We start from the raw sequence: 56,513 nt of genomic DNA on the forward strand, positions 1-56,513 counted from the left end.
GACAGCGTTCCGGTCGCCGAACGCGAGCGATTCACGGCCGAAATTCGTAAGTTGAATCCGCGAGCGCCGATGGTGGAAACCTCGCACTCGCGGATAGACCCCGCTCTGTTGTTCGATACCGGCGAGGTGACCCCTCCGGCTCCGGGCGATCAACTGAGCCTCGACGAACTCCTGCGCGACGGGCACGACGACGATCACGAGGACGGCTCGTGTCACCACGATCACCTGCACCACCGCTACGAATCGGTTGATTTCGCATCGGAGACGCCTCTCGATGCCAGGGCCTTGACGCACTTTCTCGAGAATCAGCCGTCGGGTGTTTACCGCATCAAGGGCTTCGTGAACTTCGAGATTCCGGGCTACACAGGAAAATTCGAGATCCAATCGGTGGGTGATCATGTCCGGATCACGCCGCTGCGATGGAAGTCGGGCGAACCTCGAACCACGCAACTGGTCGTGATCGGCACCGGGATGGATTCGGGGGCGGTCGGCAGCGCGCTCCGCGCCTGCATGCGCGAAGAAACGGTCGAACCGCACCCCGACGCCATGCTGGGATTGCACCGCTATACCGTCGGGGCGTGAGTGAATCAGCTGTATCCGTGTACGAAGCGATTCGGCGACGCCGAGACGTTCGCGCCGAGTTCTCGGGAGAGATCGTCCCCGACGAAACTCTGATGCGCATTCTCGACGCCGCCCATCGCGCGCCGAGCGTGGGAAACACGCAACCGTGGGATTTTGTCGTCGTTCGTAATCCGGAGACGCTCGACACCTTCGCGGCACACGTCGCCGATGCCCGGGTGAAATTCGCGCAGTCTTTGCCCGAGGATCGCCGCTCGACGTTCGACCCCATCAAGATCGAGGGAATCGCCGAGAGCGGTACCGGCATCGTCGTCACTTACGACCCGTCGCGCGGTGGTCCGAACATCCTCGGCCGTCATACCGTCGACGACACCGGACTGTTCTCGGCGGTACTGGCAATTCAGAATTTGTGGCTCGCCGCGGTAGCCGAGGAGATCGGCATCGGCTGGGTTTCGTTCTACGACGAGAAGTACCTCACCGAACTCATGGGCATTCCGTCACCCGTTCGCCCCATTGCGTGGCTGTGCGTCGGGAAGGTGACCGAGTTTCAACAGGTTCCGGATCTCGAACGCTTCGGATGGCGACAGCGCCGGCCATTGGCCGACGCTGTCCACTACGAAACCTATTGAGTTGTACCGGGGGCCTAGCGTGCGGGACGGCCACCGGTGGAGCCTGCGGTGCGAGCGCCGCCGCCGGTGCGGGGACGGCGAGCGCCACCACCGGCATGTTCCTGACGGGCAGCTCCGCCGGTGCGAGCACCGCGTGACTGACCGCCCTGTCCGGAGCGAGCCTGACCCGAACGTGCTGCGCCGCCGCGTCCACCCTGGCCGGCGGGACGCTGTCCGCGTCCGCCGTTGGGCTGGGCAGGAGCCTTCGGAGCCGGCGTGACGTGCGGTGCGATGTCGCCGACCAACTTGACGACGTGCTCGGAGTTGGCAGTCGAACGGACCGGGGTCACCTTGATGGCTGCCTTGCGCATGAGGATCGCAAGATCCTTACGCTGCTCGGGCAGAACCACGGTGACCACGTCGCCGGCGCTGCCTGCGCGAGCGGTGCGACCACTGCGGTGCAGGTAAGCCTTGTGCTCGGCTGGCGGATCGACGTGGACGACCAACTCGACGTCGTCGACGTGGACGCCACGCGCTGCGACGTCGGTGGCGACGAGGACGCGCGCTTCACCGGCGGAGAATGCCGCCAGGTTACGGTCGCGAGCAGCCTGCGAGAGGTTGCCGTGAAGGTCAACGGACGGGATGCCCGACTCGGTGAGCTGGCGAGCCAACTTGCGAGCCTGGTGCTTGGTGCGCATGAACAGGATGCGACGACCGGTACCGGAAGCGAGCTTCTCGACCAGAGCCTTCTTGGCTTCGACGCCGTCGACGTCGAACACGTGGTGCGTCATTGCGGCGACGGGGGAGTTGGCCTCGTCGACCGAATGCATGACCTCGTTCTTGAGGAAACGCTTGACGAGCTTGTCGACGCCGTTGTCCAGCGTTGCCGAGAACAGTAGACGCTGCCCGTCCTGCGGGGTGGACGAGAGGATGCGGGTGACGACGGGCAGGAAGCCGAGGTCGGCCATGTGGTCGGCCTCGTCGAGCACGGTGATCTCGACGGCGTCGAGACTGACGAACTTCTGCTTCATGAGGTCTTCGAGGCGACCGGGGCAGGCGACGACGATGTCGACTCCGGCCTTGAGAGCCTGAACCTGGCGGTGCTGCGAGACACCGCCGAAGATCGTGGTCACGCGCAAGTCGTATGCGGCGGCCAACGGTTCGAGGGTTGCGGTGATCTGGGTGGCGAGCTCACGCGTGGGTGCGAGCACCAGGCCGAGCGGTCGACCCGGACGACGCTTTCCTCCGGACAGTTCGCCGGCGAGGCGGGAGACCATGGGGATGGAGAACGCGAGGGTCTTGCCGCTTCCGGTCTTTCCGCGGCCCAGTACGTCGCGCCCCGAGAGAGTGTCGGGGAGGGTGTCGATCTGGATCGGGAACGGAGAAGTGATTCCGCCGTCTTCGAGAGCTTTCACCAGCGGTGCGCGCACACCGAGGGCTGCGAAGGTGGTAGCGGGCGTAGAGATGTCAGACAAGTGTGTTCAGAGCCTTTCGGGCACGTGTTCGTGCCCGGATGCCGACACGGGAATTAACCGGTCGAACAATCAAGCACAGTGGTGGCGGCGCTGCCGGTCGGCAGGCTTCTTCGCCGTAAGAAGAGCGGGTGCATTGAGCACTCAGCAAGAAAATTTGCGTTCTACGACGCTGGATGCCCGATTTCAGGCACCTAGTGATCGCAACTCTACCTTCCCGGAGCGTTCGACCTACAACCCGACCCATTCGGAGACGCCGTTCGCGAAGTGTTGCCGCTTCCAGATCGGTACCTCGTGCTTGATGCGCTCCACCAGTTCGGCGCACGCGGCAAACGCCTCCGCTCGATGCGGCGCGGCGACGGCGGCGACCAGTGCGAGGTCGCCGATCTCGAGGTGACCGACGCGATGGATCGCGGCAACCGGCAGGCCGGTCGAGGCCGCAACCTCTTGGCAGCACGTCTGGAGGAAGCGTTCGGCATCCGGATGCGCTTGGTACTCCAACGCCGAAACCGCTTGACCTCCATCGTGATTGCGCACCGTTCCCGTGAACACCACAACAGCGCCGTTCTTCGGACCGGCCACGGCGGCGTCGACGGTGTCTGCGTGAATCGGTTGCTCGGAGATCCGAGCCAATAGCTCACTCATCGTGCGCTCCTCCGCCTGCGACCTGCGCGAGCAGGTGATCGATGATGGGTCCGAGGACGGCGAGACCGTCCTTCACTCCACCGGGAGAACCCGGAAGATTGACGATGACCGTCGTACCTGTGAGACCTGCCACACCACGGCTCAGCGACGCGTGCGGTGTCTTCTCGAGGCCCTTGGTCCGGATCGCTTCTGCGACGCCGGGCAACTCACGGGTCAAGACTGCCCGGGTAGCTTCCGGGGTGGCATCCGTGGGGGAAGCCCCCGTGCCGCCGGTACTGATGACGAGTGACGGGAAGCCCTCCTTGGCGTCAGTGATGCCCGCCGCGATGTCTGCGTCGGCGTACACAAGCGGTCCACGTACCTCGAAGTCCCGTTCACGTAGCCAGGTCGCGATCGTGGGTCCGGTGGTGTCGGGTCTGGTGCCGTTCGCACCGCCGGTGGAAGCCACGAGGACGGTCGCGGACCGTGCCGAGGTGAAGGTGTGCGCCGGAGCTGTCTGTGCGTTCTGAGTGTCGCGGGTCCAATGTCCGCGCTTACCACCGTCTTTGGTGAGCAGACGAACACCGTTCATGGTAGCTCCGGGGTCCACCGCTTTGACCATGTCGTGCAAGGTCAGGCCGGCTACCGCGACGGCGGTGAGTGCTTCCATCTCGACGCCGGTCTGTCCGCGAGTCTTCGCCGTCGCCTCGACGGTGATCGATGTTTCGGTGAACCCGAATTCCACCTTGACCGACGAGAGCGCGAGTTGATGACACAGCGGGATCAGTTCGGAGGTCTTCTTCGCACCGGCGATTCCGGCGATGCGCGCGGTGGTGAGGACATCAGCCTTGGGCATGCCGTCGGCGCGGACGAGGCGAACTACCTCGGCGGTCGTGACGAGTTCGCCGGCGGCGACGGCGATACGCGTCGTCTCGGCCTTGGCGCTGACGTCGACCATGCGCGCTCGGCCCTCGCTGTCGACGTGTGTCAATTCGTTCATCAGTGTCCTTTGAATCAGATCGAGTGAATCAGATCGAGGAAGTCGAGAGCGGGACGACGTCGACGAGATCGCCCGCGCCGAGCTCGGTCACGGCGGCGGGGATGTCGATCAGGACGTCGGCCCACGCCATGGCTGCAACAAGGTGCGATCCGGGTCCGGCAACGAGTTCGATTCCGTCCGCAGTTCTGCGTGCCCGCAGGAACTGCCGCTTGCCGTCCACCGAACGCAGCGGTGCAGTCAACGGGAGTCGCTCGCGCGGGATCTCGGGCAGGCCCGCGGCCCGGCGCAGTTCGCCCCGTGCGAAGACCTCGAAGGAGACCATCGTGCTCACCGGGTTGCCCGGGAAGCTCAGTACCGGCACTTCGTTCACCACTGCAGTGCCTTGCGGACCGCCCGGCTGCATTGCGACGTGGCCGAAGTGTGCTCCCAGAGGCGTGAGAGTTTCCTTCACCACCTCGAAGTCGCCCATGGACACTCCGCCGGAGGTGAACACCAGATCAGCGACCGAGGTTGCGTACGAGAGCAATTCGCGGAACTCGGCGGGGTCGTCGCTGCTTCGGGCGACGGATACGACATCGGCGCCGTTGGCTTCGGCCAATGTTGCCAAAGCTGGACCGTTGGAATCGTAGATCTCACCGGGTTCGAGAGTTGTTCCGGCACTTTTCAGTTCGGCGCCCGTCGTAATTATCGCGACCCGTGGCTTCGTGTAGGTGTCGAGCGAAGCCAGGCCCACAGCACTCAGCGCGGCGATATGGCGAGGTTCCAAGTGCGTTCCGGCCGTGACCAGTAGCATTCCGGCGGTGATGTCGCTGCCACGTTCGCGTACGAATTCGCCTACCGACCTGCCCCGTTCGATCGTGACGACGTGCTCGGTGACACCCGTTGTGTCCTCGACCGGAACAACGGCGTCGGCACCCTCGGGGAGCGGAGCACCGGTCATGATGCGAAATGCCGATCCTGGAAGGTGTTTCGGTGGTTTTCCGCTTCCAGCGGCGATCACGCCTCGAACCGTCAGTGTGGTCGGAACCGAGGCCACAGAAGCAGCATCGACGGCATACCCGTCCATCTGCGAGTTGCGGAAGAGTGGCAGGTCTACCGGCGATGCGATATCCGAGCAAGTTATGCGCCCCAACGCTTCTGCCGTCGGAACTGCCGTCGGAGAGAGGGTGTGCAGGCCGGTGAGCAATCCGGAGATGTGCGACGCGTGTTCCTCGACCGAACGCGCGCTCATGACAGTAACCTCGACAACCTCGACATGTTTTGATCCTAGGCGGTGTGGTCCGTCCGACACACGGAGTACGGCTTTCGGTCATACTGGAGCAATACGGAAGTTGGTGAAGTGATGACAGTGGTCTCGATGGGAATTCCCACCGTGCGGTTCGACGCTGCCTCCCTCGCCGGTCGTCCCGAGACGGATCTCCTGGTCGACAGGTTCGGGCGTGTTGCCAGAGATCTGCGAGTCTCGATCACCGAGAAGTGTTCACTTCGTTGCACGTATTGCATGCCGGAGGAAGGCTTGCCGGCCATCGCTGCGGAAGATCTTCTGAGTGCCGACGAGATCATTCGAGTAGTCGGAATCGGCGTCGAACGAGTCGGTATTCGCGAGGTGAGATTCACCGGCGGCGAACCGCTGATGCGTAGTGACCTCGAAAAGATCATCGGGGGGTGCGCCGCGCGCGTGCCAGGAATTCCACTTTCCATGACTACCAACGCCGTTGGGCTCGAACATCGTGCGGCGAAGTTGGCTGCAGCTGGTTTGACTCGCATCAATGTTTCCCTGGATTCGGTTGATCGCGCCCATTTCGCTGAATTGACGCGTCGAGACAGGTTGCCGTCCGTTCTCGCGGGAATTCGAGCGGCAGCTGCGGCCGGGCTCGCGCCACTGAAGATCAATGCGGTGCTGATGCGTGAAACGCTCCACGGCGCGGCGGATCTTTTGCAGTGGTGCCTCGAAGCCGGCGTCGAATTGCGCTTTATCGAGCAAATGCCTCTGGACGCAGACCATGCATGGGCACGCGAGAACATGGTGACCGCGGCTGAATTGTTGTCCGTTTTGGGAAGCCGTTTCGAATTGGAAGCAATCGGCCGTGAAGATCCGTCGGCTCCTGCCGAAGAATGGCGTGTCGACGGGACCACGATGACGGTAGGGATCATCGCTTCCGTGACCCGCTCGTTCTGCAGTGAATGCGATCGGACGCGAATGACCGCAGAGGGAACAATTCGGTCATGTCTGTTCAGTGACCGTGAAGTTGATCTGCGTGCCGCGCTCAGGGCCGGAGCAAGTGACGACGAACTAGCGGATTTGTGGCGCGGTGCGATGTGGAACAAGTGGGCTGGGCACGGCATCGACGCCGCGGACTTCGTTCCGCCGGAAAGAAGTATGGGAGCGATTGGTGGCTGATCCGCATTCGATCTCGGTTCGTTACTTTGCTGCTGCAGCGGATGTATCCGGTTGCCGTAGCGAGGTAGTCGCCATTTCGCCCGACAACACACTTGCCGAGTTGGTGGCGGTCTTGGTCGGACGATACGGACCGGAGATGGAGCGAGTGCTGTCGGTCTCGGCTTTCCTCGTCGGTGACGAGTTGACCCGCGACGTCTCTCGAGCCTCCGGTAGCGCTGTCGATATTCTTCCGCCTTTCGCTGGAGGCTAGTCCGAGAATTGCCGGCGTAGCTATTTGTGGGCTGCCGACGTATTGTCCTTTTTCGGTTTGCCGGTCCAAATATTCATATCTTGATCACTCCAGCTCAAGTGGCATCTATCTCCGTTTTCTCCATTGTTGGTCAATTGTCCAGCATTGGTCGTTTTGTTTAGTTTCTCCTACTTTTGGGGGAGCGAATGCACTTCGAATTGCCAAGGTGAATTGTCATCTGTTTGGATGACAAAAGAAATACCTTCGCTGTTGGTAATTGTCGACATGTGTTAATTTTGGCGCAATTCCACTCGGGATATGTGAAAGGTATTTCAATGTCGATTAATTCCACGCGCCGTGTCGGAGTCGTCGTAGCGCTCCTCGGGGCAGCTGCACTCACCGCTCCGGCAATTGCTACTGCGCTTCCGTCCACCGGTTCTCTCGGCTCTTCTGCGCCGGAAGCCTCGTGCTCGACCCTGTCCACCGAAGCGACGCCGAACGGGTGGGGCATCCCGTTCACCGACGAGAAGGATCAGACCGCGTCGTACTCGGCCGACAACGTTCTCGACAAGGACGGCTCACTGAAGCTGGCCGTCGACGGTACCGGCGATCGTTCGGTTTCCTACCATTCGGCCGGCGGTATCAAGTTGTCCGACGCAGTCGACAAGGCGATCGGCTTTGCCGAGCGCGCCGCCACGCCGACTGCGGCGTTCCAGCTCCGCCTCACCGGAACGACCGGCGGAAAGTTCGAGAACGGATTCACCACCCTGGTGTGGGTCCCGGGACCCGACGCCACGCCGACGGCTGACGGCGGCGTTCACGCGGATCTCCAGAAGGGCGTGTGGTGGAGCACTCAGAACATCGACGGCGCCAAGGACCGCGTGTCAGTGCCTTTGGCTGACATCGTCGCCGCGAACCCGAACGCGGTAGTCGACCACTACGGCGTCAGCGTGGGCACCGGTTCCGCCGCCACGTCGACGCTGGTCGATGCAGTGCAGTTCAACGGATGCACCACCAACTTCGCGAAGAAGGATCCGGCTTCGGGAACGGGTTCGCTGGGCGACGTCTTCGGCAGCCTGTTCGGTAGCTAGTCGCTGGTAAGAGCTCTGGTAGGAGTTACTTCCACCAGTCATCGAGGGGTGTGACCGGCACCGTGCGCTTGTGACGAGTGTTGGTGAACATCTTCTCGAGCTTCTCGGCTACCTCGGAGGAAACGTCCTTTCCTTCGAGGTAGTCGTCTATCTGTGAGTACGTGACGCCGAGGGCAACTTCGTCGGGTAGCGCGGGTCGGTCGTCCTCGAGGTCGGCGGTCGGCACCTTGCGCCACGTGCTCTCGGGTGCGCCCAATTCCTGCAGCAATGCAGCGCCCTGGCGTTTGCTCAAGCCGGTGAGCGGCGTGATGTCGACACCGCCGTCACCGAATTTCGTGAAGAAGCCGGTAATCGCTTCTGCGGCGTGGTCGGTACCGATCACGAGGTAGCCGAGCTGACCGGCAATCGCATACTGGATGACCATTCGTTCGCGCGCCTTGATGTTGCCGCGGACGAAGTCGCGTAGTTCGCCGTTCCCCAACGCCTCGGAGGCCTCACGGGCCGTCGCGTCGGCGCCAGGCTTGACGTTGACCGTGAGAGAGCGGTCCGGCTTGATGAAGCCGAGCGCGATCTGAGCGTCGGATTCGTCAGCCTGAGCGCCATAGGGGAGTCGAACGGCGACGAACTCGGCCTCGTGGCCTTCTTCACGAAGTTCCGTGACCGCGCGTTGGGCGAGGGCTCCGGCGAGCGTGCTGTCCTGACCGCCGCTGATTCCCAGAACGAACCCTTTGGCGGGGGTCGAGCGCACGTAGTCCTTCAGGAACTGGACTCGCGCGCGAACCTCCGCTGCGGCGTCGATTGTCGGCTTTGTGCCGAGTTCTTCGATGATGCTTTCACGCAGTGTGGCCATGAATGGACTCTAGCGATGTGAGCAGGCGCGTGCAGTGCCACCGTATCCGGGGCGGTACGGTCGCGCACATGAGTGCGAACAACGTTCTGGTGGTCAGTGCGACGAAGTCGGAAGCGGCATACGTGCCGCAAGGATACGAACTGCTGATCACGGGGATTGGAAAGGTCAGTGCTGCAACAGCAGTCGCCTCTGCTCTCGCGCGGTACGAGCGGGATGATCTGCCGCTGGTCGTCAACATCGGGACAGCCGGTGCGCTGCACGCGCACCACGGCGGCCTCTATGTTCCCGGCGTCGTCATCAATCACGACATCAGCAGCACCGCGATCCGAGCGCTGGGGCACGACGTCGCGGACCGTTTGGTGCTCGCCGGCGGTGACGACTCGGTGTTGGCGACCGGCGACGCATTCATCGCCGACGCTGCAACCCGGGACGCCCTTGCGCAGCGAGCCGATCTGGTCGACATGGAGGGGTTTGCCATCGCATTCGCCGCGCAGGCTGCGGGTGCTACCTGCCGACTCGTCAAACACGTCAGCGATCACGCGGACGACTCGGCCTTGGACTGGCCCGCGATGATCGATGCCAGCGCCCGCGAGTTGGGGCGCTGGCTGCTCGACAACGTCTGATCGAGCCTGCAGCGTCTGGTCAAGCCTGCGCAGTCAGTATCAATCCGGTGTCGTCGGGCTTGCGCAGGGTCAGCGTGTCGGCGTCGACGGTGTAGCTCACTTCGCCGTCGAGCACCGCCAGGATCTGGCGCTCGATGTCCATGTTCTCCTCGGGGCAAGCCATACGCGTGGTTGCCATCGGCGTGAACGTGACTGTGGTGTCGGACGTCTGGGCGCTTCCGGTCATGCGATTGCATCCGGTGCTCCCGCTGACCGAACCGTCTGCGGCAATCGTCAGTTCGGGAGCTGACGTCTCCAGAGCCAGGCTCGTACTGATCGCATCGGGACTGATGAGGGACGTGACAGTCCACGTCGTGCCCTGCAGCGGTCGATCCGGCGTGACGATTTTCTTGTCCTGCAGGGTGACTGTGGCGTCCTTCGATGTCAGGACGAGGGTGTCGCCGTCGAGGCTCCACGCCGGCGCAGCGGTCAGCAATGTTGTTGTCCAGGAGTCGGACTCGACGATGCCGGGAGGGCAGCCCATCATGGTCGACGCCATGGTGCCGGTGGTCAGCGTGCCGTCGTTGAACTCGACCGAACCGTTTGCCGTGTTGCATCCGGCGCTCGCGGACACTCGACCGGCCTGGCTGAAGTCGAGAGTCAGCGGGCCGCCGCCGGGAATTTGTGTTCCATCCACGGAGGTCGAGATGAACACACGACCGGAGGGATCCGTCTTGTCTTCGGGGGAGTCGGACGAAGCGGAGCAACCACTTACCGCGGCGATGGTCAGGAGGCCGATGACGGCTGCAGCGATGCGCATGGGCTCACATTAAGTGGTGGGACGGATCTGGGGAGTCAACATCGAGTAACGCGCCGGGCAAGGTCTTCCCAGCCGGCCGCCAGGCGCTCGGTGGTCATCCCGAGATCGCGCACCTGATGAAGGACGAGCGACGCTTCGAGCGGTGCCAACAGTGCTGAAGCGAGCAGATCGAGGTCGCCCTCGACGCCGGCTCCTCGAAGAAGCCCGATGACGTGAGCGATGCCGAGAGCCCGGGCCGGACCGCCGAAGCGGTATTCAGGAGCGTTTTCCGCCGCTCGGAGGACTTCGCCCTGTACTTCCACCATGGCAATCCGGGCTCGTCCGAACGCGATGAGGCGCTCGATCGGCGGCGCGCCCGGACCCAACGGTGGGGGGCCGAACATGAATGCCTGCTGCAGTTCTCGCTCGGTGTGATCGAGCAGTGCCTGCATCAGTCCCGATCGATTGCCGAAGCGCCGAAAAACTGTGCCCTTGCCCACACCGGCCCGGCACGCGACAGCATCCATCGTCACCGCGTCGACACCTCGCTCGGCAACGAGGAGGGCTGCGGCGTCGAGCAGAAGTACGCGGTTACGTGCTGCGTCACCGCGCTCGACCGGCGCGGCGCCGATCTGGGGGAGGGGGATTGCGCTCACGGAATCAGGTTACAGGGCCGGGGAATGTAAGTGGACCGCGGTCCGTTTAGTTGATATAACTTTCAACCGGAGCCACCAACCGCACCACTCTCGAAGGAAACTCGCTATGTCACAGACCAATGTTCTCGTTCTCGTCGGCAGCCTGCGCGCCGGATCCGTCAACCGCCAGCTTGCCGAGACGGCTGTGTCCGCCGCACCCGAGGGTGCCACGCTGACGGTCTTCGAAGGCCTCGCCGACGTCCCCTTCTACAACGAAGACATCGACGTCGAGGGTGCTTCCATCCCCGCTGTCGACGCACTGCGCGCCGCTGCGAGCGACGCTGACGCGTTCCTGCTCGTCACCCCCGAATACAACGGCACCATTCCCGCAGTTCTGAAGAACGCCATCGACTGGATCTCGCGTCCGTACGGTGTCGGTGCAGTCAAGGACAAGGCTGTCGCAGTCATCAGCGCTTCGCCCAGCGGCAACGGCGCCAAGTGGGCACACGAAGACACCACCAAGGCAGTCCGTATCGCCGGCGGCAAGGTCGTCGAGGACACTGCACTGAGCATCGGTGGGACCGGCGCACTGTTCGGTGAGCTGCACCCGCGTGAGAACGCAGAGGTGCTCGCTCAGGTCTCCAAGGTCGTCTCCGACCTCGTCGACGCCGGCAAGCAGCTCGTCAACGCGTAATTCGTTTCACGAATGAGGGCCATGCCGGAAGGTGTGGTCCTCACTCGTATGCGCGCTAGAGCCCTTCGCGTTCCATCGCGTCGTCGACCGCGTCGCGAACCGACTCGAAATCCTTGCCGGCCATCATCGCTTCGCCCATCGCAGCATCGATACGGTCGGCGACGGCGGCGTACCGACGCTCCCAGTTCTCCTTGTCCTCCCGCCAGTAACCCATCACGTGCATGCGGTTTGCCGGGATTTCCCATGTTCGACGCAGGTGGGTGCGGATGCGTCTGGCGGCCGCGGCCTCGACTGCACACCAGATGTAGCCCTCGCCGGGAGGCAGGGCAGCGCCGGCCAATTCGGCGAGCAGCGAGTCCGATTCCTCGATCCATCGGTAGTGAGCGTCGGCGCGCGTCGTGAACGTCTGCTGTTCACTCGGCGCGGGTACCTGCGCGATGACGTGGATCGGTAGACCGTCGGGTGCTTCTTCGAGAATTCGCCCGATCGCGGGCAGAGCGGCGTGATCGGCGACCATCAGCAGCCAGTCGCAACCTGCCGGCGGCGTGAACCACCCGCTCGCCGTCGAGAGGTGAACGGTCTCGCCCGGTTGCGCAGTTGCGGCCCAGAGTGCCGCGCCGCCGTGGCCGTGGAGAACGAAGTCGATCTCCAGTTCGTTCTTCGACGGCTGCCAGCGCCGGACCGTGTAACTACGGGCGTGAGGGGGATCGAGGGGGAATCTGACGAGCACCCGTTCGTCGGGGCTCCCGCTCGTCTCGAAGTCGCTCAGGCCCTCCCCACCGAAGGTGATTCTGCGCATCAACGGTGTCACCTGCTGTGTTCTCGTCACGGTTGCCTGGTGGCGTGGAGCCTCGTCCTTCGGGGGTGTTTCCACGACGCTCATGGTAGGTCCGTGGCGCGACTCCGAGAGGCTGACGAGCACAAAAAGAAACTGTGACGCGCGACACGCCGACGCGCCGGGAAATGAAGGCGCTGAACTGGGGCGACCTGGGAATTCCAACGATGTGACTCACAACATCTCGCGTTATGTGTTTCTGTCGGCCACTAGGTGTAGTGTCTTGAGCACTGAGAGACCACAACGCGGAACGCCTCGAGCGAGACTCCGGCAATCGGTCGTATCGGTGCTGAACATCACTACATCGGCCTTTGTTGGCTAAGCGAAAGAGGGACTCTCATGAGCATCACCGTCTACACCAAGCCCGCTTGCGTTCAGTGCAATGCCACCTACCGCGCCCTGGACAAGGCCGGTCTCGAATACAACGTCATCGACATCACCGAGGATGCCGAAGCCCGCGACTACGTCATGGCTCTCGGGTACCTCCAGGCACCCATCGTGGTTGCCGGTGAAGATCACTGGTCGGGCTTCCGTCCCGATCGCATCAAGACCCTGACCGTCGCTGCTTGAAGCGCCGCAGTGTCGGCGGTGGACACCTCCGCCGACACATCTGAGTAGTTCCGGGCACCGTACAAGAAAATGGTGACAACCGATGACTTCGCTGGTCTATTTTTCCAGCGTGTCGGAGAACACCCACCGATTCGTTCAACGTCTCGGCCTGCCTGCGACACGTATACCTATCCATGACCGTGACGGCTCATTTCGTGTAGACGAGCCCTATGTGCTGATTCTGCCCACCTATGGTGGCGGGGTCACCGTGACAGGGCGCGACACCAGTTATGTACCGAAGCCGGTCATTCGTTTTTTGAACAATCCACACAACAGGTCGTTGATCAGAGCAGTGATCGCGGCGGGAAACACCAATTTCGGTGAGTCCTTTTGCTATGCAGGAAACATCATTTCCCAGAAATGCCACGTTCCTTTTCTGTACCGGTTCGAACTCATGGGCACTGCCGAGGACGTCGACCGGGTACGAGAAGGCTTGGGGGAGTTCTGGAATCATCTCGAAACAGAGAAGGAGCACGGGCAGTGGCGCCAACCATCACTGACACGATCGCGGCAGGAAGCGTAGAGCGTGATGCGCGCGGCGGCGATTCCACCAACGGTCTCGACTACCACGCACTCAATGCCATGCTCAACCTGTACGGCGCCAACGGTGAGATCCAGTTCGAGATGGATGTCGCTGCAGCCCGTCAGTACTTCTTGCAGCACGTCAACCAGAACACCGTGTTCTTCCACAATCTGGACGAGAAGCTGGACTACCTCGTCGAGGAAAACTATTACGAGCCCGAGGTTCTCGATCAGTACTCACGTACTTTCGTGAAGTTCCTGATCGATCACGCGTACGCCAAGAAATTCCGCTTCCCGACGTTCCTGGGTGCATTCAAGTACTACACCTCGTACACGCTCAAGACCTTCGACGGTAAGCGCTACCTCGAGCGTTTCGAAGATCGTGTCTGCATGGTTGCGCTCACCCTGGCCGCAGGCAACGAAGACCTGGCCGTCGAACTCGTCGACGAGATCATCGCCGGACGCTTCCAGCCCGCCACCCCGACGTTCCTGAACTCGGGCAAGAAGCAGCGCGGTGAGCCCGTGTCCTGCTTCCTGCTTCGTATCGAAGACAACATGGAGTCCATCGGTCGCTCCATCAACTCGGCACTGCAGCTGTCCAAGCGCGGTGGCGGAGTTGCCTTGCTGCTCACCAACGTTCGTGAGCACGGCGCCCCGATCAAGAAGATCGAGAACCAGAGTTCGGGTGTCATCCCGATCATGAAGCTTCTCGAGGACTCGTTCTCCTACGCCAACCAGTTGGGTGCGCGTCAGGGCGCCGGTGCTGTGTACCTGCATGCGCACCACCCCGACATCTACCGGTTCCTCGACACCAAGCGTGAGAACGCCGACGAGAAGATCCGTATCAAGACGCTCTCACTCGGCGTCGTGATCCCGGACATCACGTTCGAACTGGCGAAGAAGAACGAGGACATGTACTTGTTCTCGCCGTACGACGTCGAGCGCATCTACGGAGTTCCGTTCTCCGACATCAACGTCTCCGAGAAGTACTACGAGATGGTCGACGACAAGCGAATTCGCAAGTCCAAGATCAAAGCTCGCGAGTTCTTCCAGACCGTCGCCGAATTGCAGTTCGAATCGGGCTACCCCTACATCATGTTCGAGGACACGGTGAACCGGGCAAACCCGATCGAAGGCAAGATCACGCACTCGAACCTGTGCTCGGAGATCCTGCAGGTTTCGACGCCTTCACTGTTCAACGACGACCTGTCCTACTCGAAGGTCGGCAAGGACATCTCCTGCAACCTGGGTTCGCTGAACATCGCGAAGACCATGGACTCGCCCGACTTCGCCAAGACCATCGAAGTGTCGATCCGCGGATTGACGGCAGTGTCCGACCAGACGCACATCTACTCGGTGCCGTCGATCGAGCAGGGCAACAACGACTCTCACGCCATCGGCCTCGGTCAGATGAACCTGCACGGATACCTCGCTCGTGAGCGGATCTTCTACGGCAGCGAAGAAGGCATCGACTTCACGAACATCTACTTCTACACCGTGCTCTTCCACGCACTGCGTGCGTCGAACAAGATCGCCATCGAGCGCGGCTCGTACTTCAAGGGTTTCCCGGAGTCGAAGTACGCCTCGGGTGAATTCTTCGACAAGTACACCGACCAGGCCTGGGAGCCGGCAACCGACAAGGTTCGCGGACTCTTCGCCGATGCGAAGCTGCACATCCCCACCCAGGACGACTGGCGTGAGCTGAAGGCTTCGGTTCAGAAGCACGGTATCTACAACCAGAACCTTCAGGCCGTCCCGCCGACCGGCTCGATCTCGTATATCAACTACTCCACCAGCTCCATCCACCCGGTGGCGTCGAAGATCGAGATCCGCAAGGAAGGCAAGATCGGCCGCGTCTACTACCCGGCGCCCTACCTGACCAACGACAACCTGGAGTACTACCAGGATGCCTACGAAATCGGGTACGAGAAGATCGTCGACACCTATGCTGCCGCAACGCAACACGTCGACCAGGGCCTGTCGCTGACGCTGTTCTTCAAGGACACCGCCACCACTCGCGACATCAACAAGGCGCAGATCTACGCGTGGCGTAAGGGCATCAAGACGCTGTACTACATCCGTCTGCGTCAGATGGCACTCGAAGGCACCGAGGTCGAGGGCTGCGTTTCCTGCATGCTGTAAAGGGCTCCGCCCCCGTGCGCCTTTTCGGTAGTGGTTACTACCGAAAAGGCGCACAGGGGTATCAGGCCGGCGGGCGGCCGGGACCGTGCATCTTGCCGGCGTTCTTCGGCATTCGACCGTGCTCGGTGAGTGCGCGCCGAAGGAGAAACTCGATCTGGGCGTTGGTACTTCGGAGATCGTCGGCGGCCCAGCGGGCGAGGGCGTCGTGTACCGCTGGGTCCAACCGAAGAAGGACCTTCTTACGCTCGGATCGCGGAGCTGGATCCGTGGCCATGTGGCCTTTCCTTTACTGGTAGAGCGAACCGGTGTTGAGCACCGGTTGTGCGTCGCGGTCGCCGCACAGCACGACCAGAAGGTTACTGATCATCGTCGCCTTCCGTTCCTCGTCGAGTTCGACGACGTGCTTTTCCTCGAGCTGCTTGAGTGCCATGTCGACCATGGACACCGCACCTTCGACGATTTGCTTGCGGGCGGCGATCACTGCACCCGCTTGCTGGCGCCGAAGCATCGCGCTGGCGATTTCGGGTGCATACGAGAGCCGGTTGATGCGTGTCTCGATAACTTCGACACCCGCAGCACGTACGCGGGCGTGAACCTCCTCCGACAAGGTGGTGGTGATGATATAGGCGTTCTCGCGCAACGAGACTCGGCCTTCGGCGTCGTACGGGTAGCTACCGGCGATATGGCGGACGGCCGCCTCGGTCTGTACGGAGACGAACTCCTCGTAATCGTCCACCTGGAACGAGGCGAGCGCTGTGTCGGCCACCTGCCAGACGACCACCGCCGAGATCTCGATGGGATTGCCGTCGGCGTCGTTCACTTTCGCCTGACCGGTCTCATGGTTTCGGATGCGCGTCGAGATCGATCGACGGACCGTCAGCGGGTTTGTCCATCGCAGTCCCGGCGTGCGCAAGGTGCCGCTGTACGAGCTTCCGAGAAGTTGCAGAACTCGGGCTTGATTAGGTTGCACCAAGGTCAGGCCCATCAGGAGGGGGAGTGACGCGATGAACAGCACCACTCCGACCGGAATCAGGGCGAAGAGTCCCAGAACTCCGCCAACGACGGACAGCGCGATTCCGGCCAGGAAGAGAAGGACGCCGCCGAGGAGCATCCAGCTGCCGGACAGGTCCCAGCCTGGGCGTTCGGCGATCGTTGTGGTGGCGACACCGGTCGGTTTCTCGGCCACGGTGGGTGTGCTGGTCATGCGAGACTCGCTTTCCATCGGTAAGTGATATTTAATTGATATCACATTTTTTGTACTCGTGGAGGGGCGCGTGCGACACATGTTGTTGTGTTGGCATCGCGAACCCGACACAACGGGTAGTGTTCAGGCAAGCCAACATTCGGCAGTATCTCTCTCGCTAGGTAGGAATTATGGTCAAGCTGGTCAGTCGCGTTTCCGCCATCAACTGGAATCGCGTCCAGGACGAGAAGGACGCCGAGGTATGGGATCGCCTCGTCAGCAACTTCTGGCTGCCCGAAAAGGTGCCGGTCTCCAACGACATCCCGTCCTGGGGAACGCTGACCGCGCAGGAGCAGCAGCTCACCATGCGCGTCTTCACGGGCCTGACGCTGCTCGACACCATCCAGGGAACGGTCGGCGCCGTCAGCCTCATCCCGGACGCGATCACTCCCCACGAAGAAGCGGTGTACACCAACATCGCCTTCATGGAATCGGTGCACGCGAAGAGTTACAGCTCGATCTTCTCGACGCTGTGCTCCACCCCCGACATCGACGACGCGTTCCGCTGGTCGGAGGAGAACCCCAACCTGCAGCGCAAGGCGCAGATCGTTCTCGACTACTACAACGGCGAGTCGCCGCTCAAGCGCAAGGTCGCATCGACGCTCCTCGAGAGCTTCCTCTTCTACTCCGGCTTCTACCTGCCGATGTACTGGTCCTCGCGAGCCAAGCTCACCAACACCGCAGACCTCATCCGCCTCATCATCCGCGACGAGGCCGTGCACGGGTACTACATCGGCTACAAGTACCAGAAGGGCCTCGAACAGCTCACCGAGGCCGAGCGTGAAGAGCTCAAGAACTACACGTTCGAGTTGCTCTTCGAGCTCTACGAGAACGAGGTCGACTACACCCAGGACCTCTACGACGGCGTCGGTCTGACCGAGGATGTCAAGAAGTTCCTGCGCTACAACGCCAACAAGGCGCTCAACAATCTCGGCTACGAAGGCCTCTTCCCGAAGGACGAGACGGACGTCAATCCGGCTATCCTGTCGGCACTTTCACCGAATGCGGACGAGAATCACGACTTCTTCTCCGGCTCGGGTAGCTCCTACGTCATCGGCAAAGCCGTCAACACCGAAGACGACGACTGGGATTTCTAGAGCGACCCGCTCGGGATTTCCAGAGCGACCTACACACCGAAGCCCGACTCCTGCACACGCGGGAATCGGGCTTCGGCCGTGTATTGGGAGCGGACTAGCGCTGAAACCACGCTTCCGGCTTGTCCAGCAACGCTTTTGCGAGGCGCAGACGCGAGGTTTCCGTCATGTCCGAAGGCAGTGCGCTCGGCGCGAACCACGCGACCTCGAGGTTTTCGTCGTCCGCCACGTGTGCATCTCCGCCGGTCCACCTGGCCAGGAAACACACGTCGAGGTACTGAGTCACGTCGCCGTTGGGGTACGTAATGGGCTCTGTGACATCGACACTCGTGATCCGAACCAATTCGGCGTCGACGCCGGTTTCTTCCTTCGCCTCGCGCACCGCCGCCGCCGACGGTTCCTCCCCAGGCTCGAGAACGCCGGACACGACGGCCCACTGACCGTTGTCGGCGCGGCGGGTGAGCAGGACCCGACCGTCGTCGTCGCGGATCACGACGCTCACTCCGGACAGCCAGAGCGGCGCATGACCGACCTTCTCGCGCAAAGCGACAATGAATTCCGGGATCGGCATGATCAGAACCCGACCGTCACAGTTGTGGCGAGCCGCCTCGAATGTGGGAGTTGTGGTTCGTTCCGGTCAGCTCGCATATCCGTTCAAGGTTCCCTTCAAGTCCGCCAATACGGCACGGGCAGCAGTCATCCCGTTTCCGTTCCAGATGTCGTCTTCCGCTACGAACACACGTCGGTCTGTGGCAGCGGCGAGGTCCTGCCACTGGTCGCTCTTCATGATCTCGGTGCCGTAGGTACGGCCGTTCGGCCCGTCGAAGAGGACGTAGATCAAGTCCCCTTCGGCGGCGCTGAGATCGTCGGCCGGAATCGGTGCCGTGGTCGCATCGGTCAATCGCTGCGCCGGTGGGCGCCGGACGCCGACGTCGCTGAGGATCTGTCCGGCGAAGGATGCAGGGCCCTCGATCTGCAGGTCCTTCGAACCGAACCGAACCACTGATGCCTGCGTCTGCGATGCATTCAATGCGTCGCCGAGCTGCACGACGTCCTGCTGGTAGCGGTCGAGCTCCGTCGCAGCCGCGGACGAACGGCCCAGTGCCTGGCCGGCGAGGGCGAACTGCGCTTTCCAGTACACGGGATCCGAGCCCGCGAACACGGTGGGGGCGATGGCGTTGAGTTGCCCGTACAAGCCGTCGGACGCCGGACTGGACCCGAGGATCAAGTCCGGCGCGGCGGCCTTCACGGCGTTGACGTCAGGTGCGCTCACGGGGCCGACACTCGGAATCTCCGAGATGCCGAAACCCAGGTACGACGGTTGAGGTGAGTCGACACCGGTCGCGGCGCCCACTACCCGCTCCCACAGGCCGAGGGCGCACACGGCGTCCATCGAGACGCTGTCGAGGACCACGATCCGTTGGGGATCGGAAGGAACCTCGGTTTCACCCGCAGTGTGTACGACTCGACGCTTCACCCCGGGGCCCGCTCCCGGGTCGGCTTGCGTCGGCGTCGGGCACGCGGTGGCGGTGTCGCGTTCGATGCCCATCACGCCGGCACCGGCGATCGACGTAGTGGTCCGGACGATGGTGCTCGCGGGATCGTCCGACGAGTCGGACGAGCAACCACCGAGGACGAGCATCGTGGCGGCGATCCCCAGGATCGAGACACGACGAACGGACGTGCGGGCGGTCGTGCGTGAGAGAACAGACGTGCGTGAGAGAACAGACAAGTCGACGGCTTCCTGTGTGAGCGGGCGCCGTTCAGGTTAGCTGTTCGACTCAGCTGTTCTGCTTGTCCACCTCGAACGTGTCCGAGAGGTCGTCGAGGATCATGTGCGCGCCCTGGATGCTGACCGGCGACATCCACCGTGAATCGTCCACGTCCACCTTGCGCCCCCTAAGGGTCTGCCACAGCGGGCTCTCGAGGAATGGCTTCGCAGCTTCGGCGCTCTTGCCCTCGGCGTCCTGCCAGGTGCTGATGAAGATGACGTCCGCGTCGGCTTCGTTGATCAGCTCGGGGCTGATCTTCATCATGATGTTGCCGGCATCGGCGGGGTCAGGTCCCTGGTTGTCCGGGCGCTTCAGCCCGGCATCCTGAAGAACGATGCCGCTGAACGAGGTAGTGCGGTAGAGGCGTGCGGTCGGTTCACCGGCGAACCGGACTACCGAGATGACCGGGTTGTTCGCCTTCTCGTTGATTTCCTTGCCGACGGCAGCCGCGCGAGTTTCGTATTCGGAGATTTTCGCCTCGGCCAGCGATTCCTTGCCCAGCGCTTGACCGACTACACGGATGTTGTCCTTCCACGTCGGACCGGTTGTCTGGGTGAAGACGGTGGGCGCGATTGCGGAGAGCTGCTCGTAGTTCTTCCCGTCGCGGACCTCGGCGGAGATGATGAGGTCCGGCTGCAGTGCGGCGATCTTCTCGAGGCTTGCACTGCTGACCGTCCCGACCGAGACTGCGTCCGGGGCGAATTCCTCTCGGGAGGATCCGAGGTAGTCGGGCAGACCGGGCTCGCGGTAGTCGACGTAGCCGACGAGCGGGGATTCGAGGAGAAGGACGGCGTCGGTGAAGCTGTTGTCGAGCGCGACGATCCGCTGGGGTGCGGCCGGGATTTCGGTGCTTCCGCGGAAGTGCTCGACGGTACGGGGAAATGCGCCCGACTCGGTCGAGTTGGTGTTTGCAGCGGGCTCGTCGTTACTCGAGCACGCTGGAACGACCAAGGCGATCGAAGCTGCGACCGCTACCAGCGCGGCCCGGCGGGGAAAGAATTTCACTGATTGGCTCCTGAGATGAGTTAGGCGAGGGTGACCTTATCAGTGGAGGGGTTGGCCGAAAACGGACACCGACCGAATTCTTCGACGCGCACGACACGCCGATTCGGAAGTGGGTTCGGACTCCCGGGGGAACATAAACCGCAGGTCGTTCGTTCGGTGCCGTGAAAAACGGATGCTCGAGTACGACGCAGAGTAGGACCGGGTCGCGGTGCCTCGGAGTCACGGTCTACGATTCGATGAGCGCAAGCCAGAAGCCGTTGTCCGCAGCCCGGGCGACGGACCCTGCGGGCGCAACCAAGGGCTCTTTGACGGAGTCTGCGGAGCGACCAAAGGCACATTCAGGAGGATCAGTGACTGCCGTAGCGCCCCAGCCAGTCCCCACGATAGCGCCGGCCAGGCCTTACCCGCCGCGGCAGGGACCCAAGGGCTCATTCATTTTCAAGATGATCACGACCACCGATCCCAAGGTGCTCGGAATCATGTACTTGGCGACTTCCATCGCCTTCTTCCTCATCGGTGGCCTCATGGCACTGATGATGCGTGCCGAACTTGCTGTACCCGGCATGCAGTTCCTTTCCAACGAACAGTTCAACCAGCTGTTCACCATGCACGGCACGATCATGCTGCTGCTGTACGCGACCCCGATCGTCTTCGGCTTCGCGAACTACATTCTTCCGCTCCAGATCGGTGCACCTGACGTCGCGTTCCCGCGTCTGAACGCGTTCAGCTACTGGCTGTACCTGTTCGGCGCGATCATCACGACGGCCGGATTCGTCACGCCCGGTGGCGCAGCAGACTTCGGTTGGACGGCATACACGCCGCTGACCAGCGCGCTGCACAGCCCCGGCGTCGGCGCCGACCTGTGGGTCTTGGGTCTGGCTGTCGCCGGCCTCGGCACCATCCTCGGTGGCGTCAACATGGTCACCACCGTGATTTGCCTGCGCGCACCCGGTATGACCATGTTCCGCATGCCGATCTTCACCTGGAACATCTTCATCACCAGCATCCTGATCCTGCTGGCGTTCCCGCTGCTGACCGCTGCATTCATGGGCCTGTTCGTCGACCGCCATCTCGGTGGGCACATCTTCGACCCGGCAACGGGCGGTGTGCTCCTGTGGCAGCACCTGTTCTGGTTCTTCGGTCACCCCGAGGTGTACATCATCGCGCTGCCGTTCTTCGGCATCGTCTCGGAGATCTTCCCGGTCTTCAGCCGTAAGCCGATCTTCGGCTACAGCGGCCTGGTGTACGCAACATTGGCCATCGCCGCTCTGTCGATCGCGGTGTGGGCCCACCACATGTACGCAACCGGCGCTGTTCTCCTGCCGTACTTCTCGTTCATGACGTTCCTGATCGCCGTGCCGACAGGTGTGAAGATCTTCAACTGGATCGGCACGATGTGGAAGGGGCAGTTGACCTTCGAATCGCCGATGCTGTTCTCGATCGGCTTCCTGATCACCTTCCTCTTCGGTGGTCTGTCGGGTGTCATCCTCGCGAGCCCGCCGCTCGACTTCCACGTCACGGACAGCTACTTCGTCGTCGCCCACTTCCACTACGTGGTCTTCGGTACGGTCGTGTTCGCCACGTACGCCGGTATCTACTTCTGGTTCCCGAAGATGACCGGTCGCATGATGGACGAGCGCCTCGGCAAGTGGCACTTCTGGACCACGTTCGTCGGTTTCCACGGCACGTTCCTCGTTCAGCACTGGCTCGGTGCCGAAGGTATGCCGCGTCGTTACGCCGACTACCTGCCCTCGGACGGGTTCACGGTTCTGAACTCGGTGTCCACGATCTTTGCCTTCGTACTCGGTGCCTCGACGCTTCCGTTCATCTGGAACGTCTTCAAGAGCTACCGCTACGGCGAGGTTGTCACCGTCGACGATCCGTGGGGTTACGGAAACTCGCTGGAGTGGGCAACCACCTGCCCGCCGCCGCGTCACAACTTCACCGAGTTGCCGCGCATCCGTAGCGAGCGTCCGGCGTTCGAGCTGCACTACCCGCACATGGTGGAGCGGATGCGCGCGGAAGCGCACGTCGGCCCCGGCCACGGCGGGAAGAACGCCAGCACCGTGCTCGAAGATGCTCGTCACGAGCCGCTCACGGTCGGGGACGAAGGCGACCCCGGAACCGACAGCCGCTCCTGAGCGAAGTAACACACTGAAGTAATCAGCGAAGGCCCCGCCCGAGTAACGGGTGGGGCCTTTCGCTTGGCACAATAGTGACGATCAAGACGCGAACGAAGAAACGATCGGAGTTTTCGGTGGGTGCCTCTGACACCACTGTTCTGGTGACTGTGACCGGGCCGGACCGCCCTGGCGTCACCTCGGTACTGTTCGCGGCGCTGTCGCGGCACGATGTGCGTCTACTCGACGTGGAGCAGGTGGTGATTCGAGGTCGACTGACACTCGGTGTCATGGTTGCCTGCCCGAACGATCCCGAAGCGCTTCAGGAAGAACTCGAACAGGCGATGGCGACGGTCGGAATGAACGTCGACATCGAAATCGGTGCCGATCCCGGACGGCCCGCGGTGTCCACCCACGCGGTCGTTGTTCTCGGTAGCCCGGTCAATGCTCGCGCAATGCGATCGGTTGCACGCGAACTCGCGAAGCAGGGCGCAAACATCGATTCCATCCGTGGTGTCGCCGACTATCCGGTCACCGGCCTCGAACTCAGCGTCAGCGCGGCCGATACGGCGGACGGCGACGCGAAGCTGCGCACCGGACTCGCCGAGGTCGCCGCTCTCGAAAACGTCGACATCGCGGTCGAGCGCGCAGGACTGGCTCGCCGGGCCAAGCGTCTGATCGTGTTCGACGTGGACTCGACGCTCGTCCAGGGCGAGGTCATCGAGATGCTCGCCGCGAAGGCCGGCGTCGAGGACGAGGTCCGCGCCGTCACCGAAGCTGCGATGCGCGGCGAGATCGACTTCACCGAATCACTGCACCAGCGTGTGGCGACACTCGCCGGTCTCGACGCCTCCGTCATCGACGAGGTGGCAGAGAGCATCGAACTGACGCCGGGTGCGCGAACCACGATTCGCACCCTGCGCCGTCTCGGATTCCACTGCGGCGTGGTGTCGGGTGGCTTCCGGCAGGTCATCGAAGGCCTCGCACACGAACTCGAACTGGACTTCGTGCACGCCAACACCCTCGAAATCGTCGACGGCAAGCTGACCGGACGTGTGATCGGTGAAATCGTCGACCGCGCCGCGAAGGCCGTTGCGCTGCGCAAGTTCGCCGATCAGGTCGGTGTGCCGATGGAACAGACCGTCGCCGTCGGTGACGGTGCCAACGACATCGACATGCTCAACGCCGCGGGCCTGGGCGTGGCGTTCAACGCCAAGCCTGCGTTGCGGGAGGTCGCAGATGCTGCGTTGTCGCATCCCTTCCTCGACGCTGTGCTGTTCATTCTCGGTGTGACCCGCGACGAGGTCGAGGCTGCGGACGCCGTCGACGGTGGCGTGCGACGCGTACCGATTCCATGAGTTCCGATCCAGCATTCAGTTCCGATCCAGCTGTGATGTCCGGCCCCGATTCGCGCTGGCGCGAGCGCCACGCGGTGCTGGCCGCTGGGTACGGAGGGCGAGACGATCCCGCGGATCCGGCGCTGGTGTTGGCGATGCCGATCGTTCTGCACATTCCGAAGGCAGACCCGCCCAAGCGCACCGCACTGCTCGAGGCTGCGGCAACGGCGGCTGTGGCGCTGTGTCTGGACGAACGCGTCGGGTTCACCGAAGACGGGGAACCCGGCCCCTGGCACGAGGACTATTCGGCGTGGGTGGGTGCCCGGATTCGGAAGGTGTCTCGTCGAGCGCGAGGAGCGCAGTGGCTCGCCGCGCAGGAGGTACCGGGAATCACCGTCGATGTGGATGGCGCGCAGGCGCGGGCTCTGGTTCCCGGGCCGGTCGGAGAACTGGACCCGCGAATCAAGAAGTTGCAGATCGGTGGGACCGATCTCGAGCACGACGAGCCTGGCCCGCCGGAGCCTGGTCTTCCTGTGCTGTGGATCGACTCGGCGCTCGAGATGACGGTAGGCAAGGCGTCGGCACAGGTCGGGCATGCCTCGATGTTGTTGGCGGCGGCCATGTCCGAGAAACAGTGCTGGGCCTGGGCGCAGAACGACTTTCGCTGCTCGGTGCGCGACGCGAGCCCGGAACAGTGGGCCGAAGCAGTAGTTCGGCTGAAGAAGTCGGAGGCCGTCGCGGTTCGTGACGCTGGTTTCACGGAAGTGGCACCAGGCTCCATGACAGTCATCGCGGTTCCGTAGAGACGCAACCGACCAGTCCAGTATCGGCAACTTGGCTATGGATGAACAGTCCAGTGGCCATCAAGATGGTCGGGTGTTGATACGGAGATTCGCCTCGCTGTTCGTTGGTCTGTGGTTGTACGGCTTCTCGATGGCCATGATGATCACAGCCGGTCTTGGTCTGGATCCCTGGGATGTGTTCCATCAGGGCGTGGCCGAGCATGTTTCGCTCAGTTTCGGCGTGATCACTGCGATTACCGGTGCGGTGGTACTGCTGCTCTGGATTCCGATCCGTCAGCGGCCGGGATTCGGAACGGTCGCCAATGTCGTTGTAATTGCCATCTCGGTGGATACCTCACTGGCCTTCTTGCCGGTCTTTGATTCCATGCCAGTTCGAGCCATGATCATGGTCGCGGGAATCCTCCTCAACGGACTGGCCAGCGTTCTCTACATCGGCGCGGGCATGGGGCCGGGCCCCCGCGACGGATTGATGACCGGACTGGTCGCTCGCACAGGTCTGTCGGTCAGGCTCGTGCGTACCAGCATCGAGATCGCGGTCCTCACGACCGGATGGCTCCTCGGTGGAACCGTCGGCGTCGGAACAGTGTTGTACGCCTTCGGGATCGGACCGACCATTCAATTCCTCATCAAGGTGCTGCCGGATTCCATGACAGCAGCGGTGACCGGAGGACGTGTCACGGAACGTAAGGCCAAGACCGTGGGGCCGGTCAGCGAAATCTCGGTGCCGACGGGAACTTCGGCCGTGGAGGCAGGTTCTCCGGTGGGTGACGCCGAATCGAACGATGCAGTCAAGGTGCCGTCGAACCATTCCGGAGTGCCGACGGTGACCTGAACCGGTCCACCGGAATGCAGGATCAGGAGCCAACTGTCGTCACCGAGTGGGCGCCCGGTTCGAGTGTGAGACCGAACGTCGGCTCCGTCGATCCAGGCCTGCAGCGTTCGGTGACTCTCGTCGTACCATGCGGTGTCGTCGAACTCGACGCCGGCAGCGTCGAACCAGACGAGGTCCGGGTGCTCCAGTCTTCTTCTGCCTTCGAAGAATTCGGGCTGACGCAACGCCGGTGCCGTTCGGCGTAATCCGAACGCTCGGGAGACGAACTGCACCAACGACTGATCGGCCGCCGTCCAGTCCAGGGCCCACGAATCGGCTGGGGAGGCAAGTGTGGGAACACAATACGCGTTGTTGTTTCCGCCGAGACTGTGGCCGAACTCGTCTCCGGCGGTGAGCATCGGTGTGCCTGTCGACAGCACGAGCGTGGCCAGTAGCGCCCGTACATGACGTGCCCTGGCGTCCTGAATCTCGGGATCGGTGCTCGGGCCTTCGATTCCGTGGTTGAACGAATCGTTGTGATCGGCGCCGTCACGATTGTCTTCACCGTTGGCTTCGTTGTGCTTGTGGTTGTACGCGACCAGATCGGCGGCGGTGAACCCGTCGTGCGCTGTGACGAAGTTGATCGACGCCCAGGGGCGACGGCCGCTGCCGGCAAAGATGTCCTCGGAACCGGCGAGGCGCGACGCGACCTTCCGGACGCTGGATCCGCCGTTCCAGAACTGGCGAATGGTGCTGCGGTACTTGTCGTTCCATTCCGACCACTGGAGTCCGAAGTTTCCGACCTGGTAACCGTCTGCAGTGGCATCCCACGGTTCGGCGATGAGCTTGCACCGAGTCAGTACCGGATCGGAGGAGATGGCGGACAGGATGGACGCCCGCTGGTCGAAGCCTCCGCCGCGCGGCCTACCCAACGCGCTCGCAAGATCGAATCGGAAGCCGTCGACACCCATTTCGGTGGCCCAGTAACGGAGGCTGTCGGTGATCATGCGGACGGCGATGGGGGAGCAGGCGTCGACCGTGTTGCCGCACCCGGTCAGGTCGATGTCGCGGCCGTCGCCGTCGAGAAGGTAATAGCCGGGGCCGTCCAAACCTCGCCAGCTGACACTGATTCCGTCGACACTCTGCTCGCAGGTGTGGTTGTAGACGACGTCGAGGACGACCTCGATGCCTGCCGCGTGTAATGCGTCGACCATGATCCGGAACTCGGTGACTTCGCCGCCCGGAGTTGCCGCGTATCCGGGATGCGGGGCGAAGTACGACGCCGTCGAGTATCCCCAGTGGTTGCGCATCCCTCGCTCGCGGACGCTCTGTTCGGTCAGAAATGCCTGTACGGGAAGCAGTTCCACGGCAGTGACGCCGAGTGAGACGAGGTGATCGATCACGGCCGGTGCCGTCAGGCCGAGGTACGTTCCGCGGTGGGCGGCGGGTACTCCTGGATGACTGGCGGTGTACGCGCCCACATGCAGTTCGTAGATGACGCTTTCCTCCCACGGCGTCTCGAGGCGGGCTCCGGCGGGCGCGAGGCCGGGAGTCACCACGGACAGCGGCACGTGGCCGAGCGAGTCGACCGTCGACGGGTCGCCGAAGGGATCGTCGGCGTACGACAGGAGGGCACGGTGATCACCGAGATCCCCCTCGATGCGGCGCGCCCACGGATCGAGGAGCAGCTTGTGTGGATTAAGTCTCAGCCCGGCGCGCGGATTCCACGGGCCGGACGCCCGAATTCCGTAACGCTGCCCCGCACCGATCCCGGAGATGATTCCGTGCCAGATTCCGTACGTGTGTTGCCGAAGTTCGACGCGATCTTCGTTTCCGTCCTGGTCGATCAGGCAGATCTGGACGCTCGACGCAGCTGGGGCGTGGACCGCGAACTGGGTTCCGGAGTCCACGATGTGGGCGCCGAGTGGGAACGGAGACCCGGGCGTCGGGGTGTGAGTTTCGATGAGAGGCGACACGCAAGATGATCCTGCCGTGAACGGCCGGAGAATGTGCGGGAAGATGTTCGGGTGCCGCTACCTGATCCAGATCTGCTCATCGATTTCGACAACGTACTCATCCGTCGGGGAGGGTCCACTCTCGTGGGGCCCGTCACCTGGAAAGTGGAGCTGGACGAGCGATGGGTGGTGCTCGGACCCAACGGTGCCGGCAAGACCTCGCTGCTGCGCATCGCGGCCGGTGAGACTTTCCCGACCAGTGGTTCTGCCCACCTCCTTGGCGAAGTTCTCGGCAAGGTCGACGTCAACGAGTTGCGCCCGCGAATCGGTTTGTCCTCGTCGTCGTTGGCGAACCGCGTGCCCGGCGACGAGAAGGTCAGCGACCTCGTCGTGTCGGCGGGCTACGCCGTTCTCGGTCGGTGGCGCGAGGAGTACGAATCCATGGACACCTCGCGCGCTGTGGAGATGCTCGAAAGCCTCGGCGCCGAGCACCTGGCGGATCGGACGTACGGGACGCTTTCCGAAGGCGAGCGCAAGCGCGTCCTCATCGCGCGAGCCTTGATGACCGATCCCGAACTTCTTCTCCTGGACGAGCCCGCCGCCGGGCTCGATCTCGGTGGACGTGAGGAACTTGTGGCTAGACTCGCCGAACTGGCTGCCGATCCGGACGCCCCGGCTACCGTTCTGATCACCCATCACGTCGAGGAAATCCCGCCGGGATTCACCCACGCACTCCTTCTCAAGGAAGGGGAGGTCGTCTCTCAGGGCCTTCTGGACGACGTCATCACCGCCGAAAATCTGAGCGCGGCATTCAGCCAGTCCATCAGCCTCGACAAGGCGGACGGCCGATACTTCGCGCGCCGCGCGAGACCGTCCGGAGCTCATCGCGCGTGAGCTTCAGTGGGACCTGAAATGCGTCCCAGATCACAGATCGCGTAGGTTCGCGAAGCATGGCTAACGAGAATACAAACGCTGTCCCCGAGCCCAAGGATGCGTCGACCGTCATCTTGGTGCGCGATGCCGAATCCGGGATCGAGATCTTCCTGCTTCAACGAGTACAAGGGATGGCGTTTGCCGGGGGCATGACGGTATTCCCCGGCGGCGGCGTCGACAAGTCCGATGCGACGGCCGAGGTCGAGTGGGCCGGGCCGTCGGTCGAGTGGTGGGCCGAGCGGTTCAGCACGGATGTTGCTCGGGCGAAGGCTCTCGTCTTGGCTGCGGTGCGGGAAACTTTCGAGGAGTGCGGTGTCCTGCTGGCCGGCCCCACGGCTGACACGGTCGTCGCGGACACGGCCGGCTATGCACAGGACCGAGTAGCTCTCGAAAAGCACGAGCTGTCGTTCAGCGATTTCCTGAAGAAGGAGAACCTGGTCCTGCGAACGGATCTGCTGCGGCCGTGGGCGAACTGGATCACGCCGGTGGGCGAGACCCGCCGCTACGACACGCGCTTCTTCGTCGCAGCGTCACCGACCGGACAGATCGCGGACGGCGTCACCTCCGAGGCCGCCGAGGTTCGTTGGCAGAGCCCGCAGGACGCGCTGGCGCATTGGCGGGAGGGTGGCAGCATCCTGTTGCCGCCGACGTGGAGTCAGCTGACCGAATTGGCCAAGTTCAGTTCGGTGGCGGAGATACTCGCAGCCGAGCCGGAGATTCCCGTCATCCTGCCTACGTTGATCACCGACGAGGAAACGCTGCGCGTCGAGTTCCCGAACCAGGACGGTTACTACGTCGCCGGGCCGCATCCGTGGTCGGTCAAGGCGGCAAAGTAACCTCTCGACCATGGCTGAATTTGTGACTCTCGAGGTTTCCGAAGGCATCGGCACCATCCGTCTGGCGCGTCCGCCCATGAACGCTCTGAACCGTCAGGTTCAGGACGAGTTGGCTGCTGCCGCACACGCTGCGACCGTCGACAAGGCAGTCAAGGCCGTCATCGTCTACGGCGGCGAGAAAGTCTTCGCAGCAGGTGCAGACGTCAAGGAAATGGCCGAGATGGATTACGGCCAGATCCGTGACGCGATCGGTGGCATGCAGGCCGGGCTCGGCGCCGTGGCGTCCATCCCGAAGCCGACCGTTGCCGCGATCACCGGATACGCACTCGGTGGTGGACTCGAAGTTGCACTCTCGGCCGATCGCCGGATCGTCGGAGACAACGCCAAGCTCGGAGTTCCGGAGATTCTGCTCGGAATCATTCCCGGTGGCGGCGGAACGCAGCGCCTGGCTCGTCTGATCGGTCCGGCAAAGGCCAAGGATCTGGTCTTCACCGGCCGTTTCGTCGTGGCTGACGAGGCGTTGGCCATCGGTCTGGTCGACGAGGTCGTCGCTCCCGACGACGTGTACACCGCCGCTCGCACGTGGGCCTCGCAGTTCGTCGGGGGAGCGTCACGTGCGTTGGCTGCTGCCAAGGCAGCCATCGACGAGGGTCTGAACACCGACCTGGAATCCGGGCTCAAGATCGAGCAGCATCTGTTCGCCGGATTGTTCGCGACCAAGGATCAGGCGATCGGCATGGAGTCGTTCATCGCGAACGGTCCGGGCAAGGCCGAGTTCACGGGCGAGTAGGCTCCCCTAAACTAGAACTTGTTCATCTCTTACCAGCGAGTAGGATAGCCGCCATGACAGCCAGCCCGAATGACGACGCAACCGTCACGCCGCCCGCCGCTACCGACACCTCGGTAGTCGACCCCGCGCCGCGGCCGCACGCCACGGCCGAAGAGGTCGAGGCCGCTCGTAAGGACACCAAGCTCGCCCAGGTGCTCTACCACGACTGGGAAGCCGAAACCTACGACGACAAGTGGTCCATCTCGTACGACGAGCGCTGCATCGACTACGCACGTGGTCGTTTCGACGCCGTCGCGGGCGATCAGCCGCTCCCGTACGAGCGCGCGCTCGAACTCGGTTGCGGCACCGGATTCTTCCTCCTGAACCTGATGCAGGGTGGAGTCGCCAAGACCGGTTCGGTCACCGACCTCTCGCCCGGCATGGTCAAGGTCGCACTGCGCAATGCCGAAAGCCTCGGCCTTCCGGTCGACGGCCGTGTTGCCGATGCCGAGACCATTCCGTACGAGGACAACACCTTCGACCTGGTGGTCGGCCACGCCGTGCTGCACCACATTCCGGACGTCGAGAAGTCGCTGCGTGAGGTCCTTCGTGTCCTCAAGCCCGGCGGACGTTTCGTCTTCGCCGGTGAGCCCACCACTGTCGGCAACTTCTACGCCCGCTGGCTCGGCCGCGCGACGTGGGAAGCAACCACACGCGTGACCAAGCTGCCGTTCCTCGCAGACTGGCGTCGTCCGCAAGAGGAACTCGACGAGTCTTCTCGTGCAGCAGCTCTCGAAGCTGTCGTCGACATCCACACGTTCGACCCCACCGACCTCGAGAACATGGCGAAGTCTGCGGGCGCCGATCAGGTCCACGCTGCCACCGAGGAATTCGCCGCGGCGCTTCTCGGCTGGCCTGTCCGTACCTTCGAAGCGGCTGTTCCGCCGGAGAAGCTCGGTTGGGGCTGGGGGCGTTTCGCTTTCGGTGGTTGGAAGACACTCAGCTGGGTCGACGAGAAGGTGCTCCGCCACGTCGTTCCTCGCGGATTCTTCTACAACGTCATGATCACCGGCGTGAAGCCCGGCAACTGAATTGGGTTATGACTTCACCCTCGGCGACGTCGACTATCTCGGAAGTGATTCCGGCGTAGCTGCCTTGGCCGAGGTGGATCAGCTCGAACTGTCCACGCGTACGCGTCTGGCCGACATCGGCCGGGCGCGTACGCGTTTCCGTGATCACATGCCTGCGCTCGTGGACACCGTCCTGCTTCGACGTAAAGCCGCCGCCAAACTGCCGGGCAGTGAGCAATGGTTGTTCACGGACGACGCGATGCAACAAGCCACTCCCGGCGTTGTCGCGGCCCACCGCGCGCAGCGTCTGATCGGGCGCGACGTCCACGACGTGACGTGCTCCATCGGCGCCGAACTGCATGCCTTGACCGGAGTTGCGCATCGCGTGATCGGCAGCGACATCGATTCCGTTCGCCTGGCGATGGCACAGCGCAATGTGCCGAGCGCAGCGTTGCTGCGGGCCGACGCGCTCCGCCCGACGACACGCGACACCGTCGTACTGGCAGACCCCGCACGGCGATCGGGCGGTCGCCGCACTCACGATCCGGCAGCGTTGATGCCACCTCTACCGGACCTCATCGAGGCGTACTCCGGCCGTGATCTCGCGGTGAAGTGTGCTCCCGGACTCGATTTCGACAATCTGGGCTGGGACGGGGAAGTCGAGGTCGTCTCGCTCGACGGCGGCGTCAAGGAAGCCTGCCTGTGGTCGACGGGGCTGGCCGAGTCCGGCGTCACGCGTCGAGCTTCGGTGCTTCGCTCTGACGGGAGCGGATGGGCGATCACCGACGCCGAGGACGACGTGATTCCGGAGCAAGCGCCGGGGGAGTGGATCATCGACCCGGACGGAGCGGTGGTACGCGCGGGCCTCGTGCGCCACTACGCGGCCAGACACGGCCTCTGGCAGCTCGATCCACGCATCGCTTATCTGACCGGTGACAGCGTCCCTGAGGGAGTTCGCGGATTCCGGATCCTCGAGCAGATCAAGTACTCCGAGAAACTGCTCAAACAGACACTGTCCAAGCGGGACTGCGGTGTGGCCGAAATCCTGGTGCGAGGAGTCGACGTGGACCCGGCAGTGCTGCGTCCACGGCTCAAGCTAAAGGGCTCGCTTGCGCTGAGCGTCGTGATCGTGCGGATCGGGCGATCGGCGTCGGCCTTCATCTGTGAGGCATCCCGCTAGCTCACTTGAAGACGAACAGCTCACCGATTGCGCTGGGCGTCAACACTTCGCCCTTGGGGCCGATCGAGGTGCCGACGGTGAAGCCGACTGCTCCCGGCAACGTGTCCTGATCCACCGTCTCACCGGTTTCGGTGTCGAAGGTGATCAGGCTCAGTCCGTTCTCACCCTCGCGGACGACGGTGTATCCGGTGTTGCCGGCGGTCTGCGCCGGAACGCCCAGTTGCAGAAGGTCTTTACGTTCCCAGGCCAGTTCGGCGTGATCTCCCTCGTCGCGCACGGCAAGGAGGTGGCCCTTGTCGCCGCCGGCGGGAATGATCAAACCGTCGTCGGACGTCGAGGCACTACCGGCCGAGTTGAAGCCGATGTCGTAACTCCACCTGGTGTCACCGGTTTCAGCGTTCACTGCCCAGAGAGATCCGTTGTTGTCGGTGGCGTAGACGGTCTTGCCGTCCTTCGACAGGTCCGGGCTCGACGCCGTTCCACCGGGAAGCGCGTCGGTGGACCACTCGCGGGTGATGGACGGATTGTCGCCGCCCGTGTACTTCATGGCGACCAGATCGGCTGCCTGAGAACTGGGTCCGTAGAAGGTGAAGTAGAACTTGCCGGTGCCCAGGTCCACTGCCGGGGTATTGGCCACCGGGCAGCCGGACGTGCCGAGGAAGCACTCGTTCAAACCCTTGTTGTCGGGAATGAGTTCTGCATTCGCGCCCTGGTCGATCGACGGCGGCGGGATCAGGTCGAACGACGGAACCACTTTTGCGCCGGTCTGCGGGTCGAGCACGTTGATCTGACCCAATTGGGTGATGAACAACAGGTTTCCGTCGCCGGTGAACTGTGACGAGAGAGGAGTGCCCACAACGAGCGTGCGCCAACGCAATTGACCAGTCTCGGTGAAGGACATCATCGCGCCGCTCTCGCCGACGTAGACATTGGTGGCCGTGTCGACCATGGGTGTGGACGCGACTACTCCGTCGTTGAGTCGAGCGCACCACTTCTTGCGACCCGTATCCATCTGGAACGAGAAGAGATTGCAGCCGTTCTCGGTGCGGGCGGTGACGAAGCTCTGGCCGTTCGCGGCCACCGAGGCGTACGCGGCAACCGGACCGCCGAGAGGGCGTGACCATGCGAACTCGACATCGCGTGATCCGGTGACCGGGCTCGTGTCGCTGTTGCGGGCGTCGGCATGCATGGCCGGCCAACCCGCCGACGCGTACCGGTCCACCCGTCCGTCGTCGCTGCCGCAACCGGCGATCAGGGCCGCAGCGATCGCCGTCGACACCATCACGGACGACCGTAGGACCCGCCGCATCACAATCTCCCTGCCTTCACTTGATCAAGAGCCCTCGGTAACTGCACAAGCCCGGACCAGAGACTATCCCGACCGGGGCAACGTGACGGGGCACACCCCGAGGGTCGGTGAGTCGGCCCCACGTAGGCTGAACACTCATGACGAGCATGTGGGGCGCACCGTTGCGCACTCGATGGCGGGGATCACGCCGAGGCGACAGCGATCAGGCCAAGTTCTTGACGGTCGATTCCCTCAAATGGGTTCTGGCGAACAAGGCGTACACACCCTGGTATCTGGTGCGGTACTACCGTCTCGCCAAGTTCAAGATGGCCAACCCGCACGTGATCCTGCGCGGCATGGTGTTCCTCGGCAAGAACGTCGAAATCCATTCCACCCCCGACCTGTCCCGCCTCGAGATCGGGCGCTGGGTGCACATCGGTGACGGCAACGCGATCCGCTGCCACGAAGGCTCGCTGCGCATCGGCGACAAGGTCGTCTTCGGCAAGGACAACGTCGTCAACACGTACCTCGACATCGAAATCGGTGCGTCGACGCTCGTAGCCGACTGGTGCTACATCTGCGACTTCGACCACCGCATGGACGACATCAACACACCGATCAAGGACCAGGGCATCGTCAAGGGCCCCGTCCGTATCGGCCCGGACACGTGGGTGGCAGCGAAGGTCACCGTGCTGCGAAATACTCGCGTCGGACGCGGTTGTGTCCTCGGGGCGCACGCCGTCGTCAAAGGCGACATCCCGGACTACAGCATCGCGGTCGGCTCGCCCGCGAAGGCGGTCAAGAACCGCAAGTCCGATTGGGAAGCCGGCGCTGCCGATCGCGCGAAGTACATCGCGGCGCTCGAAGACATCGCGCGCAAGAAGGCCGCCGCGGACGCTGCCGACGCGTCGTCGACGTCGTAGCTCACTTTTTGGCAGAACCAGCGATTACTTTCGGCGCCGCAACCGGTCTGTATCGGTATCGGCGCCGAAAGTCTGCGCCGGTGAAAGGAGTGCCGACATGAGCGAACAGACACCCGAATGGGTCGTGGCGCAGCGCCGCGAACTGGTGGGATTTCTCGAAGGCCTGAGCACGGAGCAGTGGAACGCGCCGACCCTGTGCGAGGGGTGGCGGGTCCGCGAAGTGATCGCGCACATCACCATGCCCTACCGATACTCGGCGCCGCGATTCGTCGTGGAAATGGTCAAGTCACGCGGAAACTTCAACAGGATGTCGAACCGGCGAGCGCTCGCCGATGCGTCGGAAGTCGGTGAGCGACAACTGCTTGCCTCGCTTCGCGACAACGTTGCACACCCGTGGAAGCCACCAGGCGGCGGCTTCGAGGGTGCGCTCTCGCACGACGTGATCCACGGTCAGGACATTCGCGTGGCACTCGGCGACGATTACGTGGTGCCCGAAGACCGGCTCACTCGTGTGCTCAGCGGACTCTCGCCCAAAACCGTGAAGTATTTCGGAACTGACCTCGACGGCGCTCGGCTGCGCGCCGACGACCGAGACTGGACGTACGGTGCCGGCGCCGAGGTTCACGGGGCGGCGCAGGATCTCCTGCTCGTGCTGTGCGGCCGGATGCTGCCACCAGGCCATCTGCTCGGGGATGCGAGTTCTCGTTTCACCGCGCCACTCCCGACCCCCTGAGATCAGCACAAAGCGAGCTCAGCGACCGGGCAGCGGACGCTCGGGGATCTGCGGACGGGCCAACGGCTGTCGCACCCGACGCTTCGCGCCCGCGTAGACGTGAGCAGTCTCCTCGGCGACCTGATGCCAGTCGAAGTCCGATGTCAGGCGTGCGCGGGCGGCCACTGCCCGTTCCTGTGCCCCGGCGGGATCGTCGAGTACCTCGCGGACAGCCGAGGTGAGCCCGGCGATGTCGCCCGGTTGGAAGGACATCCCCGTCACCCCGTCGACGACGGCTTCGCCCAGTCCGCCTGCGGTGGACGTGATCAGCGGAGTGCCGGCCGCCGCCGCTTCGAGGGCGATGATTCCGAACGGCTCGTAGCGCGACGGCAGGACGATGGCGTCCGCTCCGTGCAGCCAGCTGAGCAGTTCCGTGTGATCGAGGTTGCCGAGAAAGTCCACCGCCCGCGCGACGCGATGCGTGCGTGCCTGTTGGTAGAGCCAGGTGAACTGGGTGCCTTCGCCCGCGATCGCGAGGGTCGTGCCGGGGTGGCTACGACGGATTCGGGGGAGTGCTGCGATGGCGTCCTGCACGCCCTTCTCGTATTCCAGGCGGCCGACGAAGAGGAGTTTCGGTGGTCCGGATCGCGGTCCACGTTCGCGAAAGTTCCACGTGGTCACGTCGATTCCGTTGCGGATGACGGTGATCGGCGGCAGCGTCGGGCCGTAGAGCTCGGTCACTTCTTCCTGCATGGACGCCGAACAGGTTATGAGAGAGTCGGATTCGTTTGCCAGCCACCACTCGACGGAGTGGACCTGGCGGTTGATGCGTCCGGAGATCCAACCGCTGTGGCGACCCGCCTCGGTGGCGTGAAGTGTGGAAACCAGTGGGACATCATAGAATTCGGCCAGGGCGATCGCCGGATGTGCGACCAGCCAGTCGTGCGCGTGCACGACGTCGGGCTGCCAGCCCTCGCCCACTCCTGGCTTGTGCAGCGCCATCCCGGCACGGACCATCGCGTGACCCATCGCGAGGGTCCACGCGAGCATGTCCTCGCCGAAGACGAAGTGCGCGGGGTCCTCGGCGACTGCGACGACAAGGACGCCCTCGGAAATGTGCGTGATCGTCGGGTGCGTCGACGCATCCGTGCCGGAGGGGCGGCGTGAGAGCACCACGACCTCGTGGCCCGCCGCTGCCAATTCGGTGGCGAGATGGTGGACGTGTCGACCGAGCCCGCCGACGACGACCGGTGGGTACTCCCACGAGACGATGAGAATTTTCACGACGGACTCAGTTCTGTGTCAGGTAGACGGCGAGCATCCAGTCCCGGGAACAACCCGTCGGCGCGATTCCAGCCTTCGGCGAGTCGCACCGCGACGGAATCGCGGCCGGAAACCAGCGCTTCGGAGATTTCCCTGGTCGCATGGGCGTGCTTGTGCGCACGTTCGCGGGCGTACCCCGCGGCCGAATCCTTGCTCACCATGAATGCCCAATCGCTCGAAACTGTCATCAGTGTCTCGCGAAGTATCTGATCGTTGACGCGGTTTCGCAGTTCCGGTCGTCCGGGTGCGTTGTCGCGTCCGCGAGACTTGTCCACGGTGCCGAGCGCGGTCTCCACCACTTCGGAGTTCAGTTGCACCAGGTCGGACACCTGATCGCCGGCCCAGACACGCCAGTCCTTACCCGATCCCCAGGACGAATCCTCGAGTTGAACGGGTTCGCCGACGTATCCCGATGCCTTGGCGTCGGCGAGGGTGCCGACGCGAATTCCGGCCTCGGGAAGCGCGCGCAGGAGTTTTTCGAGCCACTGCGGACCTTCGTGCCACCAGTGCCCGAACAGTTCGGTGTCGAAAGCTGCGACCACCAGGGCGTCGCGGCCGATGCGGGTGGATTCACTGCGCAGACGCGCGCGAACGGTTTCGACGAAGTCGGCAACATGCTTGTCGACGGCGGCCGCAGCGAGTTCGGGGTCGTACGGCAACTTGTCGGCGGAGTCGACGGTCCGTCCGGTGACCCGCGACGGCTTGAGACCCGTCTCGTGGTCGTAGGTGTGGAAGTCGCGGTAGGCGGCGTGACCCGGATATCCGGACTTGGGGGACCAGACGCGGTAGCTGACCTGCAGGTCGCGGCCGAATGCGACCACGTCGGATTCTCGAACCGGGCGGCCGAGGGATGTGTCGCCGCGCAAGGCGGGGCCGTCGACCATGAAGTGGGTGACGCCCGCTTCGGCGTACCCGCGCTCCATGCCCGGGGTGTACCCGCACTCGGGTCCCCAGATCCCGGTCGGAGTGTGATTCCACCGGGCATGCGCGTCGGCGAGACCTTCGCGGAGGGAGAACGCCCGCAAGCGAGGATCGAGCAGCGGTTGGAACGGGTGGGCCAGCGGCCCGCCGAGAAGCTCGAAGGCCTCGCGATCGATGAGGTCGCGGAACACCGGTGAGGCGCCGTGCTGCCAGTGAGTCTCGAAATCTGCGAGAGCGGCAGCTGACGCCCGGTGTTCGCGCGCGCCGAGTTCGCGGTGCGCCGCGTCCGGCATGCCGGCAGCCTCGTGGGCGCGGATCTGCCAGTTGCCGAGCCAGTGATGCATCCCGGCGAGGCAGTGGGGATCGTCCAACTGGGCCGCGAGTACGGGCGTGATTCCCAGCGTCAGCAGGTGCGATCGGCCCTCGTCGGCCAGGCGTCGTAGCGCGGCGGCGAGCGGAATGTACGACGCAGCCCAGGACTGGTAGATCCATTCCTCGCCGACGGGCCATCTGCCGTGGTTGGCGAGCCACGGCAGATGGGAGTGCAGAACCAGGGCGAACATCCCCGGTTCGGTGACGGGTGTTGCGTTACTCACTCGCCGGTTTCCTTCACGGCAATAGCGACGAGGTCGAGGCTGTCGTCGATGTCGGGTTCGCTGATGCTGAAGTCGTCGACGGTGATGCCCTCGACGTCGCGGGTGAGATCTTCCGGCCAGGGCTCGCCGGCCAACGCGCGGTCGATCTGCGCATTGATGAACGATCCGCCGTGCTTGGCGTCGAGTTCCTTCAGGCGCGAACCGTGGTGGACGCCGGTCATCAACTGAACGCGGAATCCGGCGTCTTCGAGCAATTCGGTCATTTCGGAGGCGTTGAGCTCACGAGTGTGGAAAGGGTTGAGCGGCGTGTCGCGGCCGGGGGAGAAGGTGATCCGGTTGGGGGTGCTGATGAGAAGTTCACCGCCGGGAGCGAGAACTCGGAAGCATTCGCGCAGGAACTGACCCTGATCCCACAGGTGCTCGATCACCTGGAAATTGACGACGACGTCAACCGAGTTGTCCGCCAGTGGAAGCTCGGCGAGGTTGCCGTGGAGCATCTCGACGCGGGGGTAGCGGGCACGGACGTGCTCGACCGCGGAGATGTCGTAGTCGAGGCCGGTAACCTTTGTTGCGACGTCCGCAATCATGTTGGCGCCGTAGCCTTCTCCGGAACCGGCCTCGAGGACTCGGCGGTCCGTGCAGCGCTCCAGAAGTGCGCGGTACACCACTTCGTGGCGTCGGAACCAGTAGTTCTCCTCGGGGATTCCTGGCACGGTTCGTTCGCCCGTCAAGGGCAGGGGTGCGTCCTCGTGGTTGCTGACACTCGTTTCACTCACCCGTGCGAGATTAGTGCCATCCGAGTAGAACGTGTTCGCCGTGGTCCAGATCACTGCTGTCAATTCCTGTTCGTGCCGTTATGGTGGACGAGGTTCCACGTTAAGTTACCCACCGGTAACTTAACGTGGGGTAATCTAACGCACAGCCGACGTGAACCGAGAAATTCGCCCGTAGGGAGACCTGTCGGACTCTCTTTTCGGACGCTCGGACTGCGCGAGCACCACAGACGATTTATCAGGTGAATTACACACAGGAGGTCGACGAAGACCCATGACGAATATCGTTGTTTTGATCAAGCAGGTCCCCGACACATGGTCCGAGCGCAAGCTGACCGACGGCGACTACACGCTTGACCGTGAAGCCGCCGACGCAGTCCTCGACGAGATCAACGAGCGCTCCGTCGAAGAAGCACTCCTCATCAAGGAAGCTCAGGGCGGTGAGGTAACGGTGCTGTCCGCAGGTCCCGACCGCGCCACCGACGCTATCCGCAAGGCTCTCTCGATGGGCGCCGACAAGGCCGTCCACATCAACGACCCGGCACTGCACGGCTCCGACGCGATCCAGACCGCATGGACGCTCGCTGCTGCTCTCGGACAGATCACCTTCGAGAACGACGAGCCTGCCGACCTGATCATCGCCGGCAACGAGGCCACCGACGGCCGCGTCGGCGCTGTTCCGGCCATCATCGCCGAGTACCTGGGCATCCCGCAGCTCACGCAGCTGCGCAAGGTCGTCGTCGCCGACGGCAAGATCACCGGTGAGCGCGAGACCGACGAGGGCGTCTTCGGCCTCGAGGCTTCGCTGCCCGCGATCGTCTCGGTCACCGAGAAGATCAACGAGCCGCGCTTCCCGTCCTTCAAGGGCATCATGGCCGCGAAGAAGAAGGAAGTTCTCGTCTACACGCTGGCCGACCTCGGAGTCGACCCGGAGACCGTCGGAGTTGCCAACGCCGGCACCACCGTGACGTCCTCCACCCCCAAGCCCCCCCGTACCGCTGGTGAGCGCATCGTCGACGAGGGAGACGGTGGCACCAAGATTGCCGCGTACCTCGTCAGCAACAAGGTCATCTGATCGCGCCCTTCTAGACATCCAGCAGAAGAACTCAGGGAGAGTTAAGTCATGGCAGAAGTACTTGTGCTCGTAGAGCACGCAGAGGGTGCGCTGAAGAAGGTCAGCACCGAACTCATCACCGCTGCACGCGCACTCGGTGAGCCGTCGGCAGTTGTCGCCGGCCCCGCGGGCACCGCAGCAAAGCTCGCCGACGCTCTGGCAGCAGCCGGCGCCGAGAAGATCTACGTCGCCGAGTCCGACGACATCGACGGCTACCTGGTCACCCCCAAGGTCGACGTTCTCGCCGCTCTGGTCGAGTCCACCAGCCCGGCAGCAGTCATCACCGCAGCCGGCACCGAGGGCAAAGAGGTTGCCGGTCGTCTGGCCGCACGTCTGGGCTCCGGATTGCTGACCGACGTCATCGAGATCAAGGCTGACGGCACCGGCGTCCACTCCATCTTCGGTGGCGCGTTCACCGTCGAGGCCAAGGCCAACGGCGACGTTCCGGTCTACTCGGTTCGTCCGGGCGCAGTCGAGGCTGCTCCGCAGGCCGGCGCAGGCGAGCAGATCACCGTCGAGGTTCCGGCCCAGGACGAGAGTGCCGTCAAGGTCACCTCGCGTGAGCCCATTGTCGGCGGCGACCGCCCGGAGCTCACCGAGGCGTCGGTTGTCGTCTCCGGTGGACGTGGTGTCGGCAGCGCGGACAAGTTCTCCGTCGTCGAAGAGCTGGCCGACTCCCTCGGCGCTGCAGTCGGTGCTTCGCGTGCCGCTGTGGACTCGGGTTACTACCCCGGACAGTTCCAGGTCGGTCAGACCGGTAAGACGGTCTCGCCGCAGCTGTACATCGCGCTCGGCATTTCCGGTGCCATCCAGCACCGTGCCGGCATGCAGACGTCCAAGACCATCGTCGCGGTCAACAAGGACGAAGAGGCACCCATCTTCGAGATCGCCGACTTCGGCATCGTGGGCGACCTGTTCAACGTCGCACCGCAGCTCACCGAAGCTGTGAAGTCCCACAAGGGCTGAAAAGCACAAACTGCTGTGCGCCTTTATCAACCCCCCGCGGTTGATAAAGGCGCACAGTGCTTTATTCACCCGGCCTGCATCGGCATGTCACTTCGTCGATACCGAGACGCCGTTCGCGCTCGATAAACCTTGCGCATGACAATTACGTCAGTCCTTCGCTCCGCGAGTGACAATCTCGGCCGTGAGGTCGCCCAGCCGAGATATTCCCTGATCGTCTCCTCCGACCGCGAGCATCGTGTCGCTGCGCAGCGCCTTCGATACCGAGTGTTCGCCTCCGAGCCAGGCTTCTCCCTCCCCGCTTCGGCCGGGGTGTTCGAACTCGACGCCGACGCCTTCGACGAATTCTGTGATCATCTACTCGTTCGTGACAACATCACCGAGGAGTACGTCGGCTGCTACCGAATGCTGCCGCCGGATTCCGCCGCGGCGGCGGGTGGGTATTACACCGCAACCGAATTCGACATCTCCGCGCTCGATCCGGTGTCGAACAGGATCGTCGAAATGGGTCGCGCGTGCGTCGATCCCGCGCACCGCACCGGATCCGTCCTGAGCCTGATGTGGTCGGGCATCCTGCACTATCTCGAATTGACCGGATACGAGTGGGTGATGGGCTGCGTCTCCGTGCCCGTCTTGCCGAGCCCCGATTCAATCGCCGGCGCCGATGTCCGCGGCGTCCGTGACTTCGTGATGAACAAGCACGCCAGTCCGGGGTCGCGGCGGGTGATCCCACGAAACCCGGTGGTCCTCGGGGGTCTGACGCTCGACGAGATCGCCGCACCGGAACGCGTGACGATGCCGCCGTTGCTCCGTGGTTACTTGCGGATGGGCGCGATGATCTGCGGGGAGCCCGCCCACGATCCCGAGTTCGGTGTGGCCGATTTTGTTGCGCTGCAAGGCCTTCACTCCGCCAACAAGCGGTACCTCGAACGGCTGCGATCGGCGGCCGCCGCACACGAGTCGGGGATCGGCTGATGACCGCGGCGGTGCCGTACTGGGTGCCGACGAGCCCCTGCGGCGACGGGTGCCTACCCGCGGACGCACCCGGTGTGTCGAGTATCACCGTGATGGCCCGCGGGGTCATGGTCGGTGCCGCACTGTTGACTGCGCCTGTGCTTTCGGCCGGCTGGCTGCTCCCGCGCACCTGGCGTACTGAGATGCAACGCGGATACTCGCGCGCGTTGCTTCGTTGTCTGGGGATGAAGCTGACGGTCGACGATCAGCGGTTGGGGCGCGCGGAACCTGACGGGGTCATGGTTGTCGCCGGTCACGTGTCCTGGACCGACGTCCTCGTCGCGAGCGCCGTTGCTCCGGCCAACTTCGTCGCCCGCGCCGACCTGCTCGACTGGGCAGTGCTCGGCGGTCTCGCGCGCCGGATGCGCGTCGTCCCCATCGACCGCGCTCGCCTGCGTGAACTCCCCGGAACCGTCGACGTCGTTCGCGAACGCCTGCAGCGAGGTGTCCGGGTGATGGTGTTTCCCGAGGGGACGACCTGGTGCGGGCGGGCGTACGGCGGTTTTCGTCCGGCGATGTTCCAAGCAGCCGTCGACGCCGAATGCCCGGTTCAGCCGATGGCGATCCGCTACGAGAACGCCGACGGTTCCCTGTGCACCGGACCCTGCTTTGTCGGCACCGAAACGATCGGTCAGTCCATCCGTCGGATCCTGCGTCAGAAGAACGTCGAGGTGAAGGTCAGGCTGGCTCCGCTCGAGGAGGCAGGGGAGTGTCGAGCCGATCTCGCGCAGCGATGCGAGAGCGCCGTACGCGGCGTCGACATCATCGATCTGGCAGCTCACGACATCTTCGACCCCGCACCGGAACTCGTGACACAAGCCATGGGACAAATCGATCCTTCCCCGGCGATGAGCGCTTAGCCTGCTGAGCGAGGCTGGTCGAACTCTCGTGCTGGGCTATCCTTGTCAAGCCATGACTCTGCCTGCACACAGTGCCCACGCCGGATTTCCGGTGTACCTCGATCATGCCGCCACGACTCCGATGTCGGCAGCCGCTATCGAGGCGATGACCGATACCTTCAAAACCGTGGGTAACGCGTCCTCGCTGCACGGCTCCGGCCGTGCGGCCCGGCGCCGCGTCGAGGAATCGCGGGAATCGATCGCCGCCAGCCTGGGTGCGCGGCCGTCGGAGGTCATCTTCACCTCCGGAGGCACCGAGAGCGACAATCTCGCGGTCAAGGGCATCTACTGGGCTCGCCGTGACGCAGACCCGCGACGCACTCGCATCCTGGCCAGCTCCGTCGAGCATCATGCGGTGCTCGACGCCGTCGAGTGGCTCGAGCAGCACGAGGGCGCGCGCGTGACGTGGTTGCCGGTCGACGAGAACGGTGTCGTCGACCCGCAGACCTTGCGCGACGAGCTTTCCGTCCACGCCGACGAGGTAGCACTCGTGACGGTGATGTGGGCCAACAACGAGGTCGGCTCCATCATGCCGATCGTGGAGTTGGCGGAGATTTCGGCTGAGTTCGAGATTCCGATGCACAGCGACGCGGTTCAGGCCGTTGCGCAATTGCCGGTCGATTTCGCGGCGAGCAAGTTGTCCGCGCTGAGCATCGCGGCACACAAGTTCGGTGGTCCGCACGGCGTCGGCGCACTGCTGCTCGGACGCCAGGTTCCGTGTGTGCCGCTCCTCCACGGCGGCGGACACGAACGTGATCTGCGTTCGGGCACCCCGGATACTGCGGGCGTTGTCGGGATGGCTGCGGCGCTGCGCGCAAACGTCGAGAACTTCGATTCCAGCACAAGGGAATTGGCGCAGTTGCGTGACCGTTTGATCGACGGAGTCCTGGAGATTCTTCCCGAGTCGGTGCTCAACGGCCCGACCGGTTCCGATCGGCTTCCCGGTAACGCGCACTTCACCTTCCCCGGTTGCGAGGGCGATTCGTTGCTGATGCTGCTCGACGCTGCCGGTATCGAATGTTCCACCGGTTCGGCCTGCACCGCCGGTGTTGCCAGGGCCAGCCACGTCTTGATCGCGATGGGCGTCGAATCGCCCGTCGCGCGTGGCTCACTGAGATTTTCGCTCGGACATACGTCGAGTGTCACCGATGTGGACGCGCTCATCGCTGCGCTTCCACAAGTAGTAGAGCGCGCTCGGGCCGCCGGTCTTGCCGGTGCCGGTTCGCGTGGAGGGGATCGCTGATGCGAGTACTCGCAGCCATGAGCGGAGGTGTCGACTCCGCTGTCGCCGCCGCCCGCGCTGTCGCCGCCGGACACGACGTCGTCGGCGTTCATCTTGCGTTGTCCACGGCGCCGGGCGCATTGCGGACGGGTTCGCGTGGATGCTGCTCGAAGGAAGATGCCGGCGACGCCAGGCGCGCCGCCGACGTTCTCGGAATACCCTTCTACGTCTGGGATTTCGCAGATCGCTTCAAGGAAGACGTGATCGACGACTTCGTGGCGTCGTACGCAGCGGGTGAGACCCCCAATCCGTGCCTGCGCTGCAACGAGAAGATCAAGTTCACCGCACTCGCCGACCGTGCAGTCGCTCTCGGCTTCGACGCCGTGGCGACCGGTCACTACGCGCGCCTCGAAGATGGCGTCCTGCGCCGGGCGGTCGACGCTGACAAGGACCAGTCGTACGTCCTTGGTGTGCTGACGGCCGATCAGCTTTCGCGAGCGATGTTCCCGATCGGTGACACACCGAAAGAACAGATCCGCGAGGAAGCCGCCGAGCGCGGTCTGGCTGTGGCGAACAAGCCTGACAGTCACGACATCTGCTTCATCCCGACCGGCGACACACGAGCATTCCTGGGTGCGCGCATCGGCGTTCGTCCGGGAAGCGTCGTCGACGCCGATTCGGGTGAGGTCCTCGCTGCACACGACGGCGTACACGGCTTCACGATCGGACAGCGAAAGGGGCTCGGCGTCGAAGGTCCCGCAGGTGACGGCCGTCCGCGGTACGTGACCGCGATCGAGCCCGAAACCGGAACGGTCCGAGTGGGTTCGGCCAAGAATCTCGACGTCTGGGCCATCTCGGCGCAGCGTGCGATCTGGACCTCGGGCCAGGCGCCGGAGGGCCCCGTCGAATGCATGGTGCAGGTTCGTGCGCACGGTGGACTGGCGCAGGCTGTTGCGGAGGCCGTCGACGACGGTACTTCAAGCGGCGGTATCTCGATCTCGTTGCGCGAACCACTGACCGGCGTCGCAAAGGGACAGGCCGTCGTGTTGTATCGCCCCGACCGAGAACTGGGCGACCAGGTTCTCGGCAGTGGCACCATCTCGGGCACCGAATCCGAGCCGAACACACTGTGACGCAGCAGGTTTCCATCGGTGGTCTCGTCACCGGAATCGGATCCTGGCCGGGCACGGATGCCCGCGAAAGTGCCGCAACCATCCTCGGTGAGCTGGGTGGTTTCCCGCATCTGGTGGAGTTGCCGAGCCGCGGTCTCGGCGCTGACATGGTCGGCCGGGCGGGGGCAATTCTGGTCGACATCAACCTCGACGCCTCGACCCGTGCCTATCGAGTCGTGCCTCGGCGGGGCAATGTCGCGAAGCGAGCCGAGGACTTTCTGAATCAGGATCTCGATGCGCTCGAGGAAGCCTGGGAGTCGGCGCGCTTGGTCGGCGGAGACCACGTCGTCAAGCTTCAAGTCGCCGGCCCGCTGACACTCGGCGCCGAGATCGAAGTCGCAAACGGTTCGCGAGTTCTCGTCGACCGCGGTGCGCTCCGCGACATCGCAGAATCACTCGGTGAGGGTCTCGCGCGTCATGCGGCAGAGGTCACTCGCCGCACCGGCGCCGCAGTGGTGATCCAGTTGGACGAGCCGCAGATCGCGGCAGTTCTGGCCGGTTCGCTGCCTGGGCGCACCAAGATGGAGAGCGTTCCGGCACTGCCGGAACCCGAGGCACTCGCCATACTCGACTCGACGATCAGCGGTTGCGGACTGCCCACAATCGTCCACAGTTGCGGCACAGACATGCCGTGGGATCTACTGAGGCGAAGCCAGGCGTTCGGCGTGAGCTTCGACATGTCGCTCATCGGCTCACGCGATCTCGACGGTATCGGCCAGTTGTTCGACGCCGGCAAGGAATTGGCGCTCGGTCTGGTTCCGTCCGCCCCGCCGGAAAAGCCGGTGACGTGGAAAGAGTGTGCGATGCCCGCCGTCACACTGGTAGATCGTCTCGGCTTCTCTCGTGAACTCCTGCAGACCCAGGTCGCGATCACTCCGCGTTGCGGTCTTTCGGGTGCGAACCTCGACTGGGCTCGTGCCGCCCTTCGGCTGTGTACAGACGTCGGCAAGGCATTGGTGGACGATCCGTCGGCGTTCTAGTGTGTGCGTTCCGATGTGGAGTCGTGTGGTGTGTCGGTGTGAACCGATAATCTTCTAGCTGTGACTGAAACCGCGGATGCAATGCAGCCAGCGCCCAACGAGGCGCGCGAGCAGTGGACGGAGCTGGCCGAAGAGGTACGCCAGCATCAGTTCCGCTACTACGTTCGTGATGCGCCCGTCATTTCGGACGGTGCATTCGACACATTGCTCGGGCAGCTCAATGCTCTCGAAGAGCAGTACCCGGATCTGCGAACTCCCGACTCTCCGACGCAACTCGTCGGTGGCGGATTCGCGACGGACTTCACGTCCGTCGACCACCTCGAGCGGATGCTCAGCCTCGACAACGTCTTCGACGAGTCGGAGCTCCGAGCATGGATCGCCAAGGTCGAGCAGGAAACCGGGCCGGAACTGCACTATCTCTGTGAAGTGAAAATCGATGGTGTCGCCCTCAATCTCGTCTACGAGAACGGCAAACTCGTTCGTGCCGCAACCCGCGGTGACGGTCGTACGGGCGAGCTGGTCACGCTCAACGCTCTGACGATCAACGACATCCCGGAGCGCCTTACCGCCACGGACGAGTACCCGATTCCGAGCCTGCTCGAGGTGCGTGGCGAGGTGTTCTTCCGCCTCGAGGACTTCGCAGCACTCAATGCCTCCCTGGTGGAGGAGGGGAAGGCGCCGTTCGCCAATCCGCGCAACTCCGCGGCGGGCTCCCTGCGTCAGAAGAATCCTGCCGTCACCGCGCGTCGCCGCCTCGGAATGATCTGCCACGGGTTCGGGCGCATGGAAGGTTTCGAGCCGGCCTCGCAGTACGACGCCTACGTGGCCCTCGCCGCCTGGGGTCTGCCGGTGTCCACGCACACCTCACGGGTGGTCGGCGCCGACGCCGTGGTCGAGAAGATGAAGTACTGGGGAGAACACCGCCACGACGTCGAGCACGAGATCGACGGATTGGTGGTCAAGGTAGACGAGATGTCGTTACATCGACGTCTGGGCACCACGTCGCGCGCACCACGGTGGGCTATCGCGTACAAGTACCCGCCGGAAGAGGTCACGACCAAGCTCCTCGACATCCGGGTCAGTGTCGGACGTACGGGTCGTGTGACGCCGTTCGCGTACATGGAACCCGTCACGGTGGCGGGTTCCACTGTGTCCTTGGCCACGCTGCACAACGGATCCGAGGTCAAGCGCAAGGGTGTGCTGATCGGCGACACCGTGGTGTTGCGTAAGGCCGGAGACGTTATCCCCGAGGTCCTCGGGCCCGTGGCAGACGTTCGTGACGGTACCGAGCGCGAGTTCGTCATGCCGACGCATTGTCCCGAGTGCGGCACGTTGTTGGCACCCGCGAAAGAGGGCGACGTCGACGTGCGATGCCCCAATCAGCAGTACTGTCCGGCGCAGTTGCGCGAGCGCGTGTTCCACGTCTCGGGGCGCGGTGCATTCGACATCGAGGTGCTCGGGTACGAGGCCGCGACCGGGCTGTTGGAGGCGAAGGTCATCGGTGACGAGGGTGATCTCTTCTCACTCGACGCCGAGAAACTGATCGAAGTTCCGATCTTCCGCACCAATGCGGGATCCCTGTCCGCCAACGGAAAACGCTTGCTGGCCAACCTGGATTCGGCAAAGGACAAGCCGCTGTGGAGAGTGCTTGTGGCACTGTCGATTCGGCACGTCGGCCCCACTGCCGCGAGGGCGTTGGCCGGCGAATTCGGCTCGCTGCAACGCATTCGGGAAGCTTCGGTCGACGAGTTGGCTGCAGTCGACGGCGTCGGATCGACTATCGCCGCCGCCGTCGTGGAGTGGTTCTCCGTCGACTGGCACCAGCAGATCGTCGACAAGTGGGCGTCGGCCGGAGTACGCATGGAGGACGAACGCGACGATTCGATTCCGCGCAATCTCGAGGGTCTCTCGATCGTCGTCACCGGTTCGCTCGAGACCTACTCGCGTGATCAGGCGAAGGAAGCGATTCTGGTGCGCGGCGGCAAGGCGGCAGGGTCGGTCTCGAAGAAGACTGCGTTTGTCGTCGTCGGTGAAGCGCCCGGTTCCAAGCACGACAAGGCGGTCGAATTGGGTGTGCCGGTGCTCGACGAAGACGGCTTCCGGCGGTTGCTCGAAGATGGCCCGGATGCGGTCGCTCCCACCGATTTGGACGAATCAGAGTGACTTTGTCCGATTTCTGAGATTGGTGTGCTGGGTGCGATAGTGACGCCATGATCGAGATTCGTGAAGTTCTACCGGCTGAGTTCGAGACCGTCGGGGAGCTGACTGTGGAGTCGTACGTGGGTGGCGGATTTGTCACCGGCGGATCGCCGTACGCGGAGCGCCTGCGCGACACCGCAACTCGGGTGGATCAGGGGCGGGTGCTGGTTGCGGTTCTCGGTGACGAAGTCGTGGGCTCGTTGACGATCGCAGAACCCGGCACGCCCTTCGCGGATGTTGCGCAGAAGGGCGAACTCGAGTTCCGCATGCTCGCAGTCTCGCCGCAAGCTCGGGGATCGGGCGCCGGAACCGCATTGGTTCGCGCAGTGATCGCCGAAGCCTACGACCGCGGCGATCACTCGGTGGTCATCTCGACGCAGCCCGAGATGGTCGATGCCCGTCGTATCTACGACCGCAACGGTTTCGTCCCCGATCCCGAGCGGGCGTGGGAGCCGATTCGCGGTATGGAACTGACCGTCATGGTTCGCGGCCTGGCCTGATCAGCCAGCCTGGTCAACCCAGTACCGTCGCCACGATTCCTGCGAGGTAGCCGAGGCGGGCTATCTCCGAAGGGCGGAATTCGGGCCCACCGGGACGACCGAGCATGAGGACTCGATTGCCGGAGCCGAGAGGTGCGGCAGCGAGGCTGGTGTTCATGTCGCGCCATACGTCCGGAACCCAGTCGGCCTCGCCGTCGAGGGCGGTGGGCTTGTCCAGTGGCATCCACGGAATGTCGGTGGCGTGGGTTTCCGGCGCGCCGGCGCTACCGACGACGCGGTACGCGCCGTGCTTGCCGATGTCCGCGACGACGCACCAGCCGACTCGCAGTACACGCGGCGCGCCGTCGACGAGGACCTGTAGTCGATCGTTTCGGGCCGTCGCAACGGAATCTATGAGTTCGAGCTCGCGGTGAGTGTCGAGAATCCCGGCGTAGGGGCGGATCGAATCGACCAGCACGTCCGGTAGATGCTCGGCAGCGGTGATCAAGGTGTCGGGCAGCGCGCCCGGTTCGACGTCGACCACGAGGTCGTCGATGGCAAAACCGTCACCTCGTTCCACGACGTCGAGGGAGAGGATGTCTGCGCCCACGGATCCGAGAGCTACGGCGAGCGCGCCGAGGCTGCCTGGTCGATCGGGCAGTTGGACGCGAAGCAGGTACGACACGTGCGTGCCTTTCGCTGATCGGTTCTCGCCCGGATCACGTCGACCCGGGCCTGACTCATCTTTGCACTTGCCCAACCTGCGATGGTGGGCGCCGCGGCGGCGTCACGCCGGATGCACATGCTTGTCACACGAGCGAAACACACCGCGGGCATCCGGCGTGGCGATCGACACAGTGAGCGTGCTCGTCGTTCGATCCAGCAGGCGTGCTTACAGGTCTGTCGCGGCGAGCAACTAGGCTGGACCGGCAATGTTCACGTCCTCTTCCGAAAGGGGCCCCGCGGTGCCTGCCATCTCCCGTGACGAGGTCGCGCACCTCGCGCGGCTGTCCAGACTCGCCCTGTCCGATGCCGAACTCGACGAGTTCGCCGGTCAGTTGGATTCGATTCTCAACCACGTCAAGGTGGTCACCGAGGTTGCGGCCGACGACGTCCCGCCCATGGCGAATCCCAATGCCGTCACCAACGTGACGCGCCCCGACGTGATCGTGCCCGGGTTGACCCCCGAGCAGGCATTGTCCGGAGCACCCGCAGTCGAACAGGATCGCTTTGCGGTTCCGCAGATCCTTGGAGAGGGCGAATGACCGATCTGACCACGCTGGACGCCGCTGAGCTGGCCGGCAAGATCCACTCGCGTGAGGTGTCCTCGGTAGAGGTCACGCAGGCGCATCTCGACCGCATCGCGGCCGTCGACACCGAGTACCACGCCTTCCTGCACGTTGCAGGCGAACAGGCTCTCGAAGCCGCCGCAGCAGTGGACAACTCGCTCGCAGGCGGAAACGAACCCGCTTCGGCACTCGCCGGCGTTCCGATCGCGTTGAAGGACATCTTCACCACGACGGACATGCCGACCACCTGTGCGTCGAAGATTCTCGAAGGCTGGGTCGCGCCGTACGACGCGACTCTGACCTCCAAGCTGCGCGCTGCCGGCATCCCGATCCTCGGCAAGACGAACCTCGACGAGTTCGCGATGGGCTCTTCGACCGAGAACTCGGCCTTCGGCCCGACGCGTAACCCGTGGGACGTCACCCGCATCCCCGGTGGTTCGGGCGGCGGCAGTGCGGCTGCGCTCGCGTCCCGTCAGGCCCCGCTGGCCATCGGCACTGACACCGGCGGTTCGATCCGTCAGCCCGCTGCGGTCACCGCGACAGTCGGAACCAAGCCGACGTACGGAACCGTCTCGCGCTTCGGACTCGTCGCGTGCGCGTCCTCGCTCGATCAGGGCGGCCCCTGTGGACGCACCGTGCTCGACACCGCTCTGCTGCACGAGGTCATCGCCGGACACGATCCGCGTGACTCCACGTCCATCGACGCCCCCGTGCGTCCGGTCGTCGCCGCCGCACGCGAAGGTGCAAACGGCGACCTGCGCGGCGTCAAAGTCGGTGTGGTCAAGGAACTTCACTCCGACAGCTACCAGCCCGGCGTCATCGCTTCCTTCGATGCTGCCGTCGAGCAGCTCAAGGCACTCGGTGCCGAGGTTGTCGAGGTCTCGTGCCCGAGCTTCGAGCACGCGCTCGCGTCGTACTACCTGGTGCTGCCCAGTGAGGTCTCGTCCAACCTGGCTCGCTTCGACGCGATGCGCTACGGACTGCGTGTCGACGACGGCAACATGAGTGCCGACCAGGTCATGGCGGCAACCCGCGCCGCCGGTTTCGGTCCGGAGGTCAAGCGCCGCATCATGATCGGTACCTACGCACTGTCCTCGGGCTACTACGACGCCTACTACGGTTCGGCGCTCAAGGTTCGTACGCTCATCGCGCGCGATTTCGACAAGGCCTACGAGAAGGTGGACGTACTGGTCTCGCCGACCAGCCCGTTCACGCCGTGGAAGTTGGGGGAGAAGGTCGGCGATCCGTTGGCCATGTACCTCTCCGATCTGTGCACGCTGCCGACCAACCTGGCCGGACACTGCGCGATGTCGGTCCCATCGGGTCTGTCCGCGGACGACAACCTGCCGGTGGGCTTGCAGATCATGGCGCCCGCCATGGCTGACGAGCGCCTCTACCGTGTCGGTGCGGCCTACGAAGCAGCTCGCGGCCCGATCGCGACTGCAGTCTGACCTGTTTGCTGTGCGCCTTTATCAACCCCCCGCGGTTAATAAAGGCGCACAGCAGTTTCAGGAGCAAGTTCTCAGGGCCGTCCCCTGATCGGTTCCGTAGCGATGGCCGTGACCGGCGGGGACACCGAGCGAACCGAGCATGTCGACGGTGGTCTGCAAGAACGTGACACCCGGGACCCACTGCGGGACCGGTGCATCTTGCACGGCACGGCTCAGATCCGGTTTCTGTGTCGCGAGGGCAGGCGACCACCACACCACCGGGTCGGAAGTGTTCGCGAGGACGGTTGCGCCGTCCGTTCGTGTCGCGCCGGCCGGGGGACCTGCCCACAACACGTCGCACGCGGTGGTGGGACTGCCCTCGGACAAAGCCTCGGTCAGTGCGGCGCTGCCGCCGACCGCGCCGAGGCTCTGTCCGTAGAGGAACAGGTCCGGTCGATCCTCGGCGGGCATAGCGGCAATGTGGCTGCCGACGGCGGTGAACAGAGCGGTTGCCGATTCTTCGGCGTCGTCGCGGCTGAACAGGAATGTCGCCCAGCTGGGTGCGTCGGAGTATTGCTGCCCGACTATTGCGACGTCGCCGCCGAACCGTTGCTCGATACCGTCGACTGCATGCGTGTCGATCCACCCTGATCCGGTCGGAACGGCCACTACGACGCTGTTGCGGGCAAAGCCGCCGACGCGATCGAGTTCGCTCACCGCGAGCGCGGCACGTGATGCAGTGTCGGGTGCCGAATCCAAACCGGCGTAGACGCGCACCGAGTCTTCGCCTGCTGCGACGAACTTGCGCCCCTCCGCGCCCATCGACGTCCACGAGATGAGCGATTCGGAGCTGCCTGTCGCGGAGGCCGAAAGTGGCTGTGTCAGAGCGGTGTCGATGTACGCGTTGGACTTGTCGAACGAATCGGAGAGACCGTTCCACACGGCGGGACCGACTACCAACTGCACTCCGAGAACACCCATGACCAGTGCGCCGACGCTCCGCGCGAAACCCATCCACCGCAGCGCCTTCGAAATTCCGATCCCGATGCCCCAGAGACCAAGTGCGGTCAGTGCTGCAATGCAACCCGCCTCCGCCCAGTGGAGAAGTCCGGCAGACGGTGCGCCCATTGCCGCTCGCAACGAGTTCTGCCAACCGGCGGCGGCGAACATCGCAACTGCGGTGCCGGCAGTCGACAACCCGAACGCGGTGATGCGCCAATGACGTTCGTCGAATCGGGCCTTGACCCGGTCGGGGACGAGCCGACGGGCTACCGCGGAGAACGCCCACATCGCCAGTAGTCCGGCCGCGACGAGCAGACCGCTGAACACCCCTTGTAGTACGGCTGATCGCGGCAGGAGTCCGGGAGCCAGCGAGATGGCGGACATCGCTGCCACGGCGACGCTCGTGGACACACGGGGGAGTGCGAGCGCCCCGACTCGGGCGAGGACGGGGGTCCGTGACGCATTCAGAACGCTCATGCTGCAATCGCTTTCGGGGAGTAGGAGAACTCGTTCGACGGGTCGAGGCGCCGCGATCGCATCAGGGTGAAGCCGAAGGCGGAGACTGCCAGAACACCGGCCGTGCCGTAACCGAATCCCGATTCGGCGACCGGCGTCAGATAGCTTTGGCGCCAAGAATTTCCGTTCACAGCCGTGACGGCTACATCGGCCATCGCGAAGCAATACCCTCGTGAGAGAAAGGACGTGCGGTCTTCACACGCGGCATGCATTCGCTGGTCGAGCTGACCGTCGAGGACCTGACGTGCCCACGGCCCCAGTTCCGTTCCGTGCGAATGCGCGTAGCGGAGTAGGTCGTAGCCGAGATCGTGCGCTTTGCAGGCCGAGTCGAATTCGTCGGGAAGTGGGACCGGCGACGAGCAGTCGCCGTGGGGATTGGCGAGGTATCCGTCGACGACGGCGGGGGTGTAACCGGCGAATGCCGCAAAGTCCGCCGGGATGGTGGTCGCAGCGTCAGCGGCATCCGCAGTAGTCACGGTGGCGATCGCCCTGGATGCGTTCGAATTCTCGGTGCGGGGCGACTGGGCTCCGCTCGCTCCGGCAGTGACAGTGATCGCTGCCGTTGCAGCCAGCGCCAGGGCAGCCCAGGTGCCGGCGCTTCGAGAGAGGTCTTTCACCCGTGTGATCCGCATGCCGTTCACGCTATGAACGGACAATCCTGACGGTCATCGCTCTGTGGAGGGGTTCTCCGACGCGCATTCGGGTGAGAATTCCCTCCCCTGTGATACCTCGGAGGTAGGGGGATCTCACTCTGCAGTATGAGGACTTTCGGGGTTCGCCTTCATAGGCTTGACGAGTGATCAAGGTCCGTAGGAAGAACAAGGGTGCACCGGATGTGCCCGCGCCGACATACGCCACCGCCGGGTCGATGCTGTCCGGCCTCGACGGGGCGGTCGTTCATTCGGAGAAAGTGCGTCGGGCAACCAGTTTCGTGGCCCGCGGTCAGTTCTGGAACATCGTCATCGTAGCGATCACTCTGATCCTCTATTCGATTGCCTGGCCGACACTGCAACTGACGCATCATGTTTCGCCGCCGATCATGCCCTTCGTCGCCGCGTTGGCTGCATTTCCGTTTGTCCTGATCCGGATCAACGCTCCGTTGGGGTGGGCGGTGTCGGCGGTCTCGGCGTTGATCATCCCGTTGGTGTTCGACAACACTCCCGGTTACGACTACCCGTGGCAGGTCGTCCACATCATCGTGCTGATGTCGTTGCTGGCCGCAGTGAGTCTGCGGGCGCCCATTCAGGTTGTCGGTGTCGCCTGGATCGCCACAGTGCTGCTCTTTCTCGGCAACGCCCCGGGAAGCGACGGCGCCGGTTGGGCTGTCGGGCTGAGTGCCCTGGTCGTCTTCTGCCTGTTGATCCGCTGGTTGGTTCTCTCGCGCCGCCAGTTGGCCAAGCAGGAGGAAGTCAGTGAGCTCGAGCGCACACGGCGCACGATCCTCGAGGAGAAGGCGCGGATCGCCCGCGACTTGCACGACATCGTGGCCCACCACATGTCGATGGTGGTCGTGCAAGCTCAGAGTGCGCCGTACAGACTCGATGCAGTCACTCCGGAGATCCGAACCGAATTCGAATCGATAAGTGAGACAGGGCGAGCAGCGCTCAACGAGATCCGTGGCCTCCTCGGAGTCCTGCGCAGCGACGGGGACACCGTGGTGACGGCTCCACAACCGGGCGTCGACCAGTTGGACGAACTGTTGCTCGGCAGTACCCGTGCCGGTTTGCCGGTATCGTGGCGAGTCGACGGCGATCGAGCGTCGGTCTCGGAATCCACGGGCCTTGCGCTCTACCGGATCATTCAGGAGTCGATCACCAACGCGGCCAGGCATTCGCCAGGCGGACCCATTGAGGTCGCCGTGGCCTTCGGTCCGCAATCGGTGAGCGCGCTCGTGAACAACGGACCTTCGCCATTGGGTGGCAATCAGCACTCGGCGTCGGAAACCACTGGTGGCAACGGAATCCGCGGAATGCGAGAGCGGGCTTCGGCGGTGGGCGGCATGCTGCTGGCAAACCGGCGACAGGACGGAGGGTTCGAGGTCCGGGCCGAGTTGCCGTCGATGCCCGCCTAGGCTGTCCGAGTGCCCATCACAGTATTCATCGCAGATGACCAGGCGATGGTTCGACAAGGGTTCGGAGCCCTACTCTCCGCCCAGCCCGACATCAGCGTGATCGGCGATGCGCCGGACGGCAAGATCGCCGTCGCCGAGGTCGCGCGATTGCGTCCGGATGTGGTCTTGATGGATGTTCGCATGCCCGAGATGAACGGACTCGACGCTGCCCGCCAGATTCTGTCCGCCGGATGGGAACCACCGGTGCGAGTCCTCATGCTCACCACTTTCGACATCGACGACTACGTCTACGAGGCACTGAGCGTCGGGGCGAGCGGTTTCATGCTCAAGGACGCACCGGCTGAGGAGCTGATTCGGGCGGTACGCGTCGTTGCCGAAGGGCAGGCCTTGCTGGCGCCGACGGTGACTCGGCGTCTGATTGCCGATGTGACCAGCCGGCGGGCGGCCCCGCGCGCACGGCCCGCAGCGCTGGACGCCCTGACCCCGCGTGAGCGCGAGGTACTCGAACTGATCGCCCGCGGATTGTCCAACGTCGAGATCGCCGAGCGGCTGTTCGTCGCCGAGCAGACCGTCAAGACCCATGTCGGGAAGGTGCTGTCGAAGCTCGATCTGCGCGATCGCGCCCAGGCAGTCGTGTTGGCGTACGAAAGCGGGCTCGTCACGCCAGGTTAGGGGTCCCGTGCGGCGCGGCGTTGCGGCTCGGCAACGCCGCTATCCTGCGGCAATACCGTGACTGGGGGAAGATGGACACCAAGATCCACAATCCGGTCACGAGAGGTGCTGCACTATGCGAATCGGAATCCTCACGGGCGGCGGCGACTGCCCGGGCTTGAACGCGGTCATCCGCGCCGTCGTACGTACGTCGGCCGGTCGTTACGGCAGTACCGTGGTCGGATTCCGGGACGGCTGGCGAGGATTGCTCGAGGACCGCAAGGTCCCGCTCGACTCCGATGACCGCATCAACCGCATCCTCACCCGCGGTGGCACGATCCTCGGCACCGCTCGCG

56 protein-coding genes and 1 pseudogene (2 of these 57 cut by a window edge) are annotated in these 56,513 nt (G+C 63.8%); 36 read left to right on the top strand and 21 right to left on the bottom strand.

Going from position 1 to position 56,513, the window contains the following annotated elements:
• A protein-coding gene (locus KTR60_RS11415) for a CobW family GTP-binding protein (RefSeq protein ID WP_058038591.1) crosses the window boundary here: on the top strand, positions 1 to 582 show its 3' portion. The gene continues 471 nt to the left of window position 1, outside the view; only the last 582 of its 1,053 coding nucleotides appear in the window; the start codon falls outside the window, past its left edge; it ends in the stop codon at positions 580 to 582.
• Complete coding sequence (bluB, locus tag KTR60_RS11420; RefSeq protein WP_007731309.1) at positions 579 to 1,208, top strand: 5,6-dimethylbenzimidazole synthase; 630 nt, start codon at positions 579 to 581, stop codon at positions 1,206 to 1,208. The genes KTR60_RS11415 and bluB overlap by 4 nt, the downstream gene beginning before the upstream one ends.
• Before the next feature lie 14 nt (positions 1,209 to 1,222).
• Here bluB and KTR60_RS11425 read toward each other — a convergent pair whose 3' ends face one another.
• The 4 genes from KTR60_RS11425 to glp all read right to left on the bottom strand — a co-directional run bounded on the left by KTR60_RS11425 (position 1,223) and on the right by glp (position 5,514).
• Complete coding sequence (locus KTR60_RS11425; protein ID WP_042450056.1) at positions 1,223 to 2,662, bottom strand: DEAD/DEAH box helicase; 1,440 nt, start codon at positions 2,660 to 2,662, stop codon at positions 1,223 to 1,225.
• A 228-nt stretch (positions 2,663 to 2,890) separates the two neighbouring features.
• A complete protein-coding gene (locus tag KTR60_RS11430; protein WP_007731311.1) occupies positions 2,891 to 3,304 on the bottom strand; it encodes a molybdenum cofactor biosynthesis protein MoaE in 414 nt (137 codons plus the stop codon).
• Positions 3,297 to 4,283, bottom strand: a complete 987-nt coding sequence (moaCB, locus tag KTR60_RS11435) for a bifunctional molybdenum cofactor biosynthesis protein MoaC/MoaB (protein ID WP_228402157.1) — start codon at positions 4,281 to 4,283, stop codon at positions 3,297 to 3,299. Before moaCB ends, KTR60_RS11430 begins: the two co-directional genes overlap by 8 nt.
• A 28-nt stretch (positions 4,284 to 4,311) precedes the next feature.
• Positions 4,312 to 5,514, bottom strand: coding sequence for a gephyrin-like molybdotransferase Glp (gene glp, locus KTR60_RS11440; RefSeq protein ID WP_003944714.1), 1,203 nt, complete (start codon positions 5,512 to 5,514; stop codon positions 4,312 to 4,314).
• Positions 5,515 to 5,625: 111 nt separating this feature from the next.
• Here glp and moaA point away from each other — a divergent pair, with 111 nt between their 5' ends.
• The 3 genes from moaA to KTR60_RS11455 all read left to right on the top strand — a co-directional run bounded on the left by moaA (position 5,626) and on the right by KTR60_RS11455 (position 8,004).
• Positions 5,626 to 6,684, top strand: coding sequence for a GTP 3',8-cyclase MoaA (gene moaA / locus KTR60_RS11445; protein ID WP_007731315.1), 1,059 nt, complete (start codon positions 5,626 to 5,628; stop codon positions 6,682 to 6,684).
• A complete protein-coding gene (locus tag KTR60_RS11450) occupies positions 6,677 to 6,934 on the top strand; it encodes a MoaD/ThiS family protein (RefSeq protein ID WP_003944706.1) in 258 nt (85 codons plus the stop codon). Before moaA ends, KTR60_RS11450 begins: the two co-directional genes overlap by 8 nt.
• A gap of 314 nt (positions 6,935 to 7,248) precedes the next feature.
• Positions 7,249 to 8,004, top strand: a complete 756-nt coding sequence (locus tag KTR60_RS11455) for a hypothetical protein (RefSeq protein WP_007731317.1) — start codon at positions 7,249 to 7,251, stop codon at positions 8,002 to 8,004.
• A 25-nt stretch (positions 8,005 to 8,029) separates the two neighbouring features.
• On the opposite strand, the gene nadE is transcribed toward KTR60_RS11455, so the two are convergent.
• Positions 8,030 to 8,854: an ammonia-dependent NAD(+) synthetase gene (gene nadE, locus KTR60_RS11460; RefSeq protein ID WP_003944695.1), complete on the bottom strand. Its 825-nt coding sequence runs from the start codon at positions 8,852 to 8,854 to the stop codon at positions 8,030 to 8,032.
• A gap of 68 nt (positions 8,855 to 8,922) precedes the next feature.
• Here nadE and KTR60_RS11465 point away from each other — a divergent pair, with 68 nt between their 5' ends.
• Positions 8,923 to 9,477 (top strand): nucleosidase, encoded by a 555-nt coding sequence (locus tag KTR60_RS11465; protein WP_003944766.1) that lies wholly within the window; start codon positions 8,923 to 8,925, stop codon positions 9,475 to 9,477.
• 19 nt (positions 9,478 to 9,496) lie between these two features.
• Here the strand turns inward: KTR60_RS11465 and KTR60_RS11470 are convergent, their stop codons facing one another.
• Both KTR60_RS11470 and KTR60_RS11475 read right to left on the bottom strand, forming a co-directional pair.
• Complete coding sequence (locus KTR60_RS11470; RefSeq protein WP_228402158.1) at positions 9,497 to 10,276, bottom strand: META domain-containing protein; 780 nt, start codon at positions 10,274 to 10,276, stop codon at positions 9,497 to 9,499.
• Positions 10,277 to 10,311: 35 nt separating this feature from the next.
• A complete protein-coding gene (locus tag KTR60_RS11475; RefSeq protein WP_003944690.1) occupies positions 10,312 to 10,911 on the bottom strand; it encodes a TetR/AcrR family transcriptional regulator in 600 nt (199 codons plus the stop codon).
• Between the two features lie 106 nt (positions 10,912 to 11,017).
• Between KTR60_RS11475 and KTR60_RS11480 the strand changes: the two genes are divergently transcribed.
• Positions 11,018 to 11,584, top strand: a complete 567-nt coding sequence (locus tag KTR60_RS11480; protein WP_003944689.1) for an NAD(P)H-dependent oxidoreductase — start codon at positions 11,018 to 11,020, stop codon at positions 11,582 to 11,584.
• A 55-nt stretch (positions 11,585 to 11,639) separates the two neighbouring features.
• On the opposite strand, the gene KTR60_RS11485 is transcribed toward KTR60_RS11480, so the two are convergent.
• The gene (locus KTR60_RS11485) at positions 11,640 to 12,467 is read right to left on the bottom strand and encodes a siderophore-interacting protein (RefSeq protein ID WP_228402159.1); all 828 of its coding nucleotides are present in this window, start codon (positions 12,465 to 12,467) and stop codon (positions 11,640 to 11,642) included.
• 291 nt (positions 12,468 to 12,758) lie between these two features.
• Here KTR60_RS11485 and nrdH point away from each other — a divergent pair, with 291 nt between their 5' ends.
• The 3 genes from nrdH to nrdE all read left to right on the top strand — a co-directional run bounded on the left by nrdH (position 12,759) and on the right by nrdE (position 15,692).
• The gene (gene nrdH / locus KTR60_RS11490; protein ID WP_003944717.1) at positions 12,759 to 12,989 is read left to right on the top strand and encodes a glutaredoxin-like protein NrdH; all 231 of its coding nucleotides are present in this window, start codon (positions 12,759 to 12,761) and stop codon (positions 12,987 to 12,989) included.
• Positions 12,990 to 13,071: 82 nt separating this feature from the next.
• Positions 13,072 to 13,551, top strand: coding sequence for a class Ib ribonucleoside-diphosphate reductase assembly flavoprotein NrdI (gene nrdI / locus KTR60_RS11495; protein ID WP_003944767.1), 480 nt, complete (start codon positions 13,072 to 13,074; stop codon positions 13,549 to 13,551).
• Positions 13,509 to 15,692, top strand: a complete 2,184-nt coding sequence (gene nrdE / locus KTR60_RS11500; protein WP_003944756.1) for a class 1b ribonucleoside-diphosphate reductase subunit alpha — start codon at positions 13,509 to 13,511, stop codon at positions 15,690 to 15,692. Before nrdI ends, nrdE begins: the two co-directional genes overlap by 43 nt.
• A gap of 61 nt (positions 15,693 to 15,753) precedes the next feature.
• On the opposite strand, the gene KTR60_RS11505 is transcribed toward nrdE, so the two are convergent.
• Both KTR60_RS11505 and KTR60_RS11510 read right to left on the bottom strand, forming a co-directional pair.
• The gene (locus KTR60_RS11505) at positions 15,754 to 15,966 is read right to left on the bottom strand and encodes a hypothetical protein (protein WP_161121278.1); all 213 of its coding nucleotides are present in this window, start codon (positions 15,964 to 15,966) and stop codon (positions 15,754 to 15,756) included.
• A gap of 12 nt (positions 15,967 to 15,978) precedes the next feature.
• On the bottom strand, positions 15,979 to 16,896 hold the full coding sequence (locus KTR60_RS11510) for an SPFH domain-containing protein (RefSeq protein WP_202427213.1): 918 nt from the start codon (positions 16,894 to 16,896) through the stop codon (positions 15,979 to 15,981).
• A gap of 170 nt (positions 16,897 to 17,066) precedes the next feature.
• Between KTR60_RS11510 and nrdF the strand changes: the two genes are divergently transcribed.
• Positions 17,067 to 18,032 carry a class 1b ribonucleoside-diphosphate reductase subunit beta gene (gene nrdF / locus KTR60_RS11515; protein WP_003944744.1) on the top strand — a complete coding sequence of 322 codons (966 nt, stop codon included), beginning with the start codon at positions 17,067 to 17,069 and terminating at the stop codon, positions 18,030 to 18,032.
• Positions 18,033 to 18,126: 94 nt separating this feature from the next.
• Here the strand turns inward: nrdF and KTR60_RS11520 are convergent, their stop codons facing one another.
• From KTR60_RS11520 to KTR60_RS11530, 3 genes are all read right to left on the bottom strand, one after another.
• Positions 18,127 to 18,600, bottom strand: a complete 474-nt coding sequence (locus tag KTR60_RS11520; RefSeq protein ID WP_007736052.1) for an NUDIX hydrolase — start codon at positions 18,598 to 18,600, stop codon at positions 18,127 to 18,129.
• A gap of 66 nt (positions 18,601 to 18,666) precedes the next feature.
• Complete coding sequence (locus KTR60_RS11525) at positions 18,667 to 19,761, bottom strand: iron-siderophore ABC transporter substrate-binding protein (RefSeq protein WP_228402160.1); 1,095 nt, start codon at positions 19,759 to 19,761, stop codon at positions 18,667 to 18,669.
• A gap of 49 nt (positions 19,762 to 19,810) precedes the next feature.
• Complete coding sequence (locus KTR60_RS11530; protein ID WP_054187778.1) at positions 19,811 to 20,806, bottom strand: ABC transporter substrate-binding protein; 996 nt, start codon at positions 20,804 to 20,806, stop codon at positions 19,811 to 19,813.
• 350 nt (positions 20,807 to 21,156) lie between these two features.
• Here KTR60_RS11530 and ctaD point away from each other — a divergent pair, with 350 nt between their 5' ends.
• From ctaD to KTR60_RS11550, 4 genes are all read left to right on the top strand, one after another.
• Entirely contained in the window at positions 21,157 to 22,947 is a 1,791-nt protein-coding gene (gene ctaD / locus KTR60_RS11535) for a cytochrome c oxidase subunit I (RefSeq protein WP_020907234.1), read from the top strand.
• Between the two features lie 116 nt (positions 22,948 to 23,063).
• Entirely contained in the window at positions 23,064 to 24,284 is a 1,221-nt protein-coding gene (gene serB, locus KTR60_RS11540; protein WP_003944761.1) for a phosphoserine phosphatase SerB, read from the top strand.
• Positions 24,281 to 25,066 (top strand): peptidyl-tRNA hydrolase, encoded by a 786-nt coding sequence (locus KTR60_RS11545; RefSeq protein ID WP_063836273.1) that lies wholly within the window; start codon positions 24,281 to 24,283, stop codon positions 25,064 to 25,066. Before serB ends, KTR60_RS11545 begins: the two co-directional genes overlap by 4 nt.
• 37 nt (positions 25,067 to 25,103) lie before the next feature.
• Positions 25,104 to 25,898: a YczE/YyaS/YitT family protein gene (locus KTR60_RS11550; protein ID WP_251014174.1), complete on the top strand. Its 795-nt coding sequence runs from the start codon at positions 25,104 to 25,106 to the stop codon at positions 25,896 to 25,898.
• On the opposite strand, the pseudogene glgX reads toward KTR60_RS11550, so the two are convergent.
• Positions 25,811 to 27,853, bottom strand: a pseudogene (gene glgX / locus KTR60_RS11555) (glycogen debranching protein GlgX); the annotation flags it as partial. The gene KTR60_RS11550 and the pseudogene glgX sit on opposite strands and share 88 nt — an antisense overlap.
• A 51-nt stretch (positions 27,854 to 27,904) precedes the next feature.
• Here glgX and KTR60_RS11560 point away from each other — a divergent pair.
• Genes KTR60_RS11560 through KTR60_RS11580 form a run of 5 tightly spaced genes read left to right on the top strand, consistent with a single transcriptional unit; the run spans position 27,905 to position 32,620 of the window.
• The gene (locus KTR60_RS11560) at positions 27,905 to 28,726 is read left to right on the top strand and encodes an ABC transporter ATP-binding protein (protein ID WP_003944728.1); all 822 of its coding nucleotides are present in this window, start codon (positions 27,905 to 27,907) and stop codon (positions 28,724 to 28,726) included.
• Between the two features lie 56 nt (positions 28,727 to 28,782).
• Positions 28,783 to 29,601 (top strand): NUDIX hydrolase, encoded by an 819-nt coding sequence (locus KTR60_RS11565; RefSeq protein ID WP_029255094.1) that lies wholly within the window; start codon positions 28,783 to 28,785, stop codon positions 29,599 to 29,601.
• Between the two features lie 10 nt (positions 29,602 to 29,611).
• Entirely contained in the window at positions 29,612 to 30,391 is a 780-nt protein-coding gene (locus KTR60_RS11570; RefSeq protein ID WP_208689638.1) for an enoyl-CoA hydratase/isomerase family protein, read from the top strand.
• A 53-nt stretch (positions 30,392 to 30,444) separates the two neighbouring features.
• Complete coding sequence (locus KTR60_RS11575; protein ID WP_003944733.1) at positions 30,445 to 31,461, top strand: class I SAM-dependent methyltransferase; 1,017 nt, start codon at positions 30,445 to 30,447, stop codon at positions 31,459 to 31,461.
• Position 31,462: 1 nt separating this feature from the next.
• Positions 31,463 to 32,620: a THUMP-like domain-containing protein gene (locus KTR60_RS11580; RefSeq protein WP_208689637.1), complete on the top strand. Its 1,158-nt coding sequence runs from the start codon at positions 31,463 to 31,465 to the stop codon at positions 32,618 to 32,620.
• Position 32,621: 1 nt separating this feature from the next.
• On the opposite strand, the gene KTR60_RS11585 is transcribed toward KTR60_RS11580, so the two are convergent.
• Positions 32,622 to 33,929, bottom strand: coding sequence for a PQQ-binding-like beta-propeller repeat protein (locus KTR60_RS11585; RefSeq protein ID WP_228402162.1), 1,308 nt, complete (start codon positions 33,927 to 33,929; stop codon positions 32,622 to 32,624).
• A gap of 137 nt (positions 33,930 to 34,066) precedes the next feature.
• On the opposite strand from KTR60_RS11585, the gene KTR60_RS11590 reads away from it, so the two are divergent.
• Positions 34,067 to 34,831, top strand: coding sequence for an acyltransferase (locus tag KTR60_RS11590; RefSeq protein WP_003944741.1), 765 nt, complete (start codon positions 34,067 to 34,069; stop codon positions 34,829 to 34,831).
• A 97-nt stretch (positions 34,832 to 34,928) separates the two neighbouring features.
• Positions 34,929 to 35,564 (top strand): maleylpyruvate isomerase family mycothiol-dependent enzyme, encoded by a 636-nt coding sequence (locus tag KTR60_RS11595; RefSeq protein ID WP_228402163.1) that lies wholly within the window; start codon positions 34,929 to 34,931, stop codon positions 35,562 to 35,564.
• Between the two features lie 18 nt (positions 35,565 to 35,582).
• Here KTR60_RS11595 and KTR60_RS11600 read toward each other — a convergent pair whose 3' ends face one another.
• The 3 genes from KTR60_RS11600 to KTR60_RS11610 are packed head-to-tail and all read right to left on the bottom strand — an operon-like array spanning position 35,583 to position 39,159.
• Positions 35,583 to 36,827: a glycosyltransferase family 4 protein gene (locus tag KTR60_RS11600; protein WP_003944732.1), complete on the bottom strand. Its 1,245-nt coding sequence runs from the start codon at positions 36,825 to 36,827 to the stop codon at positions 35,583 to 35,585.
• The gene (locus KTR60_RS11605) at positions 36,824 to 38,350 is read right to left on the bottom strand and encodes a glycoside hydrolase family 57 protein (RefSeq protein ID WP_208690657.1); all 1,527 of its coding nucleotides are present in this window, start codon (positions 38,348 to 38,350) and stop codon (positions 36,824 to 36,826) included. The genes KTR60_RS11600 and KTR60_RS11605 overlap by 4 nt, the downstream gene beginning before the upstream one ends.
• Before the next feature lie 29 nt (positions 38,351 to 38,379).
• On the bottom strand, positions 38,380 to 39,159 hold the full coding sequence (locus tag KTR60_RS11610) for a class I SAM-dependent methyltransferase (protein WP_042451468.1): 780 nt from the start codon (positions 39,157 to 39,159) through the stop codon (positions 38,380 to 38,382).
• 271 nt (positions 39,160 to 39,430) lie between these two features.
• Here KTR60_RS11610 and KTR60_RS11615 point away from each other — a divergent pair, with 271 nt between their 5' ends.
• From KTR60_RS11615 to KTR60_RS11655, 9 genes are all read left to right on the top strand, one after another.
• A complete protein-coding gene (locus tag KTR60_RS11615) occupies positions 39,431 to 40,231 on the top strand; it encodes an electron transfer flavoprotein subunit beta/FixA family protein (RefSeq protein ID WP_003944754.1) in 801 nt (266 codons plus the stop codon).
• Positions 40,232 to 40,279: 48 nt separating this feature from the next.
• Positions 40,280 to 41,236, top strand: coding sequence for an electron transfer flavoprotein subunit alpha/FixB family protein (locus KTR60_RS11620; protein ID WP_003944698.1), 957 nt, complete (start codon positions 40,280 to 40,282; stop codon positions 41,234 to 41,236).
• A 135-nt stretch (positions 41,237 to 41,371) separates the two neighbouring features.
• The gene (locus tag KTR60_RS11625) at positions 41,372 to 42,208 is read left to right on the top strand and encodes a GNAT family N-acetyltransferase (protein ID WP_064075199.1); all 837 of its coding nucleotides are present in this window, start codon (positions 41,372 to 41,374) and stop codon (positions 42,206 to 42,208) included.
• Positions 42,208 to 43,107, top strand: coding sequence for a lysophospholipid acyltransferase family protein (locus KTR60_RS11630; protein ID WP_054827837.1), 900 nt, complete (start codon positions 42,208 to 42,210; stop codon positions 43,105 to 43,107). Before KTR60_RS11625 ends, KTR60_RS11630 begins: the two co-directional genes overlap by 1 nt.
• Positions 43,108 to 43,159: 52 nt before the next feature.
• Positions 43,160 to 44,389, top strand: a complete 1,230-nt coding sequence (locus tag KTR60_RS11635) for a cysteine desulfurase family protein (protein ID WP_019747909.1) — start codon at positions 43,160 to 43,162, stop codon at positions 44,387 to 44,389.
• Positions 44,389 to 45,501, top strand: coding sequence for a tRNA 2-thiouridine(34) synthase MnmA (mnmA, locus tag KTR60_RS11640; RefSeq protein WP_064688982.1), 1,113 nt, complete (start codon positions 44,389 to 44,391; stop codon positions 45,499 to 45,501). The genes KTR60_RS11635 and mnmA overlap by 1 nt, the downstream gene beginning before the upstream one ends.
• The gene (locus KTR60_RS11645; RefSeq protein WP_228402164.1) at positions 45,498 to 46,520 is read left to right on the top strand and encodes a methionine synthase; all 1,023 of its coding nucleotides are present in this window, start codon (positions 45,498 to 45,500) and stop codon (positions 46,518 to 46,520) included. Before mnmA ends, KTR60_RS11645 begins: the two co-directional genes overlap by 4 nt.
• 81 nt (positions 46,521 to 46,601) lie before the next feature.
• Positions 46,602 to 48,683 (top strand): NAD-dependent DNA ligase LigA, encoded by a 2,082-nt coding sequence (gene ligA, locus KTR60_RS11650; protein ID WP_218960151.1) that lies wholly within the window; start codon positions 46,602 to 46,604, stop codon positions 48,681 to 48,683.
• A gap of 47 nt (positions 48,684 to 48,730) precedes the next feature.
• Positions 48,731 to 49,219, top strand: coding sequence for a GNAT family N-acetyltransferase (locus KTR60_RS11655; protein WP_228402165.1), 489 nt, complete (start codon positions 48,731 to 48,733; stop codon positions 49,217 to 49,219).
• A 13-nt stretch (positions 49,220 to 49,232) separates the two neighbouring features.
• Here the strand turns inward: KTR60_RS11655 and KTR60_RS11660 are convergent, their stop codons facing one another.
• Positions 49,233 to 49,883 carry an amino acid-binding protein gene (locus KTR60_RS11660; RefSeq protein WP_003944719.1) on the bottom strand — a complete coding sequence of 217 codons (651 nt, stop codon included), beginning with the start codon at positions 49,881 to 49,883 and terminating at the stop codon, positions 49,233 to 49,235.
• Between the two features lie 280 nt (positions 49,884 to 50,163).
• Between KTR60_RS11660 and gatC the strand changes: the two genes are divergently transcribed.
• Complete coding sequence (gene gatC / locus KTR60_RS11665) at positions 50,164 to 50,463, top strand: Asp-tRNA(Asn)/Glu-tRNA(Gln) amidotransferase subunit GatC (protein ID WP_003944747.1); 300 nt, start codon at positions 50,164 to 50,166, stop codon at positions 50,461 to 50,463.
• Complete coding sequence (gatA, locus tag KTR60_RS11670; RefSeq protein WP_030535403.1) at positions 50,460 to 51,938, top strand: Asp-tRNA(Asn)/Glu-tRNA(Gln) amidotransferase subunit GatA; 1,479 nt, start codon at positions 50,460 to 50,462, stop codon at positions 51,936 to 51,938. The genes gatC and gatA overlap by 4 nt, the downstream gene beginning before the upstream one ends.
• Positions 51,939 to 51,995: 57 nt before the next feature.
• Here the strand turns inward: gatA and KTR60_RS11675 are convergent, their stop codons facing one another.
• Both KTR60_RS11675 and KTR60_RS11680 read right to left on the bottom strand, forming a co-directional pair.
• Positions 51,996 to 53,396, bottom strand: coding sequence for an alpha/beta-hydrolase family protein (locus KTR60_RS11675; protein ID WP_075832932.1), 1,401 nt, complete (start codon positions 53,394 to 53,396; stop codon positions 51,996 to 51,998).
• Entirely contained in the window at positions 53,393 to 54,067 is a 675-nt protein-coding gene (locus tag KTR60_RS11680) for a hypothetical protein (protein WP_030535405.1), read from the bottom strand. The genes KTR60_RS11675 and KTR60_RS11680 overlap by 4 nt, the downstream gene beginning before the upstream one ends.
• Positions 54,068 to 54,231: 164 nt before the next feature.
• Here KTR60_RS11680 and KTR60_RS11685 point away from each other — a divergent pair, with 164 nt between their 5' ends.
• From KTR60_RS11685 to KTR60_RS11695, 3 genes are all read left to right on the top strand, one after another.
• Positions 54,232 to 55,506: a sensor histidine kinase gene (locus KTR60_RS11685; RefSeq protein WP_003944734.1), complete on the top strand. Its 1,275-nt coding sequence runs from the start codon at positions 54,232 to 54,234 to the stop codon at positions 55,504 to 55,506.
• A 9-nt stretch (positions 55,507 to 55,515) separates the two neighbouring features.
• Entirely contained in the window at positions 55,516 to 56,178 is a 663-nt protein-coding gene (locus KTR60_RS11690) for a response regulator (protein WP_007729374.1), read from the top strand.
• Positions 56,179 to 56,293: 115 nt separating this feature from the next.
• Positions 56,294 to 56,513 carry the 5' end (the start) of an ATP-dependent 6-phosphofructokinase gene (locus KTR60_RS11695; RefSeq protein ID WP_019747919.1) on the top strand. The gene runs 812 nt beyond the window's last position, so 220 of the gene's 1,032 nt are visible here — the first part of the coding sequence; the start codon lies at positions 56,294 to 56,296; its stop codon lies off the right edge, out of view.

It is taken from the genome of Rhodococcus sp. C1, from assembly GCF_020809065.1.
Classification (GTDB): Bacteria; Actinomycetota; Actinomycetes; order Mycobacteriales; family Mycobacteriaceae; genus Rhodococcus_F; species Rhodococcus_F qingshengii.

Bases quoted from the DNA above. Each gene is read 5' to 3' on its own strand.
- KTR60_RS11565 (WP_029255094.1), top strand. From the start codon at position 28,783: ATGGCTAACGAGAATACAAACGCTGTCCCCGAGCCCAAGGATGCGTCG.
- KTR60_RS11430 (WP_007731311.1), bottom strand. From the start codon at position 3,304: ATGAGTGAGCTATTGGCTCGGATCTCCGAGCAACCGATTCACGCAGAC.
- mnmA (WP_064688982.1), top strand. From the start codon at position 44,389: ATGCGAGTACTCGCAGCCATGAGCGGAGGTGTCGACTCCGCTGTCGCC.
- nrdI (WP_003944767.1), top strand. From the start codon at position 13,072: ATGACTTCGCTGGTCTATTTTTCCAGCGTGTCGGAGAACACCCACCGA.
- KTR60_RS11570 (WP_208689638.1), top strand. From the start codon at position 29,612: ATGGCTGAATTTGTGACTCTCGAGGTTTCCGAAGGCATCGGCACCATC.
- KTR60_RS11630 (WP_054827837.1), top strand. From the start codon at position 42,208: ATGACCGCGGCGGTGCCGTACTGGGTGCCGACGAGCCCCTGCGGCGAC.
- KTR60_RS11545 (WP_063836273.1), top strand. From the start codon at position 24,281: ATGAGTTCCGATCCAGCATTCAGTTCCGATCCAGCTGTGATGTCCGGC.
- gatA (WP_030535403.1), top strand. From the start codon at position 50,460: ATGACCGATCTGACCACGCTGGACGCCGCTGAGCTGGCCGGCAAGATC.
- nadE (WP_003944695.1), bottom strand. From the start codon at position 8,854: ATGGCCACACTGCGTGAAAGCATCATCGAAGAACTCGGCACAAAGCCG.
- ligA (WP_218960151.1), top strand. From the start codon at position 46,602: ATGCAGCCAGCGCCCAACGAGGCGCGCGAGCAGTGGACGGAGCTGGCC.
- KTR60_RS11615 (WP_003944754.1), top strand. From the start codon at position 39,431: ATGACGAATATCGTTGTTTTGATCAAGCAGGTCCCCGACACATGGTCC.
- KTR60_RS11585 (WP_228402162.1), bottom strand. From the start codon at position 33,929: ATGCGGCGGGTCCTACGGTCGTCCGTGATGGTGTCGACGGCGATCGCT.
- KTR60_RS11550 (WP_251014174.1), top strand. From the start codon at position 25,104: ATGGATGAACAGTCCAGTGGCCATCAAGATGGTCGGGTGTTGATACGG.
- KTR60_RS11680 (WP_030535405.1), bottom strand. From the start codon at position 54,067: ATGCGGATCACACGGGTGAAAGACCTCTCTCGAAGCGCCGGCACCTGG.
- KTR60_RS11470 (WP_228402158.1), bottom strand. From the start codon at position 10,276: ATGCGCATCGCTGCAGCCGTCATCGGCCTCCTGACCATCGCCGCGGTA.
- KTR60_RS11455 (WP_007731317.1), top strand. From the start codon at position 7,249: ATGTCGATTAATTCCACGCGCCGTGTCGGAGTCGTCGTAGCGCTCCTC.
- KTR60_RS11675 (WP_075832932.1), bottom strand. From the start codon at position 53,396: ATGAGCGTTCTGAATGCGTCACGGACCCCCGTCCTCGCCCGAGTCGGG.
- KTR60_RS11635 (WP_019747909.1), top strand. From the start codon at position 43,160: ATGACTCTGCCTGCACACAGTGCCCACGCCGGATTTCCGGTGTACCTC.
- KTR60_RS11620 (WP_003944698.1), top strand. From the start codon at position 40,280: ATGGCAGAAGTACTTGTGCTCGTAGAGCACGCAGAGGGTGCGCTGAAG.
- KTR60_RS11520 (WP_007736052.1), bottom strand. From the start codon at position 18,600: ATGCCGATCCCGGAATTCATTGTCGCTTTGCGCGAGAAGGTCGGTCAT.
- KTR60_RS11510 (WP_202427213.1), bottom strand. From the start codon at position 16,896: ATGACCAGCACACCCACCGTGGCCGAGAAACCGACCGGTGTCGCCACC.
- nrdH (WP_003944717.1), top strand. From the start codon at position 12,759: ATGAGCATCACCGTCTACACCAAGCCCGCTTGCGTTCAGTGCAATGCC.
- KTR60_RS11575 (WP_003944733.1), top strand. From the start codon at position 30,445: ATGACAGCCAGCCCGAATGACGACGCAACCGTCACGCCGCCCGCCGCT.
- KTR60_RS11590 (WP_003944741.1), top strand. From the start codon at position 34,067: ATGACGAGCATGTGGGGCGCACCGTTGCGCACTCGATGGCGGGGATCA.
- KTR60_RS11480 (WP_003944689.1), top strand. From the start codon at position 11,018: ATGTCACAGACCAATGTTCTCGTTCTCGTCGGCAGCCTGCGCGCCGGA.
- KTR60_RS11605 (WP_208690657.1), bottom strand. From the start codon at position 38,350: ATGTTCGCCCTGGTTCTGCACTCCCATCTGCCGTGGCTCGCCAACCAC.
- glp (WP_003944714.1), bottom strand. From the start codon at position 5,514: ATGAGCGCGCGTTCGGTCGAGGAACACGCGTCGCACATCTCCGGATTG.
- KTR60_RS11505 (WP_161121278.1), bottom strand. From the start codon at position 15,966: ATGGCCACGGATCCAGCTCCGCGATCCGAGCGTAAGAAGGTCCTTCTT.
- KTR60_RS11625 (WP_064075199.1), top strand. From the start codon at position 41,372: ATGACAATTACGTCAGTCCTTCGCTCCGCGAGTGACAATCTCGGCCGT.
- KTR60_RS11595 (WP_228402163.1), top strand. From the start codon at position 34,929: ATGAGCGAACAGACACCCGAATGGGTCGTGGCGCAGCGCCGCGAACTG.
- KTR60_RS11655 (WP_228402165.1), top strand. From the start codon at position 48,731: ATGATCGAGATTCGTGAAGTTCTACCGGCTGAGTTCGAGACCGTCGGG.
- nrdF (WP_003944744.1), top strand. From the start codon at position 17,067: ATGGTCAAGCTGGTCAGTCGCGTTTCCGCCATCAACTGGAATCGCGTC.
- KTR60_RS11485 (WP_228402159.1), bottom strand. From the start codon at position 12,467: ATGAGCGTCGTGGAAACACCCCCGAAGGACGAGGCTCCACGCCACCAG.
- moaA (WP_007731315.1), top strand. From the start codon at position 5,626: ATGACAGTGGTCTCGATGGGAATTCCCACCGTGCGGTTCGACGCTGCC.
- KTR60_RS11465 (WP_003944766.1), top strand. From the start codon at position 8,923: ATGAGTGCGAACAACGTTCTGGTGGTCAGTGCGACGAAGTCGGAAGCG.
- moaCB (WP_228402157.1), bottom strand. From the start codon at position 4,283: ATGAACGAATTGACACACGTCGACAGCGAGGGCCGAGCGCGCATGGTC.